At 67.5% G+C, this 54,476-nt stretch carries 58 protein-coding genes (2 of these 58 only partly in view); 23 read left to right on the top strand and 35 right to left on the bottom strand.

Annotated elements, in window-relative coordinates; genetic code table 11:
* Both P6144_RS17460 and petA read right to left on the bottom strand, forming a co-directional pair.
* Nucleotides 1–213 carry the start of a cytochrome b/b6 gene (locus tag P6144_RS17460; protein WP_277769093.1) on the bottom strand. The gene continues 1,047 nt to the left of window position 1, outside the view, so only the first 213 of its 1,260 coding nucleotides appear in the window; the start codon lies at nucleotides 211–213; the stop codon falls past the left edge of the window.
* Between the two features lie 12 nt (nucleotides 214–225).
* Nucleotides 226–777 (bottom strand): ubiquinol-cytochrome c reductase iron-sulfur subunit, encoded by a 552-nt coding sequence (gene petA / locus P6144_RS17455; protein ID WP_277769092.1) that lies wholly within the window; start codon nucleotides 775–777, stop codon nucleotides 226–228.
* A 201-nt stretch (nucleotides 778–978) separates the two neighbouring features.
* On the opposite strand from petA, the gene P6144_RS17450 reads away from it, so the two are divergent.
* The 3 genes from P6144_RS17450 to P6144_RS17440 are packed head-to-tail and all read left to right on the top strand — an operon-like array spanning nucleotide 979 to nucleotide 2,871.
* Entirely contained in the window at nucleotides 979–1,428 is a 450-nt protein-coding gene (locus P6144_RS17450) for a tRNA (cytidine(34)-2'-O)-methyltransferase (RefSeq protein WP_277769091.1), read from the top strand.
* On the top strand, nucleotides 1,425–2,267 hold the full coding sequence (gene hemF, locus P6144_RS17445) for an oxygen-dependent coproporphyrinogen oxidase (RefSeq protein ID WP_277769090.1): 843 nt from the start codon (nucleotides 1,425–1,427) through the stop codon (nucleotides 2,265–2,267). The genes P6144_RS17450 and hemF overlap by 4 nt, the downstream gene beginning before the upstream one ends.
* 7 nt (nucleotides 2,268–2,274) lie before the next feature.
* On the top strand, nucleotides 2,275–2,871 hold the full coding sequence (locus tag P6144_RS17440) for a GNAT family N-acetyltransferase (RefSeq protein WP_277769089.1): 597 nt from the start codon (nucleotides 2,275–2,277) through the stop codon (nucleotides 2,869–2,871).
* Here P6144_RS17440 and P6144_RS17435 read toward each other — a convergent pair.
* Entirely contained in the window at nucleotides 2,838–3,575 is a 738-nt protein-coding gene (locus P6144_RS17435) for a hypothetical protein (RefSeq protein ID WP_277769088.1), read from the bottom strand. The genes P6144_RS17440 and P6144_RS17435 overlap by 34 nt on opposite strands.
* Entirely contained in the window at nucleotides 3,572–4,402 is an 831-nt protein-coding gene (locus tag P6144_RS17430; protein ID WP_277769087.1) for a glycerophosphoryl diester phosphodiesterase membrane domain-containing protein, read from the bottom strand. Before P6144_RS17430 ends, P6144_RS17435 begins: the two co-directional genes overlap by 4 nt.
* A gap of 93 nt (nucleotides 4,403–4,495) precedes the next feature.
* On the opposite strand from P6144_RS17430, the gene lipB reads away from it, so the two are divergent.
* From lipB to P6144_RS17415, 3 genes are all read left to right on the top strand, one after another.
* On the top strand, nucleotides 4,496–5,140 hold the full coding sequence (gene lipB / locus P6144_RS17425) for a lipoyl(octanoyl) transferase LipB (RefSeq protein WP_277769086.1): 645 nt from the start codon (nucleotides 4,496–4,498) through the stop codon (nucleotides 5,138–5,140).
* 114 nt (nucleotides 5,141–5,254) lie between these two features.
* Nucleotides 5,255–5,491, top strand: coding sequence for a hypothetical protein (locus P6144_RS17420; RefSeq protein ID WP_277769085.1), 237 nt, complete (start codon nucleotides 5,255–5,257; stop codon nucleotides 5,489–5,491).
* A gap of 181 nt (nucleotides 5,492–5,672) precedes the next feature.
* Nucleotides 5,673–6,353 (top strand): hypothetical protein, encoded by a 681-nt coding sequence (locus tag P6144_RS17415; protein WP_277769084.1) that lies wholly within the window; start codon nucleotides 5,673–5,675, stop codon nucleotides 6,351–6,353.
* A 98-nt stretch (nucleotides 6,354–6,451) separates the two neighbouring features.
* Here the strand turns inward: P6144_RS17415 and queE are convergent, their stop codons facing one another.
* From queE to P6144_RS17385, 6 genes are all read right to left on the bottom strand, one after another.
* Nucleotides 6,452–7,084 (bottom strand): 7-carboxy-7-deazaguanine synthase, encoded by a 633-nt coding sequence (queE, locus tag P6144_RS17410; RefSeq protein WP_277769083.1) that lies wholly within the window; start codon nucleotides 7,082–7,084, stop codon nucleotides 6,452–6,454.
* A gap of 10 nt (nucleotides 7,085–7,094) precedes the next feature.
* Nucleotides 7,095–7,778 carry a 7-cyano-7-deazaguanine synthase QueC gene (gene queC / locus P6144_RS17405; protein ID WP_277769082.1) on the bottom strand — a complete coding sequence of 228 codons (684 nt, stop codon included), beginning with the start codon at nucleotides 7,776–7,778 and terminating at the stop codon, nucleotides 7,095–7,097.
* 180 nt (nucleotides 7,779–7,958) lie between these two features.
* Nucleotides 7,959–8,366, bottom strand: a complete 408-nt coding sequence (locus P6144_RS17400; RefSeq protein ID WP_277769081.1) for a hypothetical protein — start codon at nucleotides 8,364–8,366, stop codon at nucleotides 7,959–7,961.
* A 68-nt stretch (nucleotides 8,367–8,434) separates the two neighbouring features.
* The gene (locus P6144_RS17395) at nucleotides 8,435–9,361 is read right to left on the bottom strand and encodes an Hsp33 family molecular chaperone HslO (RefSeq protein WP_277769080.1); all 927 of its coding nucleotides are present in this window, start codon (nucleotides 9,359–9,361) and stop codon (nucleotides 8,435–8,437) included.
* Nucleotides 9,362–9,526: 165 nt separating this feature from the next.
* On the bottom strand, nucleotides 9,527–10,447 hold the full coding sequence (gene argF, locus P6144_RS17390; RefSeq protein WP_277769079.1) for an ornithine carbamoyltransferase: 921 nt from the start codon (nucleotides 10,445–10,447) through the stop codon (nucleotides 9,527–9,529).
* A gap of 170 nt (nucleotides 10,448–10,617) precedes the next feature.
* Entirely contained in the window at nucleotides 10,618–11,814 is a 1,197-nt protein-coding gene (locus P6144_RS17385) for an aspartate aminotransferase family protein (protein ID WP_277769078.1), read from the bottom strand.
* 262 nt (nucleotides 11,815–12,076) lie between these two features.
* On the opposite strand from P6144_RS17385, the gene P6144_RS17380 reads away from it, so the two are divergent.
* The gene (locus P6144_RS17380) at nucleotides 12,077–12,685 is read left to right on the top strand and encodes a tail fiber protein (protein WP_277769077.1); all 609 of its coding nucleotides are present in this window, start codon (nucleotides 12,077–12,079) and stop codon (nucleotides 12,683–12,685) included.
* Nucleotides 12,686–12,697: 12 nt separating this feature from the next.
* On the opposite strand, the gene P6144_RS17375 is transcribed toward P6144_RS17380, so the two are convergent.
* Nucleotides 12,698–13,537 (bottom strand): ABC transporter permease, encoded by an 840-nt coding sequence (locus P6144_RS17375; RefSeq protein ID WP_277769076.1) that lies wholly within the window; start codon nucleotides 13,535–13,537, stop codon nucleotides 12,698–12,700.
* A gap of 55 nt (nucleotides 13,538–13,592) precedes the next feature.
* On the opposite strand from P6144_RS17375, the gene P6144_RS17370 reads away from it, so the two are divergent.
* The 5 genes from P6144_RS17370 to P6144_RS17350 all read left to right on the top strand — a co-directional run bounded on the left by P6144_RS17370 (nucleotide 13,593) and on the right by P6144_RS17350 (nucleotide 19,938).
* Entirely contained in the window at nucleotides 13,593–14,249 is a 657-nt protein-coding gene (locus P6144_RS17370) for a GcrA family cell cycle regulator (protein ID WP_277769075.1), read from the top strand.
* Between the two features lie 143 nt (nucleotides 14,250–14,392).
* Nucleotides 14,393–14,707 carry a hypothetical protein gene (locus P6144_RS17365; RefSeq protein WP_277769074.1) on the top strand — a complete coding sequence of 105 codons (315 nt, stop codon included), beginning with the start codon at nucleotides 14,393–14,395 and terminating at the stop codon, nucleotides 14,705–14,707.
* Entirely contained in the window at nucleotides 14,704–16,230 is a 1,527-nt protein-coding gene (locus tag P6144_RS17360) for a methyl-accepting chemotaxis protein (protein ID WP_277769073.1), read from the top strand. The genes P6144_RS17365 and P6144_RS17360 overlap by 4 nt, the downstream gene beginning before the upstream one ends.
* Before the next feature lie 200 nt (nucleotides 16,231–16,430).
* Entirely contained in the window at nucleotides 16,431–18,413 is a 1,983-nt protein-coding gene (gene parE / locus P6144_RS17355) for a DNA topoisomerase IV subunit B (RefSeq protein ID WP_277769072.1), read from the top strand.
* Between the two features lie 202 nt (nucleotides 18,414–18,615).
* Nucleotides 18,616–19,938: a serine hydrolase gene (locus tag P6144_RS17350; protein ID WP_277769071.1), complete on the top strand. Its 1,323-nt coding sequence runs from the start codon at nucleotides 18,616–18,618 to the stop codon at nucleotides 19,936–19,938.
* On the opposite strand, the gene P6144_RS17345 is transcribed toward P6144_RS17350, so the two are convergent.
* From P6144_RS17345 to P6144_RS17320, 6 genes are all read right to left on the bottom strand, one after another.
* Nucleotides 19,935–20,198: a hypothetical protein gene (locus P6144_RS17345; RefSeq protein WP_277769070.1), complete on the bottom strand. Its 264-nt coding sequence runs from the start codon at nucleotides 20,196–20,198 to the stop codon at nucleotides 19,935–19,937. The genes P6144_RS17350 and P6144_RS17345 overlap by 4 nt on opposite strands.
* Nucleotides 20,195–21,028: a TIGR00266 family protein gene (locus tag P6144_RS17340; RefSeq protein ID WP_277769069.1), complete on the bottom strand. Its 834-nt coding sequence runs from the start codon at nucleotides 21,026–21,028 to the stop codon at nucleotides 20,195–20,197. Before P6144_RS17340 ends, P6144_RS17345 begins: the two co-directional genes overlap by 4 nt.
* A gap of 31 nt (nucleotides 21,029–21,059) precedes the next feature.
* On the bottom strand, nucleotides 21,060–21,593 hold the full coding sequence (locus tag P6144_RS17335; RefSeq protein WP_277769068.1) for a GNAT family protein: 534 nt from the start codon (nucleotides 21,591–21,593) through the stop codon (nucleotides 21,060–21,062).
* Nucleotides 21,590–22,381 (bottom strand): LysR family transcriptional regulator, encoded by a 792-nt coding sequence (locus tag P6144_RS17330; protein WP_277769067.1) that lies wholly within the window; start codon nucleotides 22,379–22,381, stop codon nucleotides 21,590–21,592. Before P6144_RS17330 ends, P6144_RS17335 begins: the two co-directional genes overlap by 4 nt.
* Nucleotides 22,382–22,523: 142 nt before the next feature.
* On the bottom strand, nucleotides 22,524–22,922 hold the full coding sequence (apaG, locus tag P6144_RS17325) for a Co2+/Mg2+ efflux protein ApaG (protein ID WP_277769066.1): 399 nt from the start codon (nucleotides 22,920–22,922) through the stop codon (nucleotides 22,524–22,526).
* Nucleotides 22,922–24,130, bottom strand: coding sequence for an aminotransferase class I/II-fold pyridoxal phosphate-dependent enzyme (locus P6144_RS17320; RefSeq protein WP_277769065.1), 1,209 nt, complete (start codon nucleotides 24,128–24,130; stop codon nucleotides 22,922–22,924). The genes apaG and P6144_RS17320 overlap by 1 nt, the downstream gene beginning before the upstream one ends.
* 264 nt (nucleotides 24,131–24,394) lie before the next feature.
* Between P6144_RS17320 and P6144_RS17315 the strand changes: the two genes are divergently transcribed.
* Nucleotides 24,395–25,696, top strand: a complete 1,302-nt coding sequence (locus P6144_RS17315; RefSeq protein WP_277769064.1) for a glycosyltransferase family 39 protein — start codon at nucleotides 24,395–24,397, stop codon at nucleotides 25,694–25,696.
* Nucleotides 25,697–25,833: 137 nt separating this feature from the next.
* Here P6144_RS17315 and P6144_RS17310 read toward each other — a convergent pair whose 3' ends face one another.
* The 7 genes from P6144_RS17310 to uvrC form a co-directional block, all read right to left on the bottom strand.
* The gene (locus P6144_RS17310; RefSeq protein WP_277769154.1) at nucleotides 25,834–26,934 is read right to left on the bottom strand and encodes a glycosyltransferase family 2 protein; all 1,101 of its coding nucleotides are present in this window, start codon (nucleotides 26,932–26,934) and stop codon (nucleotides 25,834–25,836) included.
* Nucleotides 26,934–27,986 carry a 3-isopropylmalate dehydrogenase gene (gene leuB, locus P6144_RS17305; RefSeq protein WP_277769063.1) on the bottom strand — a complete coding sequence of 351 codons (1,053 nt, stop codon included), beginning with the start codon at nucleotides 27,984–27,986 and terminating at the stop codon, nucleotides 26,934–26,936. The genes P6144_RS17310 and leuB overlap by 1 nt, the downstream gene beginning before the upstream one ends.
* A gap of 49 nt (nucleotides 27,987–28,035) precedes the next feature.
* Nucleotides 28,036–28,767, bottom strand: a complete 732-nt coding sequence (recO, locus tag P6144_RS17300) for a DNA repair protein RecO (RefSeq protein WP_277769062.1) — start codon at nucleotides 28,765–28,767, stop codon at nucleotides 28,036–28,038.
* A 50-nt stretch (nucleotides 28,768–28,817) separates the two neighbouring features.
* The gene (locus P6144_RS17295) at nucleotides 28,818–29,765 is read right to left on the bottom strand and encodes a GNAT family N-acetyltransferase (protein WP_277769061.1); all 948 of its coding nucleotides are present in this window, start codon (nucleotides 29,763–29,765) and stop codon (nucleotides 28,818–28,820) included.
* Nucleotides 29,766–29,770: 5 nt separating this feature from the next.
* Nucleotides 29,771–30,727, bottom strand: a complete 957-nt coding sequence (locus tag P6144_RS17290; protein ID WP_277769060.1) for a polysaccharide deacetylase — start codon at nucleotides 30,725–30,727, stop codon at nucleotides 29,771–29,773.
* Between the two features lie 208 nt (nucleotides 30,728–30,935).
* Nucleotides 30,936–33,716 (bottom strand): DUF3857 domain-containing protein, encoded by a 2,781-nt coding sequence (locus P6144_RS17285; protein WP_277769059.1) that lies wholly within the window; start codon nucleotides 33,714–33,716, stop codon nucleotides 30,936–30,938.
* Between the two features lie 74 nt (nucleotides 33,717–33,790).
* Entirely contained in the window at nucleotides 33,791–35,713 is a 1,923-nt protein-coding gene (gene uvrC / locus P6144_RS17280) for an excinuclease ABC subunit UvrC (RefSeq protein ID WP_277769058.1), read from the bottom strand.
* A 96-nt stretch (nucleotides 35,714–35,809) separates the two neighbouring features.
* Between uvrC and P6144_RS17275 the strand changes: the two genes are divergently transcribed.
* Nucleotides 35,810–36,553 (top strand): methyltransferase, encoded by a 744-nt coding sequence (locus P6144_RS17275; protein ID WP_277769057.1) that lies wholly within the window; start codon nucleotides 35,810–35,812, stop codon nucleotides 36,551–36,553.
* Between the two features lie 168 nt (nucleotides 36,554–36,721).
* On the opposite strand, the gene P6144_RS17270 is transcribed toward P6144_RS17275, so the two are convergent.
* Entirely contained in the window at nucleotides 36,722–36,913 is a 192-nt protein-coding gene (locus tag P6144_RS17270) for a hypothetical protein (RefSeq protein WP_277769056.1), read from the bottom strand.
* A 100-nt stretch (nucleotides 36,914–37,013) separates the two neighbouring features.
* On the opposite strand from P6144_RS17270, the gene P6144_RS17265 reads away from it, so the two are divergent.
* Nucleotides 37,014–37,439 (top strand): surface-adhesin E family protein, encoded by a 426-nt coding sequence (locus P6144_RS17265; protein WP_277769055.1) that lies wholly within the window; start codon nucleotides 37,014–37,016, stop codon nucleotides 37,437–37,439.
* 132 nt (nucleotides 37,440–37,571) lie between these two features.
* Here the strand turns inward: P6144_RS17265 and P6144_RS17260 are convergent, their stop codons facing one another.
* The 6 genes from P6144_RS17260 to P6144_RS17235 form a co-directional block, all read right to left on the bottom strand.
* Nucleotides 37,572–39,449, bottom strand: a complete 1,878-nt coding sequence (locus tag P6144_RS17260; RefSeq protein WP_277769054.1) for a CHASE3 domain-containing protein — start codon at nucleotides 39,447–39,449, stop codon at nucleotides 37,572–37,574.
* Nucleotides 39,450–39,486: 37 nt separating this feature from the next.
* Nucleotides 39,487–40,038, bottom strand: coding sequence for a hypothetical protein (locus P6144_RS17255; protein WP_277769053.1), 552 nt, complete (start codon nucleotides 40,036–40,038; stop codon nucleotides 39,487–39,489).
* Nucleotides 40,031–40,525 (bottom strand): ATPase, encoded by a 495-nt coding sequence (locus P6144_RS17250; RefSeq protein WP_277769052.1) that lies wholly within the window; start codon nucleotides 40,523–40,525, stop codon nucleotides 40,031–40,033. Before P6144_RS17250 ends, P6144_RS17255 begins: the two co-directional genes overlap by 8 nt.
* A gap of 18 nt (nucleotides 40,526–40,543) precedes the next feature.
* On the bottom strand, nucleotides 40,544–40,759 hold the full coding sequence (locus P6144_RS17245) for a F0F1 ATP synthase subunit C (protein WP_086130767.1): 216 nt from the start codon (nucleotides 40,757–40,759) through the stop codon (nucleotides 40,544–40,546).
* A gap of 63 nt (nucleotides 40,760–40,822) precedes the next feature.
* The gene (locus P6144_RS17240) at nucleotides 40,823–41,596 is read right to left on the bottom strand and encodes a F0F1 ATP synthase subunit A (RefSeq protein WP_277769051.1); all 774 of its coding nucleotides are present in this window, start codon (nucleotides 41,594–41,596) and stop codon (nucleotides 40,823–40,825) included.
* Entirely contained in the window at nucleotides 41,593–41,949 is a 357-nt protein-coding gene (locus tag P6144_RS17235; protein WP_277769050.1) for an AtpZ/AtpI family protein, read from the bottom strand. The genes P6144_RS17240 and P6144_RS17235 overlap by 4 nt, the downstream gene beginning before the upstream one ends.
* 120 nt (nucleotides 41,950–42,069) lie before the next feature.
* Between P6144_RS17235 and P6144_RS17230 the strand changes: the two genes are divergently transcribed.
* From P6144_RS17230 to P6144_RS17220, 3 genes are all read left to right on the top strand, one after another.
* Complete coding sequence (locus P6144_RS17230) at nucleotides 42,070–42,537, top strand: OsmC family protein (protein ID WP_277769049.1); 468 nt, start codon at nucleotides 42,070–42,072, stop codon at nucleotides 42,535–42,537.
* A gap of 44 nt (nucleotides 42,538–42,581) precedes the next feature.
* Nucleotides 42,582–43,262, top strand: coding sequence for a DNA repair protein RadC (gene radC / locus P6144_RS17225; RefSeq protein ID WP_277769048.1), 681 nt, complete (start codon nucleotides 42,582–42,584; stop codon nucleotides 43,260–43,262).
* A gap of 223 nt (nucleotides 43,263–43,485) precedes the next feature.
* Complete coding sequence (locus P6144_RS17220) at nucleotides 43,486–44,337, top strand: retropepsin-like aspartic protease (protein WP_277769047.1); 852 nt, start codon at nucleotides 43,486–43,488, stop codon at nucleotides 44,335–44,337.
* Nucleotides 44,338–44,414: 77 nt separating this feature from the next.
* Here the strand turns inward: P6144_RS17220 and P6144_RS17215 are convergent, their stop codons facing one another.
* Nucleotides 44,415–44,966 carry a calcium-binding protein gene (locus P6144_RS17215; protein ID WP_277769046.1) on the bottom strand — a complete coding sequence of 184 codons (552 nt, stop codon included), beginning with the start codon at nucleotides 44,964–44,966 and terminating at the stop codon, nucleotides 44,415–44,417.
* Between the two features lie 295 nt (nucleotides 44,967–45,261).
* Here P6144_RS17215 and purB point away from each other — a divergent pair, with 295 nt between their 5' ends.
* The 4 genes from purB (at nucleotide 45,262) to P6144_RS17195 (ending at nucleotide 50,674) form a co-directional block, all read left to right on the top strand.
* On the top strand, nucleotides 45,262–46,572 hold the full coding sequence (purB, locus tag P6144_RS17210; RefSeq protein ID WP_277769045.1) for an adenylosuccinate lyase: 1,311 nt from the start codon (nucleotides 45,262–45,264) through the stop codon (nucleotides 46,570–46,572).
* On the top strand, nucleotides 46,569–47,177 hold the full coding sequence (locus P6144_RS17205) for a biliverdin-producing heme oxygenase (protein WP_277769044.1): 609 nt from the start codon (nucleotides 46,569–46,571) through the stop codon (nucleotides 47,175–47,177). Before purB ends, P6144_RS17205 begins: the two co-directional genes overlap by 4 nt.
* The gene (locus P6144_RS17200; protein WP_277769043.1) at nucleotides 47,155–49,713 is read left to right on the top strand and encodes an HWE histidine kinase domain-containing protein; all 2,559 of its coding nucleotides are present in this window, start codon (nucleotides 47,155–47,157) and stop codon (nucleotides 49,711–49,713) included. The genes P6144_RS17205 and P6144_RS17200 overlap by 23 nt, the downstream gene beginning before the upstream one ends.
* 157 nt (nucleotides 49,714–49,870) lie before the next feature.
* Nucleotides 49,871–50,674 carry a hypothetical protein gene (locus tag P6144_RS17195; protein ID WP_277769042.1) on the top strand — a complete coding sequence of 268 codons (804 nt, stop codon included), beginning with the start codon at nucleotides 49,871–49,873 and terminating at the stop codon, nucleotides 50,672–50,674.
* 233 nt (nucleotides 50,675–50,907) lie between these two features.
* Here P6144_RS17195 and P6144_RS17190 read toward each other — a convergent pair whose 3' ends face one another.
* Nucleotides 50,908–51,291 (bottom strand): glycine zipper 2TM domain-containing protein, encoded by a 384-nt coding sequence (locus P6144_RS17190; protein WP_277769041.1) that lies wholly within the window; start codon nucleotides 51,289–51,291, stop codon nucleotides 50,908–50,910.
* A 198-nt stretch (nucleotides 51,292–51,489) separates the two neighbouring features.
* Between P6144_RS17190 and P6144_RS17185 the strand changes: the two genes are divergently transcribed.
* Nucleotides 51,490–52,770, top strand: coding sequence for a YdcF family protein (locus tag P6144_RS17185; RefSeq protein WP_277769040.1), 1,281 nt, complete (start codon nucleotides 51,490–51,492; stop codon nucleotides 52,768–52,770).
* A gap of 163 nt (nucleotides 52,771–52,933) precedes the next feature.
* Here the strand turns inward: P6144_RS17185 and dnaJ are convergent, their stop codons facing one another.
* Both dnaJ and dnaK read right to left on the bottom strand, forming a co-directional pair.
* A complete protein-coding gene (dnaJ, locus tag P6144_RS17180; protein ID WP_277769039.1) occupies nucleotides 52,934–54,061 on the bottom strand; it encodes a molecular chaperone DnaJ in 1,128 nt (375 codons plus the stop codon).
* A 130-nt stretch (nucleotides 54,062–54,191) separates the two neighbouring features.
* On the bottom strand, nucleotides 54,192–54,476 hold the final stretch of the coding sequence (gene dnaK, locus P6144_RS17175) for a molecular chaperone DnaK (RefSeq protein WP_277769038.1). The gene runs 1,626 nt beyond the window's last position; 285 of the gene's 1,911 nt are visible here — the last part of the coding sequence; its start codon lies off the right edge, out of view; the stop codon is at nucleotides 54,192–54,194.

The raw sequence follows: 54,476 nt of genomic DNA, 5'->3' as shown, positions 1-54,476 counted from the left end.
GAAGTGCATCGCCAGCACGATGCCGGTGATCAGCTGGCAGACCAGCGCCACCCCGGCGAGCACGCCGAAATTCCACCAGTAATTGAGGTTGCGCGGCACCGGATAGCCGGCACCGACGGCGTTATAGACGAAGCGCGGCAGGGGCAGACGCGAGTCCACCCACTGCATCACCGGGTTCTTCGGCTCATAATGCTTGGCCCAGGGAAAGCTCATCGCGCTCTATCCTCACCCAACCACGACGACAGAGTCGGACGTGAAATTATATTTTGGAACCTCGAGGTTCTTCGGCGCGGGGCCCTGGCGGATGCGGCCGGCGGTGTCATAGGCCGAGCCATGGCACGGGCAGAAATAGCCGCCGAACGGCCCGCGATTCTCACCCTCGCCCGCGCCCAGCGGCACGCAGCCGAGATGGGTGCACACGCCCAGCGTGATCAGCCAGTTGGTGTGGCCCTTGGCGGTGCGCTGCTCCAGCGTCTGCGGATCGCGCAGGCTGGAAACCGGCACCGCGTCTGCCGCGGCGATCTCGGCCGGGGTCAGGTTGCGCACGAACAGCGGCTGCTTGCGGAAGCTGGTCTTGATCGCCATGCCCGGCTCGATCTTCGACACGTCCACCTCGGTGGTGGACTGCGCGAGCACATCGGCGGACGGGTTCATCGAATTGATCAGCGGAAGCACCGCGACGCCCGCGCCCACAGCAGCGACCGAAACGGCGGCATACTGGAGATAATCGCGACGGCGGGGATTTTCGGGACCGGCGATATCGCCTTCAATTGCCATGTTTACCCCTTGCACTTCGAACTTGCCGCAACGATTGCGCGGTCAGGACGTGACGCAGACACGGGCGCTAAGGGCCCCCTCGCAGCCCTTCGATGTTCCCCGAATAGGCCAGTCGGGGTGATAGACGGCGGCTGCGCGCTTCCGCAACAGGCTTTTTCAGCGGCTTGTTACGCAAGGGAATAGAAGGCTAGGAGCAGCGCCATGCGACTAGCCCTGTTCGAGCCCGATATTGCCGGCAATGTCGGCGCGGTGTTGCGCCTCGGCGCCTGTTTCGGCGCGCCCGTCGATCTGATCGAGCCGATGGGATTTGCGTGGAACGATGCGGCCCGCCGCCGCGCCGCAATGGACTATGGCGAGATCGCCGAAGTCGAGCGCCATGCCGATTTCGACGCCTTCGCGAAAAAGCTGACCGGCCGGGTGGTATTGTTCAGCACCAAGGGATCGATCCGGCTCGACGAGGCGCGCTTCGAGCCGGGCGACACCTTGCTGTTCGGCTCCGAAAGCCGCGGCGCGCCCGATTTCGTGCATGATCGCGCGGATTTGATCGTGCGCATACCGCTGCGTGCCGGATTGCGCTCCCTGAATCTGGCGGTATCGGCGGGCATCGGGCTCGCCGAGGCGCTCCGCCAGACCAAAGGATTTCCGAAATGATCGAGCTCGACGAACAGCAGAAAAAGGCCGAGGCCTGGTTCGAGAGCCTGCGCAACGCGATCTGCGCCGAATTCGAGGCGATCGAGGCCGAGGCCGGATCGGACGCGAAGTTCGAATATCTGCCCTGGGACCGCACCGACGCGACCGGCGCGCCGGGCGGCGGCGGCACGCGCGGCGTGATCAAGGGCAAGGTGTTCGAGAAGGCGGGCGTCAACATCTCGACCGTCGGCGGCACCTTCGAAGGCGATTTCGCCAAGACCATCCACGGCGCCGGCGAGAACCCGCAATTCTTCGCCACGGGCATCAGCCTGGTCGCGCACATGGCCAATCCGCACGTGCCCGCAGTGCACATGAACACGCGCTTCCTCACCACCACCAAGCGCTGGTTCGGCGGCGGCGCCGACCTGAACCCGCCGATCCCCTATGCCGAGGATACCGAGGAGTTCCACGCGGTGCTGAAGACGGCGTGCGACGCGCACGATCCGCAGCATTATCCGCGCTTCAAAGGCTGGGCCGACGACTATTTCTACATCCCGCACCGCAAGGTGCATCGCGGCGTTGGCGGCATCTTCTATGATCACCTCGAAGGCGACTGGGACGCCAATTTCGCCTTCACCCAGGATGTCGGCCGCGCGTTCCTCGACGTGTTCCCGCGCATCGTCCGCCGCCGCATGGGCCTGCCCTTCACCGAAGCCGAGCGCCAGCAGCAGCTCGAATGGCGCGGGCGCTATGCCGAGTTCAACCTGATCTATGATCGGGGGACGTTGTTCGGCCTCAAGACCGGCGGCAATATCGACGCGATCCTGATGAGCCTGCCGCCGGTTACGGCCTGGTCGTGAGCGATCCATGGGCCTGATCCCGGTCGCCAACGACCAGATCGCCACGGTCGTGACCGCGCTGGAGATGCTGGCGCGGCCGCGGCCCAGGCCGCTGCCCAACTCCCCGCTGCGGCTGGTGCGCTGGCCCCAGCCCGATCCGGCCAAGTACCGCACACTGTTCCGCCGCGTCGGCGAGCCCTGGATGTGGTTCTCGCGGCTGGTGATGGAAGAGGCGCGGCTCGTCTCGATCATCCAGGATCCGAAGGTGCACGTCTTCGCCGTGGTCGATCGAGCCGGGGTCGAAGTCGGCATGCTCGAGCTCGATTTCCGCGTCGAGGGCACCTGCGAACTGGGGTTCGTCGGGCTGGTGCCCGAACTGACCGGCAAGGGCCATGGCAGCTGGCTGATGGCGCATGCGCTGATGCTCGCCTGGCAGCCGGAGATCAGCCGCGTCTGGGTGCACACCTGCACGCTCGACCATCCGGGCGCGCTCGGCTTCTACCGCAAGCACGGCTTCGTGCCGTTCAAGCGCAGCGTCGAGACCTTCGCCGATCCGCGGCTGGCGGGCGTGATGCCGGCGGAGGCGGCGCCTCAGATCCCCTGCCTGGGCGCGCCCAGCCGATAGGCGGCAACGCGGATCACCGCCAGCGCCGCCCAGGCCGCGCCGCCGAGCAGCGCAGTGACGAGGTAGGAAAGGATCGCCACCACCTGGCCGCCCTTGGTCACCGCCGCGAGCGTGCCGAGGATGCCGCCCGAGATGATCACCAGCGCCAGCGTGACGAACAGCACCATCGAGCCGAGCCCGAGCAGCGCGAACCCGCCCAGCCCGGCGCTGCGCCGCCAGCCGGCGCGGAAGGCACCCAGGATTCCCTCGCGCGGCTGGGCGGCATAGGCCGGCCCGGCCAGCCAGGTGCGCACCAGCACGAACAGGCCGGGCACGACGAACAGCGACAGGCCGAGCGAGAACAGCGTGTTCGCGAGCAGGCTGAGGATGAAATAGCCGCCGAAGCGCTTGAGCGTGACCAGCAGCACTTCGCCCAGCGTGCGCCCGCCGCCCTGGAGATAGAGGTTGAACACCGCGAAGCAGCCGAAATCCACGGCGAGGTTGATCGCCACGATCGGCAACAGGTGATCGCCGTAAAAGGCCATCAGCGCAGCGCGCAGCTTCTCGGGATCGTCGGTCGCCGGCAGCTCGAACCCGGCGAGCAACAGCACCGCGCCGAGCATCGGCACGACGAAGAACATGCCCGCGAGCGGCAGCAGCAATTCGCGCTCAGCGCGCCACAGGGTAGCGGCATCGGCAAGGACGCCGCGGCTGGTGAAGCTCATGCCGCGAGCACACCTTCGCGAAGCCCCGCCTCGGCGGTGAGGGCGAGATAGAGCTTGGCGGTGAAGGCCGGCACCAGCAGCGTGAAACCCGACTGCACCGCCGCGACGACGATCGAGGTGAGCACGCTCGCCAGCGAGATGCCGTCGGCCGGACCGCCCGCGACCAGCGCGAAGATGCTGCCGAACACCATGTTGGCGGCAAGGATCGAGACCCAGGAGACCATGCAGAACAGCAGGATCACGCCGACGATCCGCCAGGTCATGCCGCGGGTGAGCTTCCACGACTGGCGCAGCGCCGAGAGCATCCGCTTCTCGCGCACGATCACCGGCGTGGTGACGAACAGCCGCGCGCCGATCCACAGCAGCAGCAGCAACAGCGCGAGCAGATAGAGCGAGATGCCGCCGAGCATCGCCTGGCTGGGGACATTCTCGCCGCGCGCGATCGCCATCATGTCATAGCCATTGGCCTGAAGGACGAGCGGCACCGGCAGCACCAGCAGGACCATCGCCGCGAACAGCACCAGCGCCACCACCAGCGCCGGGATCAGCCGGGCGCGGCCGATGCTGCCGGCCGAACGGCCATCGGCCATGTCGAGCGCCATCGCGGTGATCGTCACCGATCCCCAGACCGACAGCACGGCAAAGGCAAGCTGAACCAGCGACAGGGTGAGCACCAGCCCGGGCCCGGCACTCTGGCGCATGCCCTGGAAGCTGCCCGAGATCGAGGCCGGGACAAAGAAGGCGAGCAAGGCGACCGGCACCACGGCCGGCAGATTGTCGCTCAGAAACTCCGCCGTCCGGTCCCAGACGGTCCCCATCTTCGCCATGCGACCCGCTACCTCCCTTTGAATCGGTGTTAGCCGCACGGCAGTTTGTTGCCAATGCTTGCGAAAACGCTTTGGCATGCGCAATTCGCACGCATGACCAAGGATATCGAATGGCGGGTCGCGCCGGAGCCGATCGAATATGGCGCCGCGCTCGCCGAAATGGAGGCGCACCACGCCGCGCTCGTCGCCGGAACCGCCCCCGAGCGGATCTGGCTGCTCGAGCACCCGCCGGTCTATACCGCCGGCACCAGCGCCACCGATGCGAGCGAACTGGTCGATGCCGCGCGCTTCCCGGTGTTCCGCACCGGGCGCGGCGGGCGCTATACCTATCACGGCCCCGGCCAGCGCATCGGCTATCTGATGCTCGACCTCAGGAACCGGAAGCGCGACGTGCGCGGCTATGTCCATGCCGTGGAGGGCTGGGTGATCGCGGCACTGGCCGAACTGGGCATCGAGGCGTTCCGCGCCGAGGGCCGGATCGGCATCTGGACGATCGATCAGGCCGGCCAGGAGGCCAAGATCGGCGCGATCGGCGTGCGCATCCGCCAATGGGTGACGATGCACGGCTTTGCCGTGAACCTTTCCCCCGATCTCAATGATTTCAATGGCATCGTACCCTGCGGCATCGCCGAGTTCCCGGTCACCAGCGCCGCCGCGCTGGGCAAGCCGGTAACACCGCAGCAATTCGATTCGGCGCTCCACGCCACATTTTTGCCATTTTTGGACGCTCTCTCCTGAGCGCAGGTCAAATCGAGTCTTGAGGGGTTTGCCCGAACCGTCTAATGTCCACTCCGGTTTGGGTATTAAGCGGCGTAACCGTAATCCAAATCCATTATCTAGGGAGCTTTCTACATGCGTGCAGTCATTTCGAAGATCGTTGCTGGTTCGATGATCGCCGGCGCGGCCCTCCTGGCCTCGGCGTGCACCAGCACCGAGACGACCAACGTGACCAACACCACCGAAGTCGTTCCGACCGAGAACGTGACCACCGACACCATGGTGACCAACATCGACGCCGCCGCGACCGAGAACGGCGCCGTCGTCGAGAACACCACCACCGTGACGACCAACACCACCAACGCGATGTAATTCGCGCCCGGTAGGGTGTTTGACGAAAGGGGCCGTCCGGGCGACCGGGCGGCCCTTTTCTTGTGCCCATTTGCGATGAAATGCCGCGATGAAACGCCTCCGCGGCAAAAAGGGGCTTCAACGCGGACTCGGAACGCCGTAACCCGTGCCAACGGGGTTAACTGGTAGTTTCGAGGGCACCATGCTCGCATCGCGTATCGCACTTGTTGTGGCCGGGGGGATCGGCCTGTTCGCTTCCGTGCCGGCTTCGGCGCAATTCTTCCTCAAGCCCGCCCGTCTGGAGAGCGGCCGCGTGACCGGCGAGGAGCCGGGCATGACCGGCCCGGCGCTGCCCGGCGCCACCGCCACCGAGCTGCGCGCCGCGCTCGCCTGGAACCTGCGCGCCGCACTCAACGTCGCCGCGCTCCAGTGCCAGTTCGAGCCGACGCTGCTTTCGGTCGACAATTATAATTCGCTGATCAAGGATCATGCGATCGAGCTGCGGGATTCATACGCTACGCTCGAGAAATATTTTGCAAGAACGTACAAGAACAAGAAGCAGGGCCAGCTAGAACTCGACAAGTACGGCACCCGCATCTACTCGGGCTTCTCCACTGTTCAGGGCCAGCTCTCTTTCTGCCAGACTGCCGCCGCAATCGGCCATGACGCCGTTTTCGTGAAACCGGGCAAGTTCGGCGACATGGCGCAGGACCGCATGAAGGAACTGCGCGCCAGCCTGGGCCCCTGGGGCGAGCAGTATCGCCCGTCGGGCTATATCGTCACCGGCATGTACGGCGTGAAGTTCCCGCCCTTCGGCAACGACAAGTGCTGGAAGAAGGGATCGTATCAGGCGAAGAAGTGCGGCCCGCTGCTGCTCGACTGAGCTGAGAGCCCTTTCGTCATCCCGGCGAAAGCCGGGATATCGCGCGGCTCTATTCCCGCCATCGCCTGAGATCCCGGCTTTCGCCGGGATGACGGGTATCAGCGCAGCCCCAGCATCTTGTGCGTCTGCAGCGTCAGCCGCCATTTTGGGCGCGCCATCGCGAAGGCGATCGCGGCTTCGATATTCACCTGCGCCTCCGCACTGTCCATCGGCTGGATCAGGAAGTTGGCGAAGTCCCAGCCCTCGATCGCCTCGACATCGGTGCCCGGCTGCGGCCAGACCAGCTTGAGCTCGTCGCCCGAGCGCTGGACGACGTCGCTGCCTGCCTTGGGGCTGATGCACACCCAATCTATCCCCGGATGCGCAGGGATAGTGCCGTTGCTCTCGATCGCTATCCGGAAACCGCGGGCATGCAGCGCATCGACCAGCGCATCGTCGACCTGCAGCATCGGCTCGCCGCCGGTGAGCACGACGAAGCGCGCCTCCCCGCCCTCGCCCCAGAACCCCTCGACGGCATCGACCAGCGCGTCGGCCGTGGCGAACTTGCCGCCGCCGAGCCCGTCGGTGCCGACGAACTCGGTGTCGCAGAACTGGCAGATCGCGCTCGCGCGGTCCTGCTCGCGGCCGGTCCACAGGTTGCAGCCGGCGAAGCGGACGAACACGGCGCGAGCACCGGCATTCACCCCCTCGCCCTGAAGCGTGAGGAACATCTCCTTGACGCTATAGGTCATCGCCCGGTCCCTACGGCTTGACGGCGTACTGCGTCGGATCGGGAATGCCGGCCTCGTCGAAGCCCTTGGAGCGCAGGCGGCAGCTATCGCACAGCCCGCAATGCACTCCGCCGGGCGCCGGATCGTAGCACGACCAGCTAAGCCCCATGTCCAGCCCCAGCCGCGCGCCTTCGAGCACGATGTCGGCCTTGGTCATGAACTGGAGCGGTGCGCGGATGTGGAAGGGCGCGCCCTCCACCCCGGCCTTGGTCGCCAGCTCGGCGAGCTTCTCGAACCCGTCGATGAACTCGGGGCGGCAATCGGGATAGCCCGAATAGTCGAGCGCGTTGACGCCGACATAGATGTCGCGCGCGCCCGCAGCCTCGGCCCAGCCCAGCGCCAGGCTGAGGAAGATGGTGTTGCGCGCCGGCACATAGGTGACCGGGATATCCTCCCCCACCCCGGTCTTGGGCACGTCGATATCGTCGGTAAGCGCCGAGCCGCCGAACGCACGCAGATCGAGCGGCATCACGACATGGCGCTCGGCGCCGAGCGTGGCGGCGATGCGACGCGCTGCGGCCAGCTCGACCTGGTGGCGCTGATTATAGTCGATCGAGAGTGCCATCAGCCGATGCCCGGCCTCGCGCGCGAGCGCGGCCGAGACCATCGAATCGAGTCCGCCGGAAACCAGTACGATTGCAACGCTGTCTGTCATCGGCGCGGCCTACCCCGGATTTTGCTGCAAGGCAAAAAGAGCGCCCCGGGAACGCGGGCGCAAAATGGGCCGCCGAAGCGGCCTAGTTGAATTGGGAAAACCCATGCCAGAGAGGAAAGTGCTCACAAGAGAGCAGTGCCACGGTAGCCCGGCAGCGGTGAAATAAGGGTTAAGACCCGTTCAGCTGCAGGCGCCTGTGCGGCGCGCCTCATATTCCTGCTCGAACGGCGAACCGTCGAGCACGCCCTGGGTCTCGATCTTCACCAGCCGCGGCGTCTCCACCGTGATCGTGGTGCGTCCCTTGCCGTGCCCGTCGCAGCTGTAGCTCACCGTGGCGGCGTGCTGGTCCTGGCTGATCACGAATTGGTCGCACGGGCCGTTGCCATGCGCGATCTGGATGAAGTTGACCGGCGCGGTGAAGCAGATCTTGCGCTCGCTGCCCAGCCGCTCCTTGAGCAGCCACTGGCCGCGCTCGATCTGGGACAGCACCGCCTGGGTGGACGAACGATGCGCCTCTGCCGGCACGCCGTTCACAAGAAACAGCGAAGTGCCGGCAAGTGCCGCACAAAAGATACGCTTGTACAACATCCGAACGTCCTCCCGTCGCGGGTCCGAAGGCCCGCGCCCTTGCTCCGATATGGCGCTATCCCGGCGAATTACAACGCCGGCGGAACGAAATCCGTGAGCTTTATCGTGAACTTGCTCGAGCAGAAGGCGCAATCGACGGTGATCACGCCATCCTCGTCGGCCATCTCCGCGCGCTCCTCCTCGGGGAATTTGGACAGAACCTGGGTGATATAGTCCCCGTCACAGCGGCAATTATTGGCAAGCGCCGAATCGGAGAGGATGCGCACTTCCTCCTCCTCGTTGAACAGCCGCCAGACCAGCGCCTCGAGCGGGATCGCCGGATCCGCGAGTTCGTCGGTGCCCATCGTCATGCCGAGCGCTTCGACATGCTCCCAATCGGGATGATCCATGCGCGCATGCAGCCGCTCGCGCCCGGCCTCGCCCTCCGGCAGATGCTGGAGGAACAGGCCGCCAGCGATCCACTGACCGCTTTCCTTGTCGCGCTGCGCGCCCAGCCGCACCACGGTGGGGATCTGCTCGGACTGGAGGAAATAGCTCTGCGCCGCCTCGGCCAGCGACGCGGTGTCGAGCGGCACGATGCCCTGGTAGCGCTCATTGGTAGCCGGCTGGTCGAAAGTCACCGCCAGATGGCCCTTGTTGAACAGCGCGAACAGCGACGGGTTCTTGCCGAGCTGCGACAGCCGCAGCGCGTCGAACTGCACATAGCCGCGCAGGTCGCCATTCTTGTAATCGCACACCATCAGGCTGACGATGCCGCCCTGGGTCTGCGCCTGGAGCGTCATCTGGCCCTGGGCATGCTTGAGCGTCGAGCCGAGCAGCGCCGTCAGCGTCAGCGCCTCGGCCAGCAGCCGCTCGATCTGCTCGGGATAGGCATGCGCCGACAGGATCTCGTCGAGCACCGGCCCCAGCCGCGCGACGCGGCCCCGGGTGTGGCGGCCGGGAATGGTGAAGCCGATCACGCGATCGAGATCGGTGGTGGGGGCGGTGGTGTTCACGTCACGTTCCTAATCGTCATTCCAGGCCCCAAATCCCCGTCATCCCCGCGCAGGCGGGGATCCATTGTCTTTTGACGGTTCGGATGGAGCCGCAAGGCCAGTGTAAATGGATTCCCGCCTTCGCGGGAATGACGGCCAGATGGGGAGCGTCAGCCGAAAAACAACTCAGCCGATCTGCCCGAAGCACCAGCGCAGCACCGCCTTCTGCGCATGGAGACGGTTTTCCGCCTCCTGCCAGATCAGCGACTGGGGGCCGTCGATCACGGCGTCGACCACTTCCTCGCCGCGGTGCGCGGGCAGGCAGTGGAGGAACTTCGCGCCTGGCTTCGCTTCCGCCATCAGCGCCTCGGTCACCTGGAAGGGCATCATCGCGGCGAGCTTGGTCTCGGCATGCGCCTGGCCCATCGAAATCCAGGTATCGGTGACGATGATGTCCGCGCCCTCGACTGCTTCCTGCGGCGTGCCGACGACCTTGGCGCGGCCCTTGCCGCGCGCGACGTCCTCGTCGGTGGGCTGATAGCCCTGCGGGCAGGCGGCGACCACATCGAAGCCCATCAGCCCGCCGGCCTCCATGATCGAGGCGAGAACATTGTTGCCGTCGCCCAGCCAGGCAAGCTTGAGCCCCGGCAACGCGAAGCCGGCCTCGAGGATGGTCTCCATGTCCGCCATGATCTGGCAGGGATGCGACGCGTCGGTGAGGCCGTTGATCACCGGCACGCTGGCATATTTCGCCATCTCGACCACCTTCTGGTGATCGTCGGTGCGGATCATGATCGCGTCGCAATAGCCCGAGAGGATGCGCGCGGTATCGGCGATGCTCTCGCCGCGGCCGAGCTGCATCGAGCCCGCGTCCATCACGATCGACGTGCCGCCCAATTGGCGGATCGCCATGTCGAACGAGACACGGGTGCGCGTCGAGTTCTTCTCGAACACCATTGCCAGGACATGGCCGGCGAGCGGGGCGTCGGCATCCACCTTGCCCTTGGGCCAGCCGGCACGCGCCTGCTTCCGCGCGATCGCGTCGTCGAGCATTGCCTGGATGCCGGCAGGGCCGGCGTCGGACAGATCGAGGAAGTGGCGGGTCATCTTAGATCCTCCCCCAAAGCGAAGCGGCGGGGGAGGTGGCGCGCGAAGCGCGACGGAGGGGGCGGCGCGCAGCGCCGTCCCGCACTATCCCGAAGCGCACCGCCCGCGGCGTGCCCCCTCCACCAGCTTCGCTGGTCCCCCTCCCCCTACGGGTGAGGATTGAAAAACGCTTAGTCATCGCTCGGCGGAGCGAACGAACGCGCGCCCGCACTCAGGCGCTCGACGCACTCGGCGATATGATCCTCGTTGATCACCAGCGGCGGCAGCACACGGAACACGTTCTCGCCCGCCGCGACGGTGAGCAGCCCGTGATTGTCGCGCAGATGCGCCACGAAGTCGCGGCTGACGACCGTGTCCTTCATCTTGATGCCGAGCATCAGCCCCTTGCCGCGGATCTCCTCGAACAGGTGATCATGGTTGGGGATCATCTGCTCGAACGCCTGGCGCAGGCGCTGGCCCATCTTCTCGACATGCGGCAGGAAATCGGGCTCGAGCATCACGTCGAGCACTGCCTGGCCGGCCGCCATCGCGAGCGGGTTGCCGCCATAGGTTGAGCCGTGGGTGCCGATCACCATGCCCTTGGCCGCTTCCTCGGTCGCGAGGCAGGCGCCGAGCGGGAAGCCGCCGCCGATGCCCTTGGCCGCGGTCATGATGTCCGGCGTGATGCCGTAATGCTCATAGGCCCACATCTTGCCGGTGCGGCCATAGCCGCACTGGATCTCGTCGAGGATGAGCAGCAGGCCATGCTCGTCGCACGCCTTGCGCAGGCCCTGGATGAATTCCGGGGTGCCCGCGGTCATGCCGCCCTCGCCCTGCACCGTCTCGACCAGGAAGCCGGCGGTTTCGTCGTCGATCGCGGCGAGCGCGCCCTCCAGATCGTTGAACTTCACATAGTCGAAGCCCGGCAGCAGCGGTTCGAAGCCGTCGCGCATCTTGGGCTGATCGGTCGCCGAGATCGCGCCGATCGAACGGCCGTGAAAGGCGTTCTTGAAAGTGATCAGCTTGTGGCGCTGCGGGTTGCCGTTGACATAGTGATAGCGGCGCGCGGTCTTGATTGCGCACTCGATCGCCTCGACGCCCGAATTGGTGAAGAACACCGTATCGGCGAAGCTGTTGTCGACGATCCGCTGCGCCAGCGCCTCGCCCTGGGGGCTGCCATAGAGGTTCGACACGTGCATCAGCGTCGCGACCTGGTCCTGCAGCACCTTGGTCAGATGCGGGTGGCCATGGCCGAGCGCGTTGACCGCGATGCCCGCGGCAAAATCGAGATACTGCTCGCCGCGCTCGCCATAGAGATACACGCCCTCGCCTCGCACCGGCCGCACTGCGCACCGCGGGTAAACGGGCATGAGCGGGGTGATGGCCATTGGTACGTACTCCCTAGTCAAAAAGCTCGAAACGAGACTCCAGAAACGCAAAAGGGCGGCCTATCGGGACCGCCCGAGGCGGGTGTTTACGAGCGGTGGCCCGGAGGCGTCAATAATCGTTTCGGCGGGGGGCATGCCGGGGCGTTATCGCGGCTGCTTCAGGGCATGGTAGCGCCGCAATGGTCGCAGTTCCCTTCGCCCATGATCGGCGCCGGTGTTATGCTGCAGCGCAGTTCAGGACCGATTGGATGGGGGTCGTTCCATGATGCGCTTTCACACGATGCTCGCTGCTGCCGGATGCACGGCCGCGCTCTTCCTCTCGCCGGCCGCCCAGGCGCAGGAGAAATATCTGGGCGAGATCTACATGGTGGGGTTCAGCTTCTGCCCGGTCGGCTCGATGGAGGCGATGGGCCAGATCGTGCCGATCAGCTCCAACCAGGCGCTCTACGCGCTGTACGGCACCACCTTCGGCGGCGACGGCAAGACCAATTTTGCCCTGCCCGATCTGCGCGGGCGCTCGCCGCTCGGCCAGGGGTCGGGATCCGGGCTGAGCCCGATCGCGATGGGATCGCGCGGCGGCGCCGAGACGGTGGCGCTCAGCATCGCGCAGATGCCGGCGCACACGCACAGCGCAGTGGTGGGCGCTAGCGCCGAGGCCGGCACCCAGCCCAGCCCGACCAACGCCATCCCGGCCTTCGGGGCGGAGAAGGAATCGATCTATGCGGTCACCAAGCCGGATACGACGATGTCGAGCGCGATGGTGGCGATCGGCGCGACCGGATCGGGACAGCCGGTGGCGATCCGCAGCCCCTATCTCGCGATCCGCTTCTGCGTGGTGACCCAGGGAATCTTCCCGCCCATGTCCAGATAGGGCGGTTGGCGCTCAGTTCTTGATCTTCCACCCGCGGCGCAGCAGCGCGTAGCAGGCGAAGCCGAGCGCCACGTCGAGCCCCAGGATCACCAGGCTGCCGATCAGGATCGGCGAATCGGCGACGCCCAGGAAGCCGTAGCGGAAGCCCGAGATGATGTAGAAGAACGGGTTGGCATGGCTGATCGCCTGGAAGGCCGGGGCCAGCCGCTCGACCGAGTAGAAGGTGCCCGAAAGCAGCGCGAGCGGCGCGACGACGAAGTTGGTCACCGCCGCGGCGTGATCGAACTTCTCCGCCCAGATCGAGGTCAGCACGCCCATCAGCGCCAGGAACAGCGAGCCGAGGAAACCGAACCAGAGGACGGCCCAGAGATGCTGCGGCCATACGTTCACGCCCCAGATCGCCATGGCGAGCCAGACCGTGCCGCCCACGCAGAAGGCACGGGTGACCGCGCCGCCGCACAGCGCCGCGAGCATCTCGGTGGTCGAGAGCGGCGGCATCAGATAATCGACGATCGTGCCCTGGATCTTGCCGACGAGCAGCGAGAAGCTGGCGTTGGCGAAGGCATTCTGCAGCATGCCCATGACGATCAGGCCGGGCGCGATGAATTCGGGGAAGTGAATCGCGCGGTGCTGGAGCGTCACCATCCGCCCGCCGCCACCCAGGGCGACGGTAAAAATCACCAGAAACAGCAGTGTCGTGACCGCCGGCGCCCACACCGTCTGGAGCTGCACCTTGAAGAAACGGCGCACCTCCTTGATATAGAGGGTGCGCAAACCTCCCCAGTTGACGTTGCGGATCACCGGAACGCCGGGCTCGGGGAGCTGTTGACCGAATTCAGGCTGGCTGCTCATCGCGCGTTCGCGTAACCGCTGCACGAGCCGACGGCAAGGTGAAGGAAGAGAAGTTTTGAGCTGGACCGAAGAGCGGATCGATACGCTGAAGAAGATGTGGGACAGCGGCCTGACCGCGACCCAGATCGCCGAAGAGCTGGGCGGAGTGAGTCGCAATGCCGTGATCGGCAAGGCGCACCGCCTGGGCCTGCCGGCGCGTCCCTCGCCCGTGAAGCCCAACGAGCCCAAGGCCGCGGCCGAGCCCAAGCCGGCCCCCGCGCCGCGCCCGGCGCCCGCTGCCGCACCGGCCGAGGCACCCGCCCCGCGCGCCGCTGCTCCGGCCGCTGCCGCACCGTCCGCGTCGGAAGGCGCCGAGCCTGCGCCCAAGGCCAATGGCCCGGTGCTGCGCTCGGTCGGCCCGGGCGGCTTCGTCCGTCAGAACCCCGGCGAGCAGGCCCCGCCGATCGCACCGGCCCCGCCGCGCCGCCTCGTTCCTGCCAAGCCGAGCGAGGCGATCGCGGGCAAGACCAGCCTGCTCGATCTGAACGACAAGATCTGCAAGTGGCCGATCGGCCATCCGGGCGAGCCGGACTTCCACTTCTGCGGCGACAAGGTGAACCCGGGCTTCCCCTATTGCGTCGATCATTGCGGCCACGCCTATCAGGCGCAGCTGCCGCGCCGCGACCGTCGCCCGCCGCCCCCGCTGCCCTTTGGCGGCCCGCGCGTGCGCTGATCTTCATCGGGCTGCGGAGCGATCCGCAGCCCGATTTGCATCCGGGCAAATCATGCCCGGCATGACTGCATAATTGCGCAAATTGCGTAAATTCCGTGCCCTGGTTTACGCCTTGATAACCACCCGACTCCTAGGCCGGGGGAATGAACCGTTTCGGCGTTATCCTTGCCCGTCATGCCCTGCCCGCGCAGCTCGCGGTAGTGGCCGTGGCGCTGCTCTGCGCAGCCTTCTGGCCTCCCAGCCAGGGGCGGATGCTGCTCGTGCCGGTGCTGCCGGGCGCCGCGAATCACATGCTGCCCCGCGCCGTCGCCGGCGGTGCGCAATTGCTCGGCCAGGGCCCGATCCCGGGCAGTTTCGTCATTACGGGTAGTCACCTCGCCGTGGCTTCGGCGCTAGCCGGCCAGGCCGTGCTGATCCTCGCCGCCCCGCCGGCCCTGTGCGGGAGCGTCGCGGCATGAGCGAGATCGATCGCCTGCGCCGCCGCGGCGTCGAGCTGCTGGTTATCGGCTCCTGGGTCACCGTCGCGGTGGTCTTCCTGCTCGGCCTGGCGCTGCGCGGCAGCCAGCAGGAATGGATCACGCTGCTGCTCGGCGCCGCCGCCAATGTCGCGCCGACGATCGTCGCGCTGCGCCATCGCCACGATCTTTCCGCCCGCCTGATCGTCGGCACGCTCGCCGCGATCCAGCCCGCGCTCGCCGTCTATGCGCTGTCCGGCCATGTCTGGCAGATGGACGCGCACATGTATTTCTTCGTCGCGCTGGCCGGCCTGACCCTGCTCTACGACTGGAAGCCGATCGCACTCGCCTGCGGCCTGATCGCCGTCCACCACGTCCTGTTCCAGCTCGTCGTGCCCGCCTGGGTGTTCGAAGGCGGCGGCGATTTCGGCCGGGTGGTCTTCCATGCCGTGGCGGTGCTGCTTCAGTTCACCGTGCTCGCCTATCTCACCACCCAGCTCGCCCGGCTGATCGAGGCCCAGGCCGATGCCCGCGCCCAGAGCGACCGCTTCGCCAAAGACGCGACCGCGCGTCGCGACGATGCCGAGGCCGCGCTCGACGCCGTCCGCGCTGCCGAATCCCGCGAGCGCGCCGAGCGCGAACGCCGCGAGACGAGCGAGCGCGGCGCCTCGGCCGAGCGCCGCCGCGAGATGCTGGCGCTGGCCACTGCCTTCCAGGAATCGGTCGCCGAGACGGTGCGCGACGTGACGCGCGCCGCCAGCGAGCTCGACGATTCGGCCCGTTCGCTCAACACGCTCGCCCACCGCGCCAGCGTCGACCTCGCCGCCACCGTGCACATCGCCGCCCAGGCCTCGGACACTGCCGACGGCCTTGCCAGCGGCGTGCGCCAGCTCTCTTCCTCGATCATGGCGATCGCCACCAGCGTCGACCAGCAGGCGACGCTGAGCGGCGCGGCGCGCGGCGTATCGCGCTCGGGCGAGACCGCGGTGCGCGCGCTGGCCGATCGGGCCAGCACGATCAGCGAGTTCGCCGAATCGATCCAGGAGATCGCCGCGCGCACCAATCTGCTCGCGCTCAACGCCACGATCGAGGCGGCGCGCGCCGGCGAGGTCGGCCGCGGCTTTGCGGTGGTCGCACACGAAGTGAAGGCGCTCGCCAACCAGACCGGCGGCGCCACCGACCAGATCCGCACGCTTGCCGGCACCGTCCATGGCGGAGCGGCGGAAGCATCGAATGCGCTCGACGAGATCGCCCGCACCGTCGCCGAAGTCGCCGCCGCGGCCGAGGCGATCCGCAACGAGGTCGACGGCCAGCGCTACGCCGCCGGGATGATCGAGGCGACTGCGCACGACACCGCCGCGGGCGCCACCCGCATGGCCGAGCGCATCGGCGCCGTCGCCGGCGTGGCGCACGATACCGAGGCGCTGTCCGACCGCGTCTCTTGCTCCGCGACCAGCCTGTCCCAGGCGGCGCTGACGCTGGAAGCGGCAACCGACAAGTTCATCGCGCAGCTCAAGGCGGCGTAAAACTCCTCCCCGGAACGGGGAGGGGGACCGCGACGCGAAGCGGCGTGGTGGAGGGGGCCCGCCCTCCACTAGCAATTCCCTTGCGGAAAGCGGGCCCCCTCCACCATTCGCTGGCGCGAATGGTCCCCCTCCCCGTTCCGGGGAGGAATTGAAGGGTCGCTCCCTTGCACCCGGCCTCCCCCACCCCCTATACGTTCTCCATGGCTGCTGAAGACCTGTTCGCCGCGCCGGGCGTGCCCTCCGGAACCTATGACGCTTCCTCGATCGAGGTACTCGAAGGGCTCGAGCCGGTACGGCGGCGCCCGGGCATGTATATCGGCGGCACCGACGAGCGCGCGCTGCATCACCTCGCCGCCGAGATCCTCGACAATGCGATGGACGAAGCGGTGGCCGGCCATGCCAACCGCATCGAAGTGGTGCTCGAGGCGGGCAACCGCATCACCATCACCGACAATGGCCGCGGCATGCCGATCGATCCACACCCGAAATTCCCCGACAAGTCGGCGCTCGAGGTGATCCTCTCGATGCTGCACTCGGGCGGCAAATTCTCGGGCAAGGCCTATGCGACCTCAGGCGGCCTGCACGGCGTGGGCATCTCGGTGGTCAACGCGCTGTCGATCGACACCATTGTCGAGGTCGCGCGCGACAAGCAGCTCTATCGCCAGCGGTTCAGCCAGGGAAAGACGCTGGGCCCGCTCGAGCATGTCGGCGCCGCGCCAAATCGCCGCGGCACCGCGGTCAGCTTCATCCCCGATGCCGAGATTTTCGGCGAGATGCTGTTCAAGCCGAGCCGGCTCTACAAGCTGGTCCGCTCCAAGGCCTATCTGTTCGCCGGCGTCGAGATCCGCTGGAAGTGCGATGCCGAGCTGATTTCGGACGAGACGCCGCCCGAGGCGGTGTTTCAGTTCCCCGGCGGCCTTGCCGACCACCTGAAGGAACAGCTCGGCACGCGCGAATGCGCCACCGCCGATTTCTTCTCGGGCCGCCAGGATTTCCCGGGCGAGAATAACGGCCGGGTCGAATGGGCGGTGTCCTGGCCGCTGTGGAGCGACGGCTCGTACAGCTGGTATTGCAACACCATCCCGACCCCCGATGGCGGCACCCACGAAGCCGGCCTGCGCGGCGCGCTGACCAAGGGTATCCGCGCGTTCGGCGAGCTGATCGGCAACAAGAAGGCCAAGGACATCACTGCGGACGACGTGATGACCGGCTCCGAACTCATGCTGAGCGTCTTCATCCGCGATCCGCAGTTCCAGTCGCAAACCAAGGATCGGCTCACCTCGCCCGAGGCGACCGGCCTGGTCGAGAAGGCCGTGCGCGACCATTTCGACCATTTCCTCGCCGACAACATGGACCGCGGCAAGGCGCTGCTCGGCTATGTGATCGAGCGGATGGACGATCGCCTGCGCCGCAAGCAGGAGCGCGAGGTCAAGCGCAAGACCGCGACCAGCGCGCGCAAGCTGCGCCTGCCCGGCAAGCTGACCGACTGCTCGGCCGACGATCCCGCGGGCACCGAACTATTCATCGTCGAGGGCGATTCGGCAGGCGGCAGCGCCAAGCAGGCGCGCGACCGCAAAACCCAGGCGATCCTGCCGATCCGCGGCAAGATCCTCAACGTCGCCTCCGCCACCTCGGCCAAGATCCTGGCCAACCAGGAAATCGCCGACCTGATCCTCGCCATGGGCTGCGGCACGCGCAAGGACTGCGATCCGTCGAACCTCCGCTACGAGCGGATCATCATCATGACCGACGCGGACGTGGACGGCGCACACATCGCCACGCTGCTGATGACCTTCTTCTTCCAGGAAATGCCCGATCTGGTCCGCCAGGGGCATCTCTACCTGGCGCAGCCGCCGCTCTATCGGCTGACCGTGGGCAGCAAGAGCCTCTATGCGCGCGACGACGCGCACCGGCTCGAGATCGAGAACAGCGCGTTCAAGGGCAAGAAGGTCGAGGTCAGCCGGTTCAAGGGCCTGGGCGAGATGAACCCGAACCAGCTCAAGGAAACCACGATGGACCCGGCGACCCGGGGCCTGCTGCGCATCACCCTGCCCCAGGAATATGAGGAGCGCGCCGGGGTGAAGGACCTGGTCGACCGGCTGATGGGCAACAACCCCGCCCACCGCTTCGCCTTCATCCAGGAAAATGCGGCGCGGCTCGACGAGGAAGTGATCGACGCCTGAGCCTGCCCCGGCCCGTCGTCCCAATGTCGTCATCCCAACCCCAATCCGTCATCCCGGCGAAAGCCGGGATCTCAGGCGAAGGCGCGGGAAAGAGCCGCACGAGATCCCGGCTTTCGCCGGGATGACGATGGTGGCTCAACAAATCTTGATATCATAATTAATCGCGCGTAGAAGCGGCGCATCCACAGCCGATGAGGCAATGATGCGCCCGCTACCGTATCTCGCCGCTTTCCTGCTCGCCCTTCCCGCCGCCGCGCAGACCGCGCCGCCCGTGGCAACGAGCCAGCCCGCCAAGGCCGATCCCGCCTTCACCGAGCGGGCGAACCAGCTGCCCGGGGCGCTTACCGGCAAGGTCGCCTATGACGGCTATTTCGCGCCGTCGTTCAAGGCAGCGGTACCGCGCGAGAAATGGGCAATGGTCGCCGCGCAGTTCGCCGCTGCCGGCGTGACAGGTATCGAACGGATCGAGCAGAAGACCCCCTGGTCGGCGACCGTGCATGTCGGGCTGGGCGAGGCGGTGGCGACGATGAACCTCGCCGTCGATCCGGCGCCGCCGCACCAGGTGACCGGCCTGCTCGTCACCGGCAGCCAGCTGCGCGACGGCGGCAAGACCCCGGCTACGCCCCAGGGCGCGCTCGATGCGATCAAGGCGCTGCGGGGCTCGGCCGGCTTCGCGATATCGAAACTCGGCGCAGGCGCGCCGCAGCTGATCCAGGGCTACAACGCCGACAAGCCCTATGCGATCGGATCGGCCTTCAAGCTGGTGATCCTCGCCGAGCTGGTCCGCGAGACCAATGCCGGCGCCCGCAAATGGGACGATCTCGTCACACTTGATGGCAGCGCGCTGCCCGGCGGCGGTTACACGATGAAGCCCAGGGGAACGCAGGTCTCGCTGCGCGAGCTCGCCACCCAGATGATCTCGATCAGCGACAACAGCGCAACCGACATCCTGCTCAAGACGCTGGGACGCGAGAAGGTCGAGGCGATGATGCCGGTGCTCGGCATCGCCGATCCGGCACGCAACCGGCCCTTCCTGAGCACGCTCGAGATGTTCAAGCTCAAGGGCGTTGCCGGTCTGGCCGAGCGCTATCTCGCGCGCGACGAGGCCGGGCGGCGCAAGCTGCTCGACGGCGAGATCGCCGGCGTCCCCAACATCCTGATCAACGCGACCAGCTTCAACACCAAGACGCCCAAGCTGATCGACACCTTCGAATGGTTCGAAAGCCCCAACGACCTGGTCCGCGTGCTCGACTGGCTGCGCCGCAATACCGAGGGGCCGGCAGGTGCCGATGCCCGCGCGGTGCTGTCGAAGAATCCCGGGCTCGGCGCCGATGCCAAGGCGCGCTGGCAATGGGTGGGCTACAAGGGCGGCTCGGAGCCCGGCGTGATGAACATGAGCTACCTGCTTCAGGCGAAGGGCGGCGACTGGTACGTCGTCACCGCGAGCTGGAACGATCCCGCCAAGGAAGTCGAGCAGGGCCATTTCGCCGCGCTGATCGCCAGGGCGGCGGAGCTGGTGCCCTAGATCTCCCCGCGCATCCGCCGCTTGTGGTACTGGGTGCGCATGCCGATCCCCATCAGCATCAGCGCAAAGCCGGCGACGATCGCGGCGAGGGTGACCAGGTTCGGGATCGGCGTCCAATAGGCGTTGACCAGGATCAGCGCCGATCCGAGCACCGCCAGCGCCACGCCGATCCGCCGTGGCCCCCTAGCCACGGCCATCAGCTCGCGACGATAGGCGCGGCGCTCTTCGGGGTTGTTGAGATTGGGGATCGGACGACTCAACGATTGCCTCCGATCAGGTCGCCCAGCCCGCCAAGCACCGAACCCTCTCCGCGATTCTGCCCGCCATAGGACGAGGCCGCCGCCATCATCCGCCCGGCGAGGCGTGAGAAGGGCAGCGACTGGATCCACACCTTGCCGGGGCCCCGCAGCCGCGCGAAGAACAGCCCCTCGCCACCGAAGATCATGCTGCGCACGCCGCCGGCGCTGATCAGGTCGAACTCCACCGACGGCGTGAACGCCGCGACACAGCCGGTATCGACGTGCAGTTCCTCGCCCGGGGCCAGCTCGCGCTCGACCACCATGCCGCCGAACTGGACGAACACCCAGCCGTCGCCGTCTAGCTTCTGCATGATGAAGCCCTCGCCGCCGAACAGCCCGGTCATGATCCGGCGCTGGAAGGCGATGCCCATCGACACGCCCTTGGCGGCGCAGAGGAACGCGTCCTTCTGGCAGATCAGCGTGCCGCCGATCTGGTCGAGCTTGAGCGGCACGATCGCGCCCGGCACCGGCGCCGCGAACGCCACGCGCGCCTTGCCCGATCCGTTGTGCGTGAAGACGGTGGTGAACAGGCTTTCGCCGGTGACCAGGCGTTTGCCCGCGCCGAGCAGCGCGCCCATGAAGCCGCCGCCCTGCTGGCCGCTGCCGTCGCCGAACACCGTCGTCATGCCGACGCTGGCATCCTTCCACACCAGCGCGCCCGCCTCGGCCACCGCGCTTTCGCCCGGATCGAGCTCGATCTCGACGAACTGGAGCTCCTGCCCCTTGATCTCGAAATCGATATCGTCGGCGATGCCGGCGCTGCGGCTATGGCTCCAGGGGCTTTGCGGCATGATGGACTCCCTCCTCTTTCAGGAGGCGTTTCTATCGCGTCCAGTCGTCGCGCAACAGCCCGTAGAGCGCAGTGTCGCGCACGCCGATATGCGTTTCCCATTCGCCGCGCAGCAGCCCTTCGAGCCGGAAGCCCAGCCGCTCGAGCAGCGCGCGCGAGGCCAGATTCTCGGGATCGGTATCGGCGAAGACCCGGCGTTGCCCCTCGGCGAAGATCCGGTCGATCACCGCGCCCACCGCCTCGGCGGCGATGCCGCTGCCCCAATGCGCGCGGGCGAGCATATAGCCGAGCTCGGAGACGTTGCCCTGGCGCTTCTCACCCGCGGCGACCACGCCGATCGCACGGTCCTCGCCCTTCAGCGTGATCGCCCAGGCGCGCCATTCGGGCCGCGCCCGGGCGAACTCGGCGCGGGTCTGCGCGACATCGGCATGCGGCGGGCCCGACCAGAAATGCATCAGCCCGGCATCGGAAAGGCTGGGAAACAGCGCCTCGGCATCGTCCGGGGTGCGTGGGCGCAGGCGCAGACGCGCGGTTTCCAGCACCGCCGTCTCGCGCGGTGCGCTCACTGCGCCAGCGCGTCGACCAGCGCCTTCACCTTCTTCTGCCGCCACTGCGGCAGCGGGGCGACCAGCCAATAGCCGAGCTTCGAGCCCTTGGGCTCGCCGACCACGACGACCCGGCCCGATGCGATGTCGGCACGCGCGAGCAGCTCGGGCACGGTCGCCCGGCCCAGCCCCTCGGCCGCGGCTTCGAGCGCGAGCCCGGCATCGGCAACGCGGACCAGCGATCCGGCGTCCTCGGCCATGCAGCCCGGCCACGAGATGCGCACGTCGATGCCGCCGCCCGGCCGCTCGATCGTCACCATGCCGTCGCTCTCGAGCGCCTCGCCCTCATGCTCGCCCGGGCCTTCGCCCCAGCGGATCGCGAGATCGAGATTGGCCTCGGTGAAGTCGAGCGCATCGTCGGCCGGCACCAGCACGAAGCGCAGGTCGCTATCCTCGCGCGCGATCTCGGCAAGGCGCGGCATCAGCCATTTGGCGGTCAGGTCGCGCGGCGCGGCGATGGTCAGCGACTTGGACGACTGCCCCGCCTGCATCGCACGCACGCTTTCCTCGAACTGGAGGAAGCCCGCACGCAGCGCCGAAAGCCCCGCCTCGGCCTCGGGAGTCAGCTCAAGCCCCTTGGTGGTGCGGCGGAACAGGACGACGCCCAGCGTATCCTCCAGCGCACGGATCTGCTGGCCGACCGCCGCCGGCGTGACCGCCAGCTCGTCCGCCGCGCGGGTGAAGCTCAGATGGCGCGCGGCGGCATCGAGCACGCGCAGGCCGTTGAGGGGGAGATGGGTCCGCTTCATTCCGTCACCTCATCGGGGAGGCGCGCAACACCCTCCCCGTTCGTGCTGAGCTTGTCGAAGCACCGTTCTTCTTCAGCACCCATCGGAAATAGAAAGGGCGGCCCTTCGACAAGCTCAGGGCGAACGGAGGTTTGGACAATGCTCATTCCGCCACCGCCGGCGCGTGCAGCGCGAACTTGGGGATGGCGACGTCGAACGCCGAACCGTCCTCGCCGATCATGTGATAGCTACCCTGCATGTTGCCGGTGGGGGTGGCGAGCGGGCAGCCCGAGACATAGTCGAAGCTGGCGCCCGGTGCGATCATCGGCTGCTCGCCGACCACGCCTTCGCCTTCCACCGTGTGGCGCGCGCCGCGCCCGTCGGTGATGATCCAGTGCCGCGTCAGCAGCTGCACCGTGACCGGGGAATCATTCTCGATCCGGATGTGATAGGCCCAGAACCAGCGGCCGCGGTCGGGCTCGCTCTGCTCGGGCAGATAGCTCACCGACACGCGCACGGTGATCCCGCGCGTTTCCGCCGCATCGGTGAACAATGCGTCCATCACAAACCGGCGACCCTCAGCGCCTGGTCCAGATCGTCGATCACGTCCTGCGCGTCCTCCAGCCCGACATTGAGCCGCAGCATGCCTTCGGTCACGCCCATCTCCAAGCGCTTCTCCTCGGCAACGCCGGAATGGGTAGTCGAGCTGGGATGCGTCATCAGCGAGCGCGAATCGCCGATATTGTTCGAGATATCGACCAGCGTGAGCGCGTCGAGCAGCGCATGCGCCTGCTTGCGGCCGCCATCGACCTCGAACGAGAAGATCGGGCCGGCGGCCTCCATCTGGCGTGCGAACAGGTTGTGCTGCGGGTGGCTGGGCAGCGCCGGGAAGTTGATCCGCGGCACGCGCTTCTCGAGGAAGCCGCCCACCTTCAGCGCGTTCTCGCTCTGGCGGCGGATGCGCAGGTCGAGCGTCTCCAGCCCCTTCAGCACCACCCAGGCGTTGAACGGCGACAGCGTCGGGCCGGTGTTGCGGTGGAAGGGCAGCAGCACCTCGTTGATGAACTGCGCCGATCCGGCGACCGCACCGGCGAGCACGCGGCCCTGCCCGTCCATCATCTTGGTCGCCGAATAGGCGACCACGTCGGCGCCGAACTCCATCGGGCGCTGCAGCGCCGGCGTGGCGAAGGCATTGTCGACCACGGTGGTGATGCCGTGCTTCTTCGCGATCGCGCACACCGCCTCGAGATCGACCACGTCCATCGTCGGGTTGGCCGGCGTCTCGAAGAAGAAGACCTTGGTGTTCGGGCGGATCGCATCCTCGAACTGCTGCGGATCGCGCGCGTCGACCACCGTCGTCTCCACGCCGAAGCGCGGCAACAGGCTGTCGGTCAGCCAGCGGCACGAGCCGAAGGCGGCGCGGCCCTGGACGATATGGTCGCCGGCGCTCACCTGGCACAGGATCGCCGCGGTCATCGCCGCCATGCCCGATGCCATGGTGCGGCAGGCCTCGGCGCCCTCGAGCAGCGCGATCCGCTCCTCGAGCATCTGCACCGTCGGGTTCTGCAGGCGCGAATAGGTCATGCCGTCCTGCTCGCCGGCGAAGCGCGCGGCGGCGTCGCCGGCGCAATCATAGGCGTAGCCAGAGGTGAGGAAGAGCGCTTCGCTCGTCTCGCCCCATTCCGAACGCGCGGTGCCCCCGCGCACTGCCTGGGTGGCGGGCTTCCAGTTGCGGGTTACGCTGCGATCCTGACCGGTATGACGCTTCATAGCGGAAATGCTTTGCGGCTGGGGGGACGGGGCGTCAACACCGGTCGTGACTTGGGTGCGTGCAAGCCCTGCTTCGTCATCCCCGAAAAACTCCCGTCATCCCCGCGCAGGCGGGGATCCAGAGTCACGAAGGACATCGCTCTGTTCCCTGGATCCCCGCCTTCGCGGGGATGACGATGAAGTTAGGGCGCGACGAATTGGGGTGCGACGCCTGAAACGAAGTTCAGCATGACGGACGCGGAACGGTCGGCTAATCAACCCGCCATGCTCGATCGCCTCAAGGCCCTGCAGGACCGCCCCTGGACCGTCGCCCTGCTCCTCGCCGTCGTCACCCAGACGCTGTTCCTGATCCATCTCGATCAGCCCAGCGTGATCATGTTCGACGAGATCCACTATCTCCCGGCGGCGCAGGCGCTGCTCGATCTTTCCGGCCCGCGCAACGTCGAGCATCCGATGTTCGGCAAGGAGCTGATCGCGGCGGGCATGGCGCTGCTCGGCGACAATCCGTTCGGCTGGCGCATCGCCTCGACGCTGGCGGGCACCGCCACCGTGCTCGGCGTCTTCGCCTTTCTCTGGCTGTTCACCCGGCGGATGCGCGTCGCGCTGGTCGGCGCGGTGCTGACGCTGCTCAGCCAGACCGTCTATGTCCAGGCGCGCACCGGCATGCTCGACGTGTTCCTGGGCATGCTGCTGGTCTGGGCGCTCGTATTCTTCCTCTGGGCGATGCAGGGGAGCGGCAAGGCGGTATGGTGGCGCTGGATCGCGGCGAGCGTGCTGATGGGCCTGGTCACCGCGGTCAAATGGGCGGGCGTTCCCTATATCGTGCTCGCCACCCTCGCCTTCCTCGTCATCCGCATCCGCGACGCCCGTCTGGCGAAGAAGCCGATCCTCTCGGCACTGTCGGGCAAGGACCAGCGCCACTGGGCCGGCCTGCCTGCCATCCCCGCGATCCTCGCCCTCGGGGTGGTCAGCGTGGTCACCTATTTCGTCACCTTCCTGCCCGCCTTCCTCTACACCACCGATCCGCTGACCTCGCTCTCCGGCCTGTTCGCCCAGCAGATCCACATGTGGCAGATGCAGACGCAGATCCTGCCGCACCACACCTATCAGTCGAGCTGGTGGAGCTGGCCGCTGATGCTGCGGCCGATCTGGTATTTCTACGAGTGGGATCGCGGCGCCCAGCGCGGCGTGCTGCTGATCGGCAACCCGCTGATCATGTGGGGCGGTCTCGTCGCGGTGCTCGCCTGCTACTGGGCCTGGTTCAAGGACAAGGCGATCAAACCGCTCGCCATGGCGCTGCTATGGACCGGCAGCCTGGCGATCTATGTCGTGATCCCCAAGTCGATCGGCTTCTATTACTATTATTACCCGAGCAGCATCTTCCTGTGCATGGTGCTGCCGGTCGCCTTCCTTCATTTCGATCGCGGCCGGAACCGCGGATATGAGGAATGGTTCACCGCGATCGCGCTGCTGGTGTTCGGCTATTTCTACCCGGTGCTCTCGGGCGCGCCGCTGGCGAGCAGCCAGGGCTTCACGCACTGGATGTGGATGGGTAGCTGGCGGTAGCGGACCGTCATCCCAATTACCCTGTCATTCCCGCGAAGGCGGGAATCCATTCACGCAGGTCATCGAAAGAGCCGCCACATCAGCGATAATGGATCCCCGCCTTCGCGGGGATGACGTCAATTTGCTTGGGCTTCAGCTCAGTACCGCCCCCAGACGAAGCGCGACGACAGCGCGAAATTCCACACCGCCGCCACCGCGATCCCCGCCAGCGCCGCGAAACGCCAATCGCCATGCTGCACATTGTGCAGGAACGCCGCGACGCCCACGTTGGCCGCCGCGCCCACGCTGCACACCAGGCAGAACGACACCCAGCCGCCGAGCATCGGGCCGAAGCCCTTGAGCCGCTGCTCGCGATAGGTCAGCGCATTGTTGAGGAAGAAGTTGAAGGTCATCGCCACCGCGGTGGCGAGGATCGTCGCGGCGACGAAGGGCCAGCTCAGCCCGCGGAAGAACAGCGCCAGGATCAGGAAGTGGACACAGGCGCCAAGCGCGCCGATGCCGGAGAACATCACGAAGCGCACCGGCACGACCTTGCCGAACATCCGGTCGTAGAGCGCGATGAGATATTCCATCGCGACGACGTAATCGAGCTTGCTCTCCCCCAGCGCGCGCGTGCGGAACACGTAGGGCAGCTCGAGGAACTTCAGCGGCCGATGCGACGCGGTCATGATGTCGAGCAGGATCTTGAAGCCGATCGCCGACAGCGTCGGCACCAGGTCGCGCACGATCTGCGTGCGGATCATGAAGAAGCCGCTCATCGGATCGGATAGGTCGGCCTTGAGCACGCGCCGCGAGAGCCTGGTCGCGAGGGCGGACTTGGCCACCCGCTCCTCGTCCCATTCGCCGGTGCCGCCGCCGTCGACGAAGCGCGAGCCGATCACCACGTCGAGGTCTTCGCTGCCCTCGAGCGCGTCGAGCATCCTGGGCAGCAGCGTCTCGTCATGCTGCAGGTCGCCGTCGATCACCGCCACGAACGGCGCCGCGGTGGCGCACATCCCCTCGATGCACGCCGAGGACAGCCCGCGCCGGCCGATCCGCTGGATCACCCGTACCCGGGCGTCGCGCCGGCCCAGTTCGCGCGCGGCGTCCGCCGTCCCGTCCGGGCTGTTGTCGTCGACGAAGATCGCTTCCCAGTTCCGCCCCGCCAGCGCCGCGTCGAGCTTCTCGATCAGCAGCGGCACGTTCGCCCGCTCGTTGAACGTCGGGATGACGACCGCGAGTTCGAGCTGCTCGGGAATCACGCCAGCGCCTTCAGCACCGCATCGCCCATCTCGCCGGTCGACATCGACCCGCCGAGATCCGCCGTCCGCGCGCCGCCGGCCAGCGCGGCCTCGACGGCCTTCTCGACCTTCTGCGCCGCTTCCTCGTTGCCGAGCGAGTGGCGCAGCAGCATCGCCGCCGAGAGGATCGCCGCGCACGGGTTCGCCTTGCCGGTGCCGGCGATGTCGGGTGCCGAGCCGTGGATCGGCTCGTACATGCCATTGTCCCCGCTCCACGCCCGCAGCGAGGCGGAGGGCAGCATGCCGATCGAGCCGGCGCACATGCTTGCCTGATCGGAAAGGATGTCGCCGAACAGGTTGCCGGTGACGATCACGTCGAACGCCGTCGGCGCGCGCACCATCTGCATCGCGGCATTGTCGACATACATGTGGGTGAGCTGCACCTCGGGATATTCGGTCGCCATCTCGTTGACGACGTCGCGCCACAGCTGCGAGGTCTCGAGCACGTTCGCCTTGTCGACCGAACAGAGCTTCTTCTTGCGGCGCTTGGCCATTTCGAAGCCGACGCGGGCGATACGCTCCACTTCGACTTCGTTGTAGCTCATGATATCGAATCCCTGCCGCAGACCCTCCGCCGTGTGCCGACGGCCCTTCTCGCCGAAATAGACGTCGCCCACCAGCTCGCGGACGATGACGATGTCGAGCCCGCTCACCACTTCGGGCTTGAGCGGCGAGGCATCGGCCAGCGCCGGGAACAAGGTTGCCGGGCGGATATTGGCGAAGAGCTGGAGCTCGCGGCGCAGGCCGAGCAAGGCCGCCTCGGGGCGCAGCCGGCGCTCGAGCGCCTCGAAGCGCGGATCGCCGATCGCGCCGAACAGCACGGCGTTCGCCTTCTTGGCAAGCGCCAGCGTCTCGTCCGGCAGCGGCCGCCCGGTCGCCAGATAGGCCGCGCCGCCGACGGGCGCCTCCTCGAAGTCCAGGCCCAGCGCCAGCGCCTCCAGAACCCGGCGCGCCTCGCGCGTCACTTCCGGCCCGATCCCGTCACCGGGAAGAACAGCAATCAACGGCAATTCAAGCTCCCCACGTCCTTTGCGGCCCGCTTTGCCGCTGTTGTTGCCGTCACGCAACTGCCCGCTTCAACCGATCGACCAGCCGGGCCCGCGCCGCGAGCAGCTCGGCGCCCTTTCCGATCAGCAGGTCGCGCTCGAGGAAATGGCCGGTGAGCCTGAGGCCGTCGAGGATATCGTCCCATCCCGCCTCGCCGCCTTCGACCAGGAAGCGCGGCAGGCGCAGCAGCCGGTTCTCATAGCCCTCGGCGCCGATCCGGCTCACCGCGATGCCGCTCTTGGGGCTGACATAGGCGAGGTCGTCGTTGCGCCCGGTCGCCGCGCAATGCTCGAGGTCGAGCCCGAAGCCCAACTCGGCGAGCAATAGTAACTCATAGCGGACCATCGCCACTGCCCAGCCGCGCGCCGCCGGCGCCGCCTCGATCGCCGCCAGCACCCCGTCGAGCGCCGCATAGAGCCGTGGATAGGGCAGCCCTTCGGGCAGCGCGAAGGCGGAAAGCGCAGTCACCCATTGGAAGGCGGCGGCGGGCAGCGCTTCGGAGAACATCGCCGCGCGGCTGTGGAGCAGCTCGACGCTCAGCCCGGCCAGCGCATCCTCGGTCCGCGACCGCCATTCGCCCTGCACCAGGTTTGCCGGCTGCAGCACCGGCCGCAACGTCCGCCCATGCCCGCCGCGGACATAGCCGGGCTGCACGCCATGCTCCTCGGTGAACGCGCGCACGATCGCCCCATGCTCGCCATGCGCGCGAACGGAGAGGATGATGGCTTCGGCGCGGAGATGCATGGGGGACGCTATATAATTCCTCCCCGAGCTTGTCTCGGGGAGGAATTGGACTAGCTCCCCCGCCGCACCTTCTTGGCGACCTTCTCCAGCCCCACGCGCTGCAGCAGTGCCTTCACTCCGGCCACGCCGCGGTTGAACCCGCCCAGCGCCGCCATCGTCACGCGATTGGCCAGCGAGGGGCGCAGCAGGAACAGGTCGACACAGGCCACGCCGCCGGTGGCGAACTGGCGCTTGTGCTGGCCTTCGCCCTCGGTGAAGTCGAAGCGGGCGAACTGCCCCTCCTCGAACAGGTCGCGCATCGCCTCTAGCTGGAGCACCGCGCCGGGCGACAAGTCGTTGAACGCCGGATCATGGCCGACATAGGCATAGATCACCACGCCGCCCTCGATCACCGGGCAGTAGAGATAGGCCGCCGGTTCGCCGGCGATGTAGAGCAGCCAGGCCCGGACCTGCCCCGCCGCGCCCTGGGCGAGCATCGTCGCGAGGAACTCCGCGCTGTCGGGCAGCCCCGAGCCGAGCAGCCGCTCCTGATAGGTGCGCAGCGAGATTCGCCGGGCGACATCGTGGAACGCCTCCAGCTCGTCCGGCGTACGGAAGGCGCGCACATCGAGTTCGCCGCCGCTCTCCGCCGCGATCTTCTTGGCCTTGCGCTTGATCCCCTGGCGGGCGTTGGACGAAAGCCCGTTCCACCAGCCTTCGAACCCCAGCGCGAAATCGGTGAAATAGCGGGTGTAGCGCTGGCGGATAAAGGGCAGCATGTCGCCCGAGGCCTTTACCAGCCCCGGCACCAGATGCTCGGGCAGCGAGGTGACGACATAGCCATGCGCATCGCGCGGCAGCGGCGGCAGCACGGGCAGCCGGTCCGCGCGGGCCTCGTCGAGCGTCAGCGGCAGGCGGACCAGGTCGCGCTGGATCGTCGCCAGCGTGCGCGCGCCGATCTCGAACTTCAAGCTGGTCGGCCGGGCCTGGGGCGCGGCTTCGGCGGCAACGTCGCTCATCGCATTCACGCGGCGCGCTCCTCGACCAGGTTCGACCAGAGCTGCTCGGCCTGGCGCCAGCGCGTGCGCAGCAGGCTGGGGCCGAGCGGCGCATCGTCCTGACCGAGCGCCATTTTCGGCCGGTCTGCGAAATGTTCGGTCACCAACACCCCCCGGCGGCTGGCCAACATGCGGCACAGCGCAGCGAAGCGCCGTACATGCACGGCGTTAGGCCGCGTCCCGGCGCGATTTGCAAGCTCGAAGCCGTGGCTGACGATCGTGACTGCCGAATGGCTGCGCAGCACGGCGTGATCGAGCGCGGCACGCATCTCCCCTGCCGATAGCGCGCAGATCTGGAAATGGCGCAGATGCCCGGCGCGATCCTCGATCAGCGTCACCGGCACTTCGATCAGCCCGCGATGTTCGATCGGCGCGATCTGGCGCGGCTCGAGATTGATCGCGCTCGGCCAGGGATGCTCGGAGCCGTTGTGGCTCGAATCATATTCGAAGCCGAGCTGCGCCAGCGCGCCCAGAGTGTCGTCGCTCGCCGAATAGCTGCCCGAGCGGAAGGCGATCGGCTCGGGCGCGCCGCAGGCGACCAGCATGTCGGAAGCGCCGGCGAGCAGCTCGACCTGCTCGTCGAAGCTGTAGTCGATCAGCTCGAACGCGCCATAGGTTGTGCCCTTGTCGCCGGCATGTGCGCCGGTCCAGTTGGGATGGAGGTGGAGCTGCACTTCCTGCCCCGCCTCCAGGATCGCGCCGACCACGCGCTTGATCGGATCGAGGCCATAGACCAGCGCCGGCATGGGATCGACGAAGAAGCAGGCCTTGAGGCCGTGGCGGGCGAGCTGCCCGAGCTGCCAGGCCACGCCCACATTGGCAGGCTCCAGCGAGCGCTGGACGATCGTGTCGACGTCGAGACCCGCGACATGGTGCCGCCACATGATCTCGGTGTCGATCGTGATGAAGACCCGGGTAGCCATTCTGCCCCCTTAACGCAGGGGCGTGAAGAAAAGGCGAATGGCGGGTCGGCGGTCAATTCCTCCCCGAGCTTGTCTCGGGGAGGGGGACCATTTCGCGCAGCGAAATGGTGGAGGGGCCGACGCAACGCGGCGGTGCCCGCCGCCCCCTCCACCACCGCCTTCGGCGGCGGTCCCCCTCCCCCAGCAAGCTGGGGGAGGATTTGAAGGTTCAAGCCCTGATCCCCCAGCGCGCATAGTCCGCGTCGATCTTGGGCGCGAGCAGGCGGGCGCCGGCGATGTCGGCCTGGCCTTCCTTCGCCTTGCCCATCCGGATCTTCACCACGCCGCGCAGGAACAGGCTCGATTCAGCCGCGGGCCGCTGCTCCAGCGCAGCATCGAGATCGGCCAGCGCCTCGGCCAGCTTGCCCATGCGGAAATAGACCATCGCCCGGCTGTCGAGCGCGGCCGCGTTGTTGTCGCTGAACTGGATCGAGCGCGTGCAATCGGCAAGCGCGCCGGTCAGATCGGTGTTGAGGGTGCCCTTGATCCAGCAGCGGTTATTGAGCAGCCCGCCATTGCCCGGCTTCTTCTCGATCGCGGCGTCCATCGCGGCGACCGCGCCGGCGGCGTCATTGGCGCGCGACAGCGCGGTCGCCTTGGCCGAGAGCAGCTGCGGCATGTCCTCGCCTTCCTCGGCGATACGCTCGTCGAGCATCGCCAGCGCCTCGTCCCTCGCGCCGGTCTCGACCATCAGCGCGGCGAGCTGGCCGAGCGTGCCGACGTCGCCGGGGTCCTGCTCGCGCGCCGCGGCATAATCGGCGATCGCCGCCTTCTTGTTGCCGATCAGCTCGTAGAGATAGCCGCGGCGGCGATAGGTGACTGCATCGGCCTGGATCGCGATCGCCTTGTCGAGATCGGCGATCGCCTTCTCCCGCTCGAAGATCGAGGCGAGGAAGCCCGCCCGCGTCACATAACGCCCCGCTTCCTCGGGCTTGTCGGCGATATAGCTCGCATAGCGATCGAGAACCGTATCGTAGCGATGCGCCGCCTTTGCCGCGGGAATGCCGCGCCAGGGCGAGGCATAGCCCGGCAGCGTCCGCGCACCGAGCCGCCGGTTCTTCGCCTCGGCGAACTGCGCGCGCGCCGCGGCGAAGTCGGCCGGGGCGATCTCGGCGCCGGTGGTGCTGTCCTCGAAGTCGATGGTGAGCATCTCGCCGGCCAGCACCGCCTTGCGCGCCGCCTTGATCCCGCCAGGCAAGGTCGCGTCGACCTGCGGGTTGCCATCGAAACCGAAGCCGGTGCCGCCGTCGGGAAGCTGCATCCGCACCGTCCGCTTGCTGCGCGTCGCGATTCCGGTGGCCACCGGGATCTCCTTCCACGCCGGGCGCGAGCGATCGGGCATCGAGAAGACGTTGGCGCCGCCGATATCATAGCGATAGCGGGTGTCGGCATAGAGCCAGCGCGGATTGGTGATGCCGCTCAGCTTGATCGTGGCGGTGCCCTTCGCATCGTCGAACGCGACATCGGTCGCAGTGACGATCACTTCGCCGCCGCCGGCCGGCACCAGCCCCTGCAGCGCGCCGCGGATTTCCTTCTTGTCGGTATTGGCGGCGATGTTGCGCACCATGTCGGCCGAGGAGCCGCGCAGCGTCACTTCCGCCTCGAACGGCGCCGGCAGGTTGATCCCGCCGCGCAAGTCGATGTTGAGCGTGCCCACCTGCCCGGGCCGCGCCGGCACCCGCCTCGGCGCCTCGACCAGCGTCGCGCCGGCGGCGCGCAGCGGCAGCACCCAGCCGAAGCTCGGCACGTCGGCGATGTCCTCCAGATAGGTGCCGCTCGCCGTGCCATCGAGCCACAGCGTCTGGCCGTTCACCGTGGCGACGACGAAGACATGGTTGAACGCGCTCGGCGAGGGCAGCCGCGCCACGACCAGATCGCCATTGCCCAGGCTCGCCAGCGCTGGCTCCGCCTCGACGCCCAGTTCATGCAGGATGGCGAGCAGCAGCAGCGTCTTGGCCTTGCAGTCTCCATATTTGGTCGACCAGGTCTCGGCGGGCGACTGGGGCACGTAGTTGCCGTTGTCCATGCCCTTGAACAGGTAGCGGACCTTGCCCTGCACCAGCGCCAGCGCCGCGGCGGTGCGGCGCAGCGGGTCCTGCTCGGCCGCGGCGATCTTCGCCACTTCGGCGGCGAGCGGGCTGCCCGGCGCGATCAGCCCCTGGGTGCGGTAGAGCGGCTCCATCACCTTCGAGACCGACTGCCAGTCCGGGAAGGTGGTCGCCTCGACGATCGGCGGCTTGAGGAAGCGGCCGGGCACGCGGATCGCCATCGGCGGCTGGCGCATCACCGGCAGCTTGAACAGCATCTCGTGCCAGCCGCCCGCATCGCGCTGCTCGGGCATGGCGCCGTCCGAATAGGCGCGCCACTTCACATCGGCGCCAGTCGGCCAGAGCAGCCGGGTGCGCGCGAAACCGATCTTCATCGGCTCGGCGACGATCGGCCCGATCGCCACGGCATTGCCCTTCAGCGTCGGGTCCTTGGTAGTGATCGAATAGCGCAGGTCGAGCACGTCGCCCACCTGCAGCCCCTGCACCGCCAGCGTCGCGGTCAGCCGGCCGTCGAGCATCATCATCTCGAGCCCCTGCTCGCGCTGGAGCACGGTGAACTTGGCGCCCTTCAGCGCATCGATCCGCTTGCCGGCGCGCAGGATGTCGACGCCGTGGACGATCAGGTCGCCGTGCGAAGGCTGCCAGTCGATCTTCACCGTGCCGGCCGCGGAGACGTTCTGGATCGTCGCGAGCCGCCCGGCACGCTCATAATAGGTCCAGTTCTGCCCGTCGGCGAGCCGCGCCTGGACATCGGCAATCATCATTGCCGGCGCGTCGTTGGGCAGGTCGATCGTAACCGGCTCGGGCGCCAGCGTCACCCAGGCGGGGACCGGCTGGTAGAGCGGCTTCTCTCCGGCATGGGCCACCCCGGCCGTGCCGCACAGCAGGGCCGCAACAATCATACGCCGAACCATAAACCCTCCCCGGAACAACGGGACGATCTTCGAAAGTCCCGGGGCCTCAGGCAAGCGGCAAATCAGCGGGAATGGAAATAATCATAGACTTGCTGCGCGACGCCGGCGCTGACGCCCGGCGCCTTTTGCAGGTCCTCCAGGCTTGCGGAGCGCACCGCGCGCGCCGTGCCGAAATGCATCAGCAGCGCCTTTTTCCGCGCCGGGCCGATCCCCGGCACCTCGTCGAGCGGGCTCGCGCCGATCGCCTTGGCGCGCTTCTCGCGGTGCGCGCCAATGGCAAAGCGATGCACCTCGTCGCGCAGCCGCTGGAGGTAGAAGAGCACCGGCGAATTGACCGGCAGCATCAGCTCGCGCCCGTCCATCAGATGGAACACTTCGCGCCCCTCGCGCCCGTGATGCGGCCCCTTGGCGACGCCGACCATGATGACGTCCTCGATGCCGAGATCCTCGAGCACCGCCTTGGCCGCATTGAGCTGCCCGCGCCCGCCGTCGAGCAGCACCAGGTCGGGCCAGTTGCCGCCCTGCCGGTCGGGATCCTCCTCCACCGCGCGGGCGAAGCGCCGGCTGAGCACTTCGCGCATCATCCCGTAATCGTCGCCGGCGATCGTCTCGGGCCGCTTGATGTTGAACTTGCGATACTGGTTCTTCTGGAAGCCCTCGGGCCCCGCGACCACCATCGCGCCCAGCGCGTTGGTGCCCTGGATATGCGAGTTGTCGTACACCTCGATCCGCTCGGGCGGCTCGGGCAGCTCGAAGATATCGGCGATCTCGGCGAGCAGCTTCGCCTGGGTCGTCCCTTCGGCCAGCCGCCGGTCGAGCGCTTCGGCTGCATTGCGCGTCGCCTGCTCCAGCAGCCGCCGGCGCGGCCCGCGCTGAGGCACGCCCAGCGCCACCTTGTGCCCCGCGCGTTCGCGCAGTGCCTCGGCGAGCAGCGCCGCTTCCTCCAGCTCGCGATCGACGAAGATCGTCCGCGGCGGCGGCACTTCCTCGTAGAACTGCATCAGGAACGCCGAGAGCACTTCGTCCTCGGACACGTCGTTGGTGTGCGCCGGGAAGAAGCTGCGATGCCCCCAATTCTGGCCGCCGCGGATGAAGAAGGCCTGGATGCCCATCACGCCGCTCTTGCTGGCCAGCGCAAAGATGTCGGCATCGCCCACGCCTTCGGCGTTGATCGCCTGGCTGCCCTGGATGAAGGTCAGCGCCTTTAGCCGGTCGCGCAGGATCGCCGCCAGCTCGAAGTCGAGCGCCTCCGCCGCCGCCTGCATCTGCGCGCCCAGCTTGGCCTGCACCTGGGTCTTCTTGCCCATCAGGAAGTCGCGCGCGTCGTCGACCAGCTCCTCATAGGCGTCGGGCGTGATCCGGTCGACGCAGGGCGCCGAGCAGCGGCGGATCTGGTAGAGCAGGCATGGCCGGTCGCGCGTGTTGAAGAAGCCGTCGGTGCAGCTCCTGAGCAGGAACAGCTTCTGCAGCGCGTTGAGCGTCTTGCGCACCTGCCCCGCGCCGGCAAACGGCCCGAAATAATCGCCCTTCGCCTTGCGGGCGCCGCGGTGGAGCTGGATGCGCGCGAACGCGTGGTCGCGGCGCAGCAGGATGAAGGGGAAGCTTTTGTCGTCGCGCAGCAGCACGTTGTAGGGCGGGCGAAAGCGCTTGATCAGCTGCGCCTCGAGCAGCAGCGCCTCGGCCTCGTTGTTCGTCGTGACGATCGTCATCGAACGCGTCTGCGCCACCATCCGCTGCAGCCGCTTCGAGAGGCGCATGACCTGGGTATAGTTGGTTACCCGGTTCTTCAGTGCCCGCGCCTTGCCGACATAGAGCACGTCGCCGCGCGCATCCTGCATCCGATAGACGCCGGGCCGCACCGGCAGCGTCTTCAGCACGTTGCGGATCGCTGCGACGCCCGCCTCCAGGTCAGGCGCATCGGCGCCGCGCACCGCGAAGGTGGCAGTCTCTTCGTTGAAGCGATTGGGCGAATTGGGGTCGGACATCGTCCTCTGCGATTTAGGGTCCGCTTTCGTCGCGGGCAACTTGAACGCGAACTCCGATATGCGAAACTCACGGTATAAACTTGGGAGAGTCGTCCGATGAAACGCGTCCTGTCCGCCGCACTGCTCGCGCTGGCCACTCCGCTCGCCGCCCATGCCCAGACCGTTCCCGGCCCGATCGCAGCCGCGCTCACCGATGCCGGCCGGCCCCAGGCCGACAAGGATCGCGACGCCGCCCGCCATCCCGGCGAGATCCTCGCCTTTGCCGGCATCGCGCCGGGGCAGAAGGTCGCCGATTTCGTCATGGGCGGCGGCTATTGGACGCGCATCCTTGCGCCGACGGTGGGCGTGAACGGCAAGGTCTATGCCTATCAGCCCGCCGAGTTCATCAAGTTCCGCGCCGCCTATGCCGACGAGCAGAAGGCGGCGGTGGAAGGCCGCGCCAATGTCGTGCCGTCGAGTGACAGCCTGCAGAGCTTCGCCTTCCCCGAGCCGCTCGACGCGATCGTCACGGTGCAGAACTGGCACGACATGCACCTGAAGGTCGTGCCCGCGGGCGGATCGAAGGTGATCGCGCGGAAGCTATACGACTCGCTCAAGCCCGGCGGCGTACTGCTGGTGATCGACCATGTCGCGAATACCGATCCGGACTTCACCGCGACCAGCACGCTTCACCGCATCGATCCCGCCGCCGCCCGCGCCGAGATCGAGAGCGCCGGCTTCAAGTTCGAAGGCGAGCTGCCGCTGCTCCGCAACCCCGCGGACCCGCACACCGCGAACGTCTTCAACCCCGAGATCCGCGGCAAGACCGATCAGTTCATCTACAAGTTCCGCAAGCCATGAGCCGGCGGGCGAAAGCCGTCGGCAACCGCAGCCGGAATCGATCTCCCGCTACCCCGTCACCCTGAACTTGTTTCAGGGTCCAACGCGCCACGGGCGGTTTCGCCCGAGGAGGTTTGGATGCTGAAACAAGTTCAGCATGACGAAGGGAAAGGCGTTCGCGCTTCTGGACTACCGCCCCGCTTCGTTCTCCAGCGCGTTCGCCCGCGCCTCGATGCGCTCCATCACCGCCTGGGTGCGTGCGCCGATGTCCCGGGCGCGGCGGTGCTCGTCGGCCGCGCTGCGCCAGGCGACGACGATCATAAAAACGAGCAGCAGGGCAGTGAGCGCGGTGGCGAGCTGAAGCCAGCGTTGCGTGTTCATGCCCCCTCCCTAGCCCGGATGACCCGCAACGGCCAGCGACGCCACTTCCCACCGAAACGGTCTCATGCCACCATGCCTGCGAAAATCAGGGGGAATATTCATGCGCATCCTGCTCGCCGCCGCCCTGCTGCCCTTCGCAGCAACGCCCGCCATGGCCCAGCAATGGTACCGCGTCGGCGGCAACGACAACACGATGAGCTATGTCGACCTCGCCAGCCTGCGCCCGCTCGGCGACAAGGTGATCGGCGATGTCGAGAGCGTCTATATCCAGCCGATCGGCGAAGGCATCATCGCCGCCAAGATCCGCACCGAATTCAACTGCCAGGCGAAGAACTTCCGCACGCTCGAATACAGCTTCTATGCCCCGAGCGGGAAATATCTCCGCACCGAGCCGTCCGAGACGCTCAACGAGATCAAGACGCCCAAGCCCAACAGCATCAACGAGGCGATCCTGGACTTCGCTTGCTTCCGCAAGGGCGGCACCGCCGTGGCCAACCCGTTCACCGACGCGCCGACGCAGTTCTAACGCTTTCCTCAAACGCCCCAACCGTCACCCCGGCCTTGTGCCGGGGTCCACCGGGAGGCGCGTCATGGACAGGAAGTTCAAGGGCATCGGGTAAGGCATAGTGGCGCGAATGATGAGCACCCGCCTCCAGCCTTATCCCCGCTCGTCGAGAACCTGACGCACCTTCGCCGCGAGCTGGGCGATGCTGAACGGCTTGGCGAGGAAGTCGACGTCATGGTCGAGCATCCCGTTATGCACGATGGCGTTGCGGGTGTAGCCGGTGGTGTAGAGCACCGGCACGTGCGGCATCCGCTCCTGAACTCGCTCGGCGAGCGTGCGGCCGGTCATGTCGGGCATCACGATGTCGGTGAACAGCAGGTCGATGCTCGCATGCGTGTCTAGCATCGCCAGCGCCTGGGTCGGCCCCGAAGCGTGGATCACGACATAGCCGAGCTCGCGCAGCGCATCGACCGACATGATGCGCACCTGCTCCTCGTCCTCGACGACCAGGATGACCTCGCCGCGGCCCTGCGGCAGCTCGGCTTCGGGCGCCGGGACCGGGCGGCGGTCCTCCTCGCCGAAGTGGCGCGGGATGTAGAGCTTGACGATCGTGCCGACGCCGAGCTCTGAATAGATTTTCACATGCCCGCCGGACTGCTTGACGAAGCCATAGACCTGGCTGAGCCCCAGGCCGGTGCCCTTGCCCACTTCCTTGGTGGAGAAGAAGGGATCGAAGGCGCGCTCGATCACGTCCTCGGGCATGCCGGTGCCGGTGTCGGTGACCGAGACCATCACATATTGCCCAGGCACCACTTCGGTGTGGCTGGCTGCATAGGCATCGTCGAGATGCGTGTTCGCGGTCTCGATCGTAAGCCGCCCGCCCTCGGGCATTGCATCACGCGCGTTGACGCACAGGTTGACCAGCGCGTTCTCGAGCTGCCCGGCATCGATGAACGCCGGCCAAAGCCCGCCGGCCAGCACCGTCTCGAAGCGGATCGTCTCGCCGATCGTGCGGCGCAGCAGCTCGGACATGCCGGCGACCAGCTTGTTCGCATCGAGCGCGCCGGGCGCCAGCGGCTGCCGGCGGGCAAAGGCGAGCAGGCGCGAAGTGAGCTGCGCCGCGCGCTCGGCGCCCTGCAGCGCATTGTCGATCGAATGCGCCGCCTTTGCCGGATCCTTGCCGACCCGGCGCTTGGCCATGTCGAGCGAGCCGATCACGATCGCCAGCATGTTGTTGAAGTCGTGCGCGATGCCGCCGGTCAGCTGGCCGATCGACTCCATCTTGCTGAGCTGGCGCAGCTGCGCCTCGGCGATCTCGCGCTGCTCGGTCTCGGCGATCAGCCGGGCATGCGCCGCCTCGGCCGCGTCCTGCGCCAGGATCGCGACATGGGTGCGCCGCGTCGCCGAGCGGGTGACGAAGAACGCCACCACCGCCACGCCGATCGCCGTGATCGCCAGCCACAGCAGGAGCAGGTTCGATTGCAGGGTGGCGATGTGGTTGCGCTTCTTGAGCAGATCGGCCTCATGCGCGCGCATCTCGGCGATGAGCGCGCGGATCTGCTGCATCTGGTTGAGCCCGACGCCAGTCTTCACCCCCGCCGTCACGCCGGCGCTGTCGCCCTTGCGGATCATCTCGACGAACTGTGAAAGCCGCGCGAGCCGTTCGATGGCCAGCTTCTCCAGCTTGGCCGCGCGCTCGGCCTCGATCGGGCTGTCGGCAACGAGGAGCTTCAGCTCGGCCATCTCGGTGCGCAGGTCACGCGCACCGGTGGTGAAGGGCTCGAGATAGGCTTCGTTGCGCGTGATCAGGAAGCCGCGCTGGCCGGTCTCGGCCTGCTGCACGCGCGAGAGCACGCTGCTCAGCTGCTCTTCCACCTCGAGCGTGTGCGCCACCCAGCGCTGCGATTCCTGCTGCCCGCGCACCAGGAAGACCGCGCCGACCAGCGCCGCGGCGAGGAGCGCGAAGGAAATGAGCAGGGCGACATGCCCCGGGTCGCGCGCGGCGGGCGCAACCGCGCCGCCTGCGCTCATGGTAAGGGCCGAACTGGTATCGCGCCCCTCCGGCACCTCAGTTCAGACGGCCGAGGCCTGCGATGGTCTTGTCGACCAGCGCCTTGTCCGCTTCGGCGCCGTGCTTCTCGGCGATGATCGCGCCGGCAGCGGCGGCAGCCGCATCGGCAGCCTTGGCACGGACCTCGGCGATCGCGGCGCGCTCGGCGGCGGCGATCTTGTCCTCGGCCATCTTGGCGCGGCGCTTGGTCAGTTCCTTGGCGTCCGCCTCGGCCTTCTTGAGCAACGCCTTGGCCTCGGCCTCGGCATGCGCCACGATCGCGGCGGCATCCGCCTCGCTCGAGGCATTGCGCGCCTTGGCGGCCGCCAGCTCGGCCTCGGCCTCGGCGCGCAGCGCAGCGGCCTGGTCGAGCTGCTGGCGGATGGATTCGATCTTGGCATCGAGCATCTTGCCGATCATCGCCGGCACGCGCTTCCACAGGATGATGCCGACCACCACGAGCATCGCAATCGCGACGAAGCCCGGCGCAGTGATGCCGAACGCCGACGGCTCATGATGCAGTTCCACCGTGCCGGTCTCCGCCTTCATGCCATGAGGTTCCTCAGCCATTGGCCAGCGCCGCCTTCACTTGCTTGGTCACCGACGCGCGGTCGGCCTTCACGCCCGAGAGCTTGGCGACGATATCCTGGACGGCGTCCACCGTCTCGGCCTCGATCTCGCCCAGCGCCTGGGTCTTGGTCGCCTCGATGCGCTGCGTGGCCTCGGCGATCTTCGCCTCGGACGCCGCATCGCCCTTCTTCACTTCGGCTTCGGACTTGGCGGTCGCCTTGTCCTTGGCCTTGGTCAGCGTGACGAGCGCCGTGGCCCGGGCCGTTTCCAGCCCGGACTCATACGCGACATCGGACGCCTGGGCGGCATCTCGGGCAGCCTCAGCCGCGGCGAGGTCACCGGCGATGCGGGCGTTGCGGTCTTCGACCGTACGCTCGATCTTCGGAACCATCGCCTTGCCGATCCCGAAATAGATGAGCGCAAACACGATCGCGAGCCAGAAGAGCTGCGACGCGTAGATCTCAGGGATTTGGGATAGCTGCGGCATCTTGGCTGTCCTTGAACCTTAGCCCTTGACGACGAACAGGATCAGGATCGCGACGACGAACGCGATAAGACCCAGAAGCTCGGCACCGGCGAAGCCGATGAACAGGCGGCCCTGCTGGCCGTCAGCGGCACCCGGATTGCGCAGCGCGCCCTCGAGGAACGAACCGAACACGTTGCCCACGCCGAGCGCGGCCAGGCCGATGCCGATCGCCGCGAGGCCGGCACCGATGTACATTGCACCAACGTCAGTCATTTCAAGCTCCCTACGTAATCCAACAAATCAAACGAACAGCGCGACTTAGTGCAGGTGCACCGCGTCGTGGAGATACAGCGAAGTCAGCAGCGCGAACACATAGGCCTGGATCGCGCAGACCAGCAGCTCGAGCGCGCTCACGCCGATGATCATCAGCATCGATGCGAACCACACGCCATAGCCGATACCGCCGGCGTTGAGGCCCTGCACGGCGAAGCTGCCGAACACTTCGAGCAGGATGTGCCCGGCGGTCATCGCGACGAACAGTCGCAGGCCCAGCGAGAACGGACGCACCATGAACGAGATGAATTCCACCGGAATGATCACCGGCATCAGCCACAGCGGCGCGCCGTGCGGCACGAACAGGCCGAAGAACTTCAGGCCATGCTTGAACAGGCCGACGAACAGCACGATGCCGAACGAGAAGAAGGCCAGCACCGCGGTCACGGTGATGTGGCTGGTCACCGCGAAGGTGTGCAGCCCCGGCACCACCGCCAGCGGCAGGATGCCCACCAGGTTGGCGAACAGGATGAAGAAGAACAGCGAGAAGATGTACGGCGCGAACCGCTTGCCGCCCTTGCCGATGCTGGTGCTCACCATCGAATCGATGAAGCCCACCGCGCCTTCGGCCATCAGCTGCCACTTGCCGGGGACCAGCGCGCGCTTCATGCCGCCCAGCATGAACACGAACAGCAGGGCCGCCACGACGAACATGAACAGCGCGGAATTGGTGAACGAGAGATCGTAGCCCAGCAGATCGAACTTGATCAGCTTGCCGACCTCGAACTGCTCCATCGGATTGATTGCGCCGGCGCTCACTCTGCCCGCTCCTTCGAAATCTTGTAGATGCTACGGAAAGCTGCCGCGATCGACAGCGCGAGCATGGTCAGCAGCAGCCACGGGCTCGTGCCCAGCCAGCTGTCCAGCGCATAACCCAGAACACCGCCGCCCAGCGGCATGCCAATCAGGTCCATCAGCACGCGCGAGCCCTGCTTGTAGCCCTTGGCGTCGGCAGGCGCCTTGGGAACCGCCGATCCGGTGCGCGCAGCCTCGGCCGCTTTCGCATCGGCGATGCGGCGGTCCAGGTCGCTCGGAGCACGGTCTTGGGTCAAGGCGGTCAAGGCGTTCCAGATATGAAAAAAGCCGCCGACGGTGCCGGCGACATTAAGCATCGCCGGCCGTTCAGCCGCGTTGCTCGGGCGCTTTAGGAACGCGCGCCGGGCGAGTCAACTATTGCGTCCGGCTGGTTTCGGGCTAGCCGGGACGAACGCAGGAATCACGGAGAGCGGGCGATGACCGAGCACGCCTATCGATCGCGCATCGTCTGGACCGGCGACCGCGGCGACGGCACCCGGACCTATCGGGGATATGACCGGACCTGGGACGTGCGCACGCCGGGCAAGCCGGTGGTCCACTGCTCGAACGATCCGCTGCTCGGCGGCGATCCCGGCCTGCCCAATCCCGAGGACATGCTGCTCTCCGCGCTCGCCGCCTGTCACATGCTCTGGTACCTGCATCTCGCGTCGAGCGCCGGGATCGTCGTGCGCGCCTATGCCGACACGCCCGAGGGGATCGGCGAGACCGCGGCGAACGGCGCCGGCCGCTTCCTCCGCGCCACGCTGCGCCCGGTGATCGAAGTCGAGCGCGGCGCCGACCTCGCCCGCGCCGCCGCGCTCCACCACGAAGTCCACCATTATTGCTTCATCGCCCGCTCGGTGAACTTTCCGGTCGGATATGAACCCAGTTTCGTCGAGGTCTGAGCCTTGGGCTTGCACCCCCAGGGCCGAACCCGCACAGTCCGGCCATGGCAGAGGCCCCGGACAATAACGGCCACCGTGCGCGCCTGCGCCGCCGCCTGTTCGAAGGCGGGCCGGATGCGCTGCTCGATCACGAACTCGTCGAATATCTCCTCGCCCTCGCCATCCCGCGCCAGGATACCAAGCCGCTCGCCAAGGCGCTGCTCCACGAGTTCGGCGGCATCGCCGGGCTGCTCACTGCCGATGCCGAGGCGCTCGCCCGGGTGAAGGGCATGGGCGAGACCAGCGTCGCCGCGCTCAAGGCAGCGCATGCCGCCGCGCTCCGCCTGCTGCGCGCCGAAGTCGCCGAGCGGCCGGTGCTGGCCAACTGGCAGGCGCTGCTCGACTATCTCCGCGCCGACATGGCGCACCACGCCACCGAGCGCTTCCGCGTCCTCCACCTCAATTCGAAGAACATGCTGATCCGCGACGAGCTGATGAGCGAGGGCACGATCGACGAGGCCGCCGTCTATGTCCGCGAAGTGATCGCGCGCGCGCTCGAGCTCAAGTCCGCGGCGCTGATCCTGGTGCACAACCACCCCTCGGGCGATCCCTCGCCCAGCCGCGCCGATATCGAGATCACCCGCCAGATCGTCGCCGCGGGCAAGGGGCTCGGCATCGGCGTGCACGACCATCTCATCCTCGGCCGAGACGGCCATGCCTCGCTGCGGGGCCAGGGGCTGATCTGACCGCCATCGCGCACCGCGATCGCCATCCTTCACCCCTCTCCGTCATCCCGGCGAAAGCCGGGATCTCAGGCGATGGCGGAAAAAGAGCCGCACGAGATCCCGGCATTCGCCGGGATGACGGTATTCGCCGGGATGACGGTATTCGCCGGGATGACGGTAATGGCCGGCTCGCAGCTCCAAAGTGTGTCATTGGAATATCACACCGTGCAGGATATGCTGCCGCATGCTCCGTACGCTCCTCCCCGCCCTCGCCCTGCTCCTCGGCGCCGCGCCCGCGCCCGGGCTGCGCAGCTTCCCGATCGAGCGCCCGGCGACGCTGGCGGGCCGGCCGACCGGCGGCCAGCTGCCGATCGTCCATGCCACCGTCGCGGGCCGGCCGGGCATCTTCCTGTTCGATACCGGCGCCAACCAGACCGTGCTGAGCCCGGACTTCGCCGATGCCGCCGGCCTGACCCAGCGCACCGCGATCGCCGGGCGCGACAGCAGCGGCGCCCAGATCACGGCCAATCCCGTGGAGATGGTCCGGCAGGTCGATCTCGCGATCGGCGAGGCGCGCTACCGCCTCGCCCGCGCGGTGGTGACGCGGATGACGATGCTCGATTCGCTCGGCATCGACGGAGTGGTCAGCGCCCAGTCGCTCGTCGGCCCCGATTGCCTGCGCATCGATTTCGCCAAGGGCGTCGCGACCTCGGCACCGCCGGCCAGCCCCGTCTGCACGCTGGACGGCGTGGCCGTGCCGGTCGGGCCCGATGATATGGCGCGCGCCACGGTCACCGCCGGCGGCGCGAGCGGCCCCTTCCTGCTCGACAGCGGTGCCTGGCGGACGAGCCTGCCCGCGAACCTCCTTCCTGATGCGCCGCGCCTCGGCGGCGAGCGGCATGGCGGCGTGTCGGGCGTGGCCCGCACCTCGGACCTCATCGGACCGGTGACGCTCAATCTGGGCGGGCGTGACCTGCGCCTCGCCCAGGCCCGGCGCGCCCCGCCCGGCAAGGGCGGCGTGATCGGCTTCGATCTGCTCTCCAGCGCGATACTTGTGCTGCGCCCCGGTCAGCCGGCCCTGCTCGCGCTACCCTGAACAAGCCAAACGGCCGCCGGAGGCAAGTCCGGCGACCGTTCGGGAGTGCGCCATGCGTATTTGGCGCGACGAAGCTCTTAGCTCGGCTGCTTCGGGGTTAGGAACACGGTGAGCTCCTGCTTGTTCACCGAAGCGCTCTTGTCGGTATCGGCGCTGGCAAAGGCCTGGTTGGCCCAGGTCGTCGCCTCGGCACTGCCCGGCTGGAAGCTGGGCTCGGCGGCCTTGCGGAGGTTGCCCATCCACGCCGTGAACTCGGTGGCGTCCAGCTTGCCGTCGGCATCCTTGTCATAGTTGCCGAAGTCGCGGCCCACTGCCTGGGCGACCTGCTCCTGGGTCGCGGCCGGCTGGGCCGCCGGAGTCGCCGCGGGTTCAGTGGTCGAAGCGACCGCCGCCGGCTGCTCCGGTTGCGCCGTGGTCGTATCCTGCGCCACACCCTGGGCGGGCTGCGTCGTCGGCTCAACCGGTGCCGGAGTCGCCTCGGCAGTCGCGGTCTGATCCTGGGCGCCGGGCGCCTTGTCGTCGCTCGTTACCGGCGGCGTCGCCTGCTCCGGAACCGGCGCAGTCTGCGCGGGCTGCGTATTGTCCTGCGCAGGCGTTTCCTGCGCAAAGGCGGGAATAGCGAACAACATCGAAGTGGCAAGAAGCATAGGCTTCAGCATAAATATATCTCCTATATCTTCTCAGGCCTGTTCTAGTTCTTATCTATAGTCATGGCCTGATTGTCTTTTTAGCAATCTCCCTATCAACCTTCGATCTGGGAACTCCGTTCCCGATTTCATCACCTGAAGCCTCATCTTATCCCCGAACAATCTCACCTCATCGCATTTCATTTGCGCTGTGGCCTGCCTGCAACGGCGCCGGCTCGGTTGCCCCCCTTCCGCCCGCTTGCTAGGGGCGCCCCGTCCCCCGGTTGAAAGGCTTGCAATGGTCCCCCGTTATTCGCGCCCCGAGATGACCGCCCTCTGGTCCCCCGAAGCGCGCTTCCGCATCTGGTTCGAGATCGAGGCGCATGCGACCGAGGCGCTGGCCGAACTGGGCGTGGTGCCGAAGAGCGCCGCCAAGGCGCTGTGGGACTGGTGGGCGACCAACCCGGCGATCGACGTCGCCGCGATCGACGCGATCGAGGCCGTGACCAAGCACGACGTGATCGCCTTCCTCACCTGGGTGGCCGAGCAGGTCGGCGACGAGGCGCGCTTCATGCACCAGGGCATGACCAGCTCGGACGTGCTCGACACCTGCCTCGCCGTCCAGCTCGCCCGCGCTTCGGACATCCTGCTCGCCGACCTCGACCAGCTGCTCGAAGTGCTCAAGCGCCGCGCCTATGAGCACAAGCTCACCCCGACGATCGGCCGCAGCCACGGCATCCATGCCGAACCGGTCACCTTCGGCCTCAAGCTTGCCGAGGCCTATGCCGAGTTCAAGCGGGGCAAGGAGCGCCTGCTCGCCGCGCGGGCGGACATCGCCACCTGCGCGATCTCGGGCGCGGTCGGCACCTTCGCCAATATCGATCCGCGCGTCGAGCAGCATGTCGCCGACAAGCTCGGCCTCGCGGTCGAGCCGGTCTCGACCCAGGTGATCCCGCGCGACCGCCACGCGATGTTCTTCGCCACGCTCGGCGTGCTCGCCTCGTCGATCGAGCGCCTCGCCGTCGAGGTCCGCCACCTGCAGCGCACTGAAGTGCTGGAAGCGGAAGAATATTTCTCGCCCGGGCAGAAGGGCTCGTCGGCGATGCCGCACAAGCGCAACCCGGTGCTGACCGAGAACCTCACCGGCCTCGCCCGCATGGTCCGCAGCGCCACCGTCCCGGCGATGGAGAATGTCGCGCTGTGGCACGAGCGCGACATCAGCCACTCCTCGGTCGAGCGCTATATCGGCCCCGATGCGACGATCACGCTCGACTTCGCGCTGGCGCGCCTCGCCGGCGTGATGGACAAGCTGCTCGTCTATCCCGAGCGCATGCAGAAGAATTTGGATCGAATGGGCGGCCTCGTGCATTCGCAGCGCGTGCTTCTTGCCCTCACCCAGGCCGGCGTCAGCCGCGAGGACAGCTATCGGCTGGTCCAGCGCAATGCGATGAAGGTGTGGGAATCGGACGGCCAGCTCTCGCTGCTCGAGCTGCTCAAGGCCGATCCCGAAGTGACCGCCGCGCTCTCGGTGGCGGAACTCGAGGACAAGTTCGACCTCGGCTATCACTACAAGAACGTCGATACGATCTTCGATCGCGTCTTCGCTTGAGGAGCGCAGTCCATCAGGCGCTGCGCGACGGCACTTCGCTCGCGCATGACCGGGTGGACGCCGCCTTTGCCGATTTCGACCTGACCGACCGGGCCAGCTATGCCCGCTTCCTCGCCGCCCATGCCGATGTCGTGTGGCCGCTGGAAGCGACGCTGCCCGGCGATCGGGTGGTGGCGAACTGGGCGGATCGCAAGCGGGGCCACCTGCTGCGCGAGGATCTCGCGCAGCTCCCCAGGCAATCCGTTCGCCCTGAGCTTGTCGAAGGGCGCGCTTCCGCAAGCGGGGCGCCAGATGGAGAAGAGCCCTTCGACAAGCTCAGGGCGAACGGGGATTTGAGCGCCATCGCCGGCACGCTCTACGTCCTCGAAGGCTCTCGCCTCGGCGGAAAATTCCTCGCGCGGCGCTTGCCCGCCGGATTTCCCCGTGCCTATCTTGATGCAGATCAGCGCGCCGAAAACTGGCAGCAACTACTTGGGGTTATAGATCGTCTCCTTCGCGAGCCGGATGCGCTGGCGGCAGCGCTCGCCGCCGCGCTTGCGACTTTCGCAGCGTTCGAGCATTCGGCGGCTAATTGGCGAAGGGATGAGATTGGCGAAGGACGGTAACTTCGAGGTCGATCTCACCAATTGCGATCGCGAGCCGATTCACGAACTGGGCGCCGTCCAGTCGTTCGGCTTCCTGCTCGCACTGTCGATCGACTGGCTGGTCCGCCGCGTCTCCGCCAATGCCGAGGCGTTCCTCGGCAAATCGGCGGAAGACCTGCTCGGCACTTCCGCGGTCGAGCTGCTGGGCGATCATGCCGTCCACACGCTGCGCAACCGGCTGGCGATGCTCCGCGGCAACGATGCGGTCGAGCGCGTCTTCGGGCTGAAGATCGCCAGCGGCCGCTGCTTCGATTTCGCGCTCCACATGATCGGCGACACGATCATCCTCGAGGGCGAGGATTGCCGCGACGATCCCTCCACCGATATCGGCTCGGCGATCCGCGCGATGATGGCCCGGCTCGACGAGACCGCCGACGCCTCCAGCTTCTACCGCGAGGGCGCCCGCCAGGTCCGCGCGCTCACCGGCTTCGACCGCGTCATGGTCTATCGCTTCGATCGCGACGGGTCGGGCGTGGTGGTGGCCGAGGCGGCGCGCGCCGGCATCGGCAGCTTCCTCGATCTGCGCTACCCCGCCAGCGACATCCCGCAACAGGCGCGCAGGCTCTACGTGCGCACGCCGTTCCGCATCATCGCCGATGTCGATGCCGAGCCCGTGCCGATCCTGCCCCGGCTCGACGAGAATGGCGCGCCGATCGACCTGTCGCTCTCGGTGCTGCGCTCGGTCTCGCCGATCCATATCGAATATCTCAAGAACATGGGCGTCGGCGCCTCGCTGTCGATCTCGATCATCGTCGAGGGCCAGCTCTGGGGCCTGTTCGCCTGCCATCACTATGCCGCGCGCTGCCCCAGCTTCGAGCGCCGCTCGATCGCCGAACTGTTCGGCCAGATGTTCGCGCTCAAGCTCGAGAGCCGCGAGCGCAAGGAACTCGCCGCCTATGAGCTGGCCGCGCGCTTCTCCAGCGACCGGCTGCTCGCCGCGGTCGCCGGCGATTCGACGCTGCTCGACAATCCCGAATGGCTCGGCACGATGATGCGCGAGACAGTGCCGAGCGACGGCATCGCGATCTGGCTCGACGGCAAGGTCGCCTATTCGGGCATGACGCCGCCCGCCGAGGCGTTCGGCGCGATCACGCGCCGGCTCAACGCCATGGCCGCAGGCAAGATCTTCGCGACCGATCGCCTGGCCGACACTCTGCCCGCCGCCGCCGATTATGACGATGTCGCCGCCGGCATGCTGGCGATCCCGATCTCGCGCCGCCCGCGCGACTATGTCCTGCTCTTCCGCCAGGAGAAGATCCGCACGGTCAAATGGGCCGGCGATCCGCACAAGCCCGCCCAGCTCGGCCCCAACGGCCCGCGCCTCACGCCGCGCGAGAGCTTCGAGCTGTGGAGCCAGGAAGTCCGCGGCCGCTCCGAGCCCTTCACCAATGCCGAGCTGCGCGTCGCGGAGATGCTGCGCGCCTCGCTGATCGAAGTCGTGCTGCGCCTCAGCGACGATGCCCAGGAGGAGCGCCGCCGCTTTTCCGAGCGGCAGGAGCTGCTGATCGCGGAGCTCAACCACCGCGTCCGCAACATCCTCAGCCTGATCCGCGGCCTGGTCCGCCAGTCGCTCGATCCCGAGGGCGATGCCCGCGACACCATCCATCTGCTCGAAGGGCGGATCGAGAGCCTGGCGCGCGCGCACGACCAGATCACGCAGGACAATTGGTCCGCCGCGCCCCTGCTCCGCCTGATCGAGACCGAGGCTGCGGCCTATCTCGCCGGCAAGGCAGGCCGGGTCGAGACCGAGGGGCCGGCAGTGATGCTCCATCCCCAGGCCTTCTCGACGCTGGCGCTGGTGCTGCACGAGCTGATGACCAATTCGGCCAAGTACGGCGCGCTGTCGGACAATGGCTCGGTCCACATCGCCTGGTCTGTCGATCGCGAAGGCGATCTGGCGATCGAGTGGCGCGAGCGCGGCGGCCCCGCCGTCCAGCCGCCCAAGCGCCAGGGCTTCGGCACCACGATCATCACGCGCTCGATCCCCTATGACCTCGGCGGCCGCGCCGATGTCCGCTACCCGCTCACCGGGCTCGAGGCCGATTTCTCGGTGCCCGCCCGCCATATCGAGATCGATCCGGGCCGCGCCGTCCGCCCGGCCCCGCCGCCCGAGCCCGCGCCCGGCGCCACCGCGCCCAAGCTGCTCTCGGGCGTGGTGCTGCTCGTCGAGGACAGCCTGATCATCGCGATGGATGCGGAGGACATTCTCACCCGCCTCGGCGCACGGCGCGTCGTCACCGCGGCCACGCTCTCCCAGGCGCGCGAGGAGATCGCCCGCGAGGTGTTCGAAGCGGCGGTGCTCGACGTCAATCTCGGCGCCGAGACCAGCCTGCCGCTCGCCGACGACCTCGCCGCCGCCGGCGTGCCCTTCCTCTTCGCCACCGGCTATGGCGAGCAGCTCAAGCTCCCGGCGGACCATGCCGCGGCGCTGGTCACCCAGAAGCCCTACACGCTCGCCAGCATCTCCCGCGCGATCGCCGACCTTCTGGCAAAATAGCCACTGGATCCTCCCCCGGAGGGGGAGGGGGACCAGCCGCAGGCTGGTGGAGGGGTAATCTCCACGTGCGATATCGCTTGGGGCGCGCTACCCCTCCACCACCGCTACGCGGCGGTCCCCCTCCCCCTCCGGGGGAGGATTTGGAGAGAGGGTTCACATGCCAATCGGCGCATCGGTGGGGAAGAACGGCGTCAACGACCTGGCCGACGTCCTTGTCGTCCAGCATCTGCTCAACGACTGGCTCGGCGCCACCGGGCAGAAGCTGCTTCCCACCAGCGGCGAATGCGGGCCGCTCACGATCGCGGCGATCACCGGCTATCAGGCGCAGGTGCTGGGCGCCGCCAGGCCCGACGGGCTGATTTCCCCCGGCGGCAAGACCTGGACCGCGCTCGCCGCCGGCCAGGGTGCCCGCCCGCCGCTCTCCGGCGCCGACTGGTGGAACGCCAACCAGGCGAGATATCCGAACAGCGCCGCAGTCGCCGATCTCGTCCAGCCCTTCCAGGCCAACGTCGCCGCCTTCCTCAAGGCGCTCAAGGACGCCGGCGCCAGCGTCACTGTCTCGGCCACCCGCCGCAACGCGATCCGCGCGCATCTGATGCACTATAGCTGGTGCGTGGCGAAGGGATCGGTGGCTCCGGCCAAGGTCCCAGCGCTTCCGGGTCTCAAGATCCAATGGGATCATGGCGACCTGGCCAGATCCAAGGCAGGCGCCCAGCAGATGATGGCATTGTTCCAGATCGCCTTCGAACCGTCGCTCACCTCGCGCCATATCGAGGGCCGCGCGATCGACATGACGATCGCATGGACCGGCACGCTGCGGATCAAGGACAAGCAGGGCAAGCTCCGCGAACTCGGCGCCCCGCGATCGGGCGACAATCCCGACCTCCACAAGCTCGGCGCGACGTACGGCGTGGTCAAGCTGATCAGCGACCCGCCGCACTGGAGCGATGACGGGCGGTGAAGCACGCATGTTCCCCGGCGAAAGCCGGGGCCCAGGGTTTCTCTGCCGCGTCGCTTGTGACCCTGGGCCCCGGCTTTCGCCGGGGAACAATGGGCTACCGGAGTGCCAGCCCCTCCATCACATAAGCCGCATAGCGAAAGTCATGGATCGACAGCTACGGCCTGCCGGCCTGACAAAGAGAAAGGGCCCGGCGTTTCCACCAGGCCCCTGCCTCCACTCCAATTCCGAAGGACTTAGCGGCAGCGACGGCCACCATTGTCCTTGTCGATCGCCTGACCGATCAGCGCGCCGCCCAGGGCGCCGAGCAGCGTGCCCGGGGCGCGATCACCGTAGCGGTCGATGCTGCGGCCGACCAGCGCGCCGGCGACACCGCCGATCAGCAGGCCCGTCGTGCCGTCCGAGCGGCGGCAATAGTTGCGGCCGTCGCGCCCACGCCAGGTCGGGCCGTTGTAATAGCCGCGGTCATTGTAGCCACGGTCATAGCCGCGATTGTCATAGTGGCGCTCGTAGCGGCCATGATCCTGGTAGCCACCGCCATAGCGCTGCGCGCTCGCGGGGGTGGACAGGGTCGGCAGGGCAACGGCCATGGCCGCGAGGCCCAGAAGCGTCTTACGCATGATCTTTCTCCTCTTCTGGCCGGCGCCTTGGCACCGGGTATGGAAGAACTTCTATGCGAGTCGGCCTGAGGCGATGCTGAACTGCCCTTGCAGCTTACGTTAACGTAATGATGCAGGCGGCGCGGTGTCGTGACGCCGCAACATCCGGGCGTATAGAAGAGCCCCGCCATCGCCTCGCACCTGACAGGAAGATCCGAATTGCGCCTCCGCCTCGCCACTGCCCTGCTCGGCGCCACGCTGGGCGCATCCACCCTGCCCCCGGCCCCGCCGGCATCCGCCCAGCACGCACCTGCCCTGCCGGACCGCGGCTATGCCTGGGTGCATAGCGGCTCGGCGGTGCAGGACGAGAATTTCTACCTGCTCACCCTGCTCGAGCGCGTCCCCGAATATCGCGCAGCGATCCTCGCCTCGCCCAGACTTGCCCGGATCAAGGCGGAGCGCGCGCAGCGCATCGCCGCGGCGCTCGCTGGCTGCGGGGCCGAAAGCGCGAGATGCCGGGTCGAGGCGATGCTGTGGCGCCCAGAGGAGATCGACGCGGTCGGCGCCGCGCTGGCAACCGATCCGCGCATCGCCGGGATCGCCGCCCGGCATCTGCGCCCGTCGGGCGCCTTCCAGCGCCATGCCGCGAAAGGCGATGCCGATCTGATCCGCGCCGCCTGGGCGGACGCTGCGGCGGGCATGAACCGCATCTACCGCGTCTTCGGCCTGGCCGAGGCGCCCCGCTATCCCAAGATCGATTCGGGCGACTTCAAGCCCGACGATCCCGCCTTTGGCCGCCTGCTCGCCGAGGCGGCGGACATCGGCGCGCGCGGCATGCCGGCCGACGCCTCCGTCTTCGCCGAGCCGCTCCAGTTCGCGCTGACCCTGCTCTATCTCAACGATCGCGAGCTGGTACGGATCAGCACCCCGCTCGAGCGGCGCGAGAACGCCGCCGCCGTCGCGCGCGTGGCGGGCACCGCCTGGTCGCGCTATCCCTATGCGTCGATCCTGGTGCTCGGCAGCGGCCCCGGCACGCTCGGCACGGGCATCAGCGCCATCGGCAAGCTGCGCACGATGCGCGCCGCCCAGCTCTACCGCGAAGGCAAGGCGCCGTTCCTCATCGTCTCGGGCGGGGCGGTCCACCCGGTGCATACCGATATATTCGAAGCGATGAGCATGAAGCGGGAGCTGGTCGAGCGCTACGGCATCCCGGCAAGCGCGGTGCTGATCGAGCCGGCGGCGCGCCACACCACCACCAACTTCCGCAACGCCGCGCGGCTGATCTTCCGCTACGGGCTGCCGATGGATCGCCCGTCGATCGTGACGTCTAGCGCCTCGCACATCACCGGCGTGGCCTCGGACGGCTTCGGCCAGCGGCTCGACGCCGAACTGGGCTATCAGCCCATCGTCCGCGGCCGCCAGCTCGGGCCCTATGAAATGGAGTGGCGCGCGCTTCCCGCCGCGCTGCACCGAGACGCCCAGGACCCGCTCGATCCTTGAGCTACTAAATCCTCCCCCGGAGGGGGAGGGGGACCGCCGCGGAGCGGTGGTGGAGGGGTAGCGCGCCTCAAGCGATATAGCCCGCGGAGAATACCCCTCCACCAGCTTCGCTGGTCCCCCTCCCCCTCCGAGGGAGGATTGAAAATGCTGAAACGGCTAAAACCTAGCCCAGCGCTGCCTTCAACTTCGCGAAGAACCCCGTGGCCTGCGGGCATTCCTCGCCCGTCTCGGTCTCGCGGAACGCCTCCAGCAGCTCGCGCTGCTTGGCAGTCAGCTTGGTCGGCATCTCGACAACCAGCTCGACGACTAGGTCGCCGCGCCCGCGCCCCTGCAGCACCGGCATGCCGGCACCGCGCTGGCGCAGCTCGCGGCCGCTTTGCGTGCCCGCCGCGATCTTGATCGCATGCTTCTCGCCGTCCAGCCCGGGAATGACGATCTCGCCGCCCAGCGCCGCGGTGGTGAAGCTGATCGGCGCATGCGCGAACAGGTTGGTGCCCTCGCGCTCGAAGATCGCGTGCTTCTTGACGTGCAGGAAAATGTAGAGGTCGCCGGCCGGGGCACCGCGCGCGCCCGCCTCGCCCTCGCCCTGCAGGCGAATCCGCGTGCCTTCGTCCACGCCGGGGGGCACGTTGATCTTCAGCGTCTTGGTCTTGTCCGCCCGGCCCTCGCCACGGCAGTCGCGGCACGGCTCGTCGATGATCTCGCCGGCGCCGTGGCAATGATGGCAGGCGCGCTCGACCATAAAGAAGCCCTGCTGCGCGCGCACCTTGCCGTGCCCGCCGCAATATTTGCACTGGGTCGCCTTGGTCCCCGGCTTGGCGCCGGTGCCGTCGCACGTCTCGCAATGGCCGGATACGTCGACGGTGATCTCGCTGGTCGTGCCCTCGAACGCCTGCTCGAGGCTGATCTCCATGTCGTAGCGCAGGTCCGCGCCACGGCGCACCTGGCGGCCGCCGCCGCGGGCGCCGCCCATGAACTCGCCGAACACGCTTTCGAAGATGTCGCTGAACGCGCCGAAATCCTGCGGGCCATGCCCGGCGCCACCGCCACCACCCATGCCGTTCTTGAAGGCCGCATGGCCGAACCGGTCATAGGCCGCGCGCTTCTGCGGATCCTTCAGGCAGTCATAGGCTTCGTTGATCGCCTTGAACTTGGCCTCATGATCCTTGCACCCGGCATTCTTGTCGGGGTGATATTTGATCGCGAGCTTGCGATAGGCGGACTTGAGCGTGGCCTCGTCCGCAGTGCGCTCGACTTCGAGCAGCTCGTAGAAATCGACTTCGGTGGTCATTCGGCCCTCATAGCCCTCTCCCCTCCGGGGAGAGGGTTGGGAGAGGGGCAGAGAGGCGCGACAAGCGGAACGCTAATGATCATGCCCCTCTCCCCAGCCCTCTCCCCGGAGGGGAGAGGGAGCTTTTGGTTTACGCCTTGTTGTCGTCCACCTCGGAGAACTCGGCATCGACGACTTCCTCGCCGCCCGCTTCGTTCCCCGCCGCAGCGCCGGCCTGAGGCGAAGCCTCGGATGCCTGCTGCTTCTCGTAGATCGCCTGGCCGAGCTTCATCGCCACCTGGGCGAGGTTCTGGCTCTTGGCCTGCATCTCGTCGGCGTCGCCGCCGTCGATCGCAGCCTTGGTCTCGGCAACCGCCGCCTCGATCTCCGCCTTCAGCGAAGCATCGACCTTGTCGCCATTCTCGGCGAGCTGGCG

The sequence above is a fragment of the Sphingomonas sp. HITSZ_GF genome (assembly GCF_029543155.1).
Lineage (GTDB): Bacteria > Pseudomonadota > Alphaproteobacteria > Sphingomonadales > Sphingomonadaceae > Sphingomonas.
Note: the sequence above shows the minus strand (reverse complement) of the source record. Positions and strands in the feature narration are given on the sequence as shown.

Bases quoted from the DNA above. Each gene is read 5' to 3' on its own strand.
- P6144_RS17250 (WP_277769052.1), bottom strand. From the start codon at position 40,525: ATGCCGCAGCTATCCCAAATCCCTGAGATCTACGCGTCGCAGCTCTTC.
- P6144_RS17315 (WP_277769064.1), top strand. From the start codon at position 24,395: ATGCTCGATCGCCTCAAGGCCCTGCAGGACCGCCCCTGGACCGTCGCC.
- P6144_RS17375 (WP_277769076.1), bottom strand. From the start codon at position 13,537: ATGAGCAGCCAGCCTGAATTCGGTCAACAGCTCCCCGAGCCCGGCGTT.
- queC (WP_277769082.1), bottom strand. From the start codon at position 7,778: ATGACAGACAGCGTTGCAATCGTACTGGTTTCCGGCGGACTCGATTCG.
- parE (WP_277769072.1), top strand. From the start codon at position 16,431: ATGGCTGCTGAAGACCTGTTCGCCGCGCCGGGCGTGCCCTCCGGAACC.
- dnaJ (WP_277769039.1), bottom strand. From the start codon at position 54,061: ATGACCACCGAAGTCGATTTCTACGAGCTGCTCGAAGTCGAGCGCACT.
- P6144_RS17450 (WP_277769091.1), top strand. From the start codon at position 979: ATGCGACTAGCCCTGTTCGAGCCCGATATTGCCGGCAATGTCGGCGCG.
- P6144_RS17190 (WP_277769041.1), bottom strand. From the start codon at position 51,291: ATGCGTAAGACGCTTCTGGGCCTCGCGGCCATGGCCGTTGCCCTGCCG.
- P6144_RS17245 (WP_086130767.1), bottom strand. From the start codon at position 40,759: ATGTACATCGGTGCCGGCCTCGCGGCGATCGGCATCGGCCTGGCCGCG.
- queE (WP_277769083.1), bottom strand. From the start codon at position 7,084: ATGACCTATAGCGTCAAGGAGATGTTCCTCACGCTTCAGGGCGAGGGG.
- recO (WP_277769062.1), bottom strand. From the start codon at position 28,767: ATGCATCTCCGCGCCGAAGCCATCATCCTCTCCGTTCGCGCGCATGGC.
- P6144_RS17270 (WP_277769056.1), bottom strand. From the start codon at position 36,913: ATGAACACGCAACGCTGGCTTCAGCTCGCCACCGCGCTCACTGCCCTG.
- P6144_RS17365 (WP_277769074.1), top strand. From the start codon at position 14,393: ATGAACCGTTTCGGCGTTATCCTTGCCCGTCATGCCCTGCCCGCGCAG.
- P6144_RS17235 (WP_277769050.1), bottom strand. From the start codon at position 41,949: ATGCTTAATGTCGCCGGCACCGTCGGCGGCTTTTTTCATATCTGGAAC.
- P6144_RS17430 (WP_277769087.1), bottom strand. From the start codon at position 4,402: ATGGCGAAGATGGGGACCGTCTGGGACCGGACGGCGGAGTTTCTGAGC.
- P6144_RS17435 (WP_277769088.1), bottom strand. From the start codon at position 3,575: ATGAGCTTCACCAGCCGCGGCGTCCTTGCCGATGCCGCTACCCTGTGG.
- P6144_RS17420 (WP_277769085.1), top strand. From the start codon at position 5,255: ATGCGTGCAGTCATTTCGAAGATCGTTGCTGGTTCGATGATCGCCGGC.
- hemF (WP_277769090.1), top strand. From the start codon at position 1,425: ATGATCGAGCTCGACGAACAGCAGAAAAAGGCCGAGGCCTGGTTCGAG.
- P6144_RS17360 (WP_277769073.1), top strand. From the start codon at position 14,704: ATGAGCGAGATCGATCGCCTGCGCCGCCGCGGCGTCGAGCTGCTGGTT.
- P6144_RS17415 (WP_277769084.1), top strand. From the start codon at position 5,673: ATGCTCGCATCGCGTATCGCACTTGTTGTGGCCGGGGGGATCGGCCTG.
- petA (WP_277769092.1), bottom strand. From the start codon at position 777: ATGGCAATTGAAGGCGATATCGCCGGTCCCGAAAATCCCCGCCGTCGC.
- lipB (WP_277769086.1), top strand. From the start codon at position 4,496: ATGACCAAGGATATCGAATGGCGGGTCGCGCCGGAGCCGATCGAATAT.
- P6144_RS17285 (WP_277769059.1), bottom strand. From the start codon at position 33,716: ATGATTGTTGCGGCCCTGCTGTGCGGCACGGCCGGGGTGGCCCATGCC.
- argF (WP_277769079.1), bottom strand. From the start codon at position 10,447: ATGACCCGCCACTTCCTCGATCTGTCCGACGCCGGCCCTGCCGGCATC.
- P6144_RS17440 (WP_277769089.1), top strand. From the start codon at position 2,275: ATGGGCCTGATCCCGGTCGCCAACGACCAGATCGCCACGGTCGTGACC.
- P6144_RS17215 (WP_277769046.1), bottom strand. From the start codon at position 44,966: ATGTTGTTCGCTATTCCCGCCTTTGCGCAGGAAACGCCTGCGCAGGAC.
- P6144_RS17320 (WP_277769065.1), bottom strand. From the start codon at position 24,130: ATGAAGCGTCATACCGGTCAGGATCGCAGCGTAACCCGCAACTGGAAG.
- purB (WP_277769045.1), top strand. From the start codon at position 45,262: ATGGTCCCCCGTTATTCGCGCCCCGAGATGACCGCCCTCTGGTCCCCC.
- P6144_RS17385 (WP_277769078.1), bottom strand. From the start codon at position 11,814: ATGGCCATCACCCCGCTCATGCCCGTTTACCCGCGGTGCGCAGTGCGG.
- P6144_RS17255 (WP_277769053.1), bottom strand. From the start codon at position 40,038: ATGGCTGAGGAACCTCATGGCATGAAGGCGGAGACCGGCACGGTGGAA.
- P6144_RS17260 (WP_277769054.1), bottom strand. From the start codon at position 39,449: ATGAGCGCAGGCGGCGCGGTTGCGCCCGCCGCGCGCGACCCGGGGCAT.
- P6144_RS17275 (WP_277769057.1), top strand. From the start codon at position 35,810: ATGAAACGCGTCCTGTCCGCCGCACTGCTCGCGCTGGCCACTCCGCTC.
- P6144_RS17195 (WP_277769042.1), top strand. From the start codon at position 49,871: ATGCCAATCGGCGCATCGGTGGGGAAGAACGGCGTCAACGACCTGGCC.
- apaG (WP_277769066.1), bottom strand. From the start codon at position 22,922: ATGGACGCATTGTTCACCGATGCGGCGGAAACGCGCGGGATCACCGTG.
- P6144_RS17330 (WP_277769067.1), bottom strand. From the start codon at position 22,381: ATGAAGCGGACCCATCTCCCCCTCAACGGCCTGCGCGTGCTCGATGCC.
- P6144_RS17295 (WP_277769061.1), bottom strand. From the start codon at position 29,765: ATGAGCGACGTTGCCGCCGAAGCCGCGCCCCAGGCCCGGCCGACCAGC.
- P6144_RS17290 (WP_277769060.1), bottom strand. From the start codon at position 30,727: ATGGCTACCCGGGTCTTCATCACGATCGACACCGAGATCATGTGGCGG.
- P6144_RS17380 (WP_277769077.1), top strand. From the start codon at position 12,077: ATGATGCGCTTTCACACGATGCTCGCTGCTGCCGGATGCACGGCCGCG.
- P6144_RS17200 (WP_277769043.1), top strand. From the start codon at position 47,155: ATGAGATTGGCGAAGGACGGTAACTTCGAGGTCGATCTCACCAATTGC.
- P6144_RS17350 (WP_277769071.1), top strand. From the start codon at position 18,616: ATGCGCCCGCTACCGTATCTCGCCGCTTTCCTGCTCGCCCTTCCCGCC.
- radC (WP_277769048.1), top strand. From the start codon at position 42,582: ATGGCAGAGGCCCCGGACAATAACGGCCACCGTGCGCGCCTGCGCCGC.
- P6144_RS17265 (WP_277769055.1), top strand. From the start codon at position 37,014: ATGCGCATCCTGCTCGCCGCCGCCCTGCTGCCCTTCGCAGCAACGCCC.
- P6144_RS17220 (WP_277769047.1), top strand. From the start codon at position 43,486: ATGCTCCGTACGCTCCTCCCCGCCCTCGCCCTGCTCCTCGGCGCCGCG.
- uvrC (WP_277769058.1), bottom strand. From the start codon at position 35,713: ATGTCCGACCCCAATTCGCCCAATCGCTTCAACGAAGAGACTGCCACC.
- P6144_RS17400 (WP_277769081.1), bottom strand. From the start codon at position 8,366: ATGTTGTACAAGCGTATCTTTTGTGCGGCACTTGCCGGCACTTCGCTG.
- P6144_RS17340 (WP_277769069.1), bottom strand. From the start codon at position 21,028: ATGCCGCAAAGCCCCTGGAGCCATAGCCGCAGCGCCGGCATCGCCGAC.
- P6144_RS17230 (WP_277769049.1), top strand. From the start codon at position 42,070: ATGACCGAGCACGCCTATCGATCGCGCATCGTCTGGACCGGCGACCGC.